Genomic DNA, 53,825 nt, shown 5'->3' on the forward strand with positions numbered 1-53,825 from the left:
CTCTCTTGTCCCCTGCCGGGCGCCTCTGGCTTCGCCTGCGCCTCAACGAAATCGGTCCCCTGCTCTCCCTGGCCGGGTGCGGGCTCTTCGCCTGGCTCTTCATCGTCCTGGCCGACGAGGTATTCGAGGGCGAGACCCATGCCATCGACAGCACCATCCTCCTGGCCCTGCGCAACCCGGACAACCTCGCCGACCCGATCGGCCCGCGCTGGCTCGAAGAAACCGCGCGGGACATCACCGGCCTCGGCGGTTACACCATCCTGACCCTCGTGACCGTCTCGGTGACGATCTGCCTGCTCATGGCGGGCAAGCGCGGGGCCGCCATCCTCCTTGCGGTGGCGGTGATCGGCGGGACCCTGCTCTCGACCGGGCTCAAGATCGGCTTCGAGCGGCCGCGGCCGGAGCTCGTGCCCCATGCGACCCAGGTCTATACGGCGAGCTTCCCCAGCGGCCACGCCATGCTCTCGGCCGTCACCTACCTGACCCTCGGCGCGCTCCTGGCCCGCGTGCAGCAGCGGCGGCGCATCAAGGCCTTCGTCATGGGCCTTGCAGTCGTCACGACCCTGCTCGTGGGCGTCAGCCGGATCTATCTCGGCGTGCACTGGCCCAGCGACGTGCTGGGCGGCTGGGCCGTGGGGGCCGCCTGGGCGTCCCTGTGCTGGTTCGTGGCGCTGCAATTGCAGCGGCGCGGCCAGGTCGAGAAACCCGGCGAGACCTCGTCCCCGCCATGAACGGCATTGCCCCCAAGCCTGATCGCAAGCCGCCGCGCCGGGTCACGCCCGCCTATCTCCAGCGCGCGGCCATGACCTATCTCGAGCGCTATGCCTCCTCGGCCGAGAACCTGCGCCGGGTGCTGCGGCGGAAGGTCGAGACGCGCTGCCGCCTGCGCGGCGAGGATCCGGCGGAGTTTTACGAGGCCGTCGACGACGTGGTGGCGAAATGCCTGCGCGCCGGGCTTTTGGACGATGCCCGCTATGCCCAGGCCCGGGTCGCCACCTTACGCCGGCGCGGCGGCTCGGCCCGTGCCATCCGGGCGAAGCTCTCCCTCAAGGGCGTCGACCGGGAGACCATCACGGCCGCCCTCGCGGGCCGGGACGATGAGGAGGATCCTCAGGCGCAGGAGGAGCAGGCCGCCCGGGCGCTCGCCCGCCGCCGCAGGCTCGGCCCCTTCCGGCCCGGCGAGCGCGCGCCCTACCGGGACAAGGACCTCGCGGCCCTGGCCCGGGCGGGCTTTTCGTTCGACATCGCGCGCCGCATCGTCGACGGGGAGCGCGACGAGGAAGAAGGCTAGAGAATCGGACGCAAAAATGGGCGCCGGTTTTGCGTCCGATGCTCAGACTAGGCCTGCGCCCACGTTCACGGCGAGCGCCAGGACGGTGGTGTTGAACAGGAAGGACAGGATGGTGTGCGCCAGGGTCAGGCGGCGCATGCGCTTGGACACCACGATCACGTCCGAGGTCTGCGCGGCCGCGCCGAGATTGAAGGCGAAATACATGAAATCCCAGTAATCCGGCTTCGTGGTCTGCGGGAACTGAAGCCCGCCCCGCTCGCCCTCGTCGCCGTAGAATTCGTGCGCGTAATGCACCGCGAAGATCAGGTGCACGAAGAACCACGAACAGATGATGGTGACCCCTGCGACCGAGAGGCGGAAGGCCGTGTTCCCACCGGTTTCCTGCAGCTCCATGGCGATCGCCGCGAGGCTCGCGACGGCGGCCGAGAGGGTCAGGGCCAGGGTCACGAGGGCGCCCTCGTCCTCCAGGCTGGCACGCCGCTGCATCTGGCCGATGGAGGAGCGCAGCGCCATGAAGCCGACCATCGCCAGATAGGCGATGATGCCCGCGTCCCAGCCGATCAGGATCCGCGAGTTCAGGGACAGTTTGACGCTCGCCGACAGGAGCAGGGCGACGGCGACCCCGATCAGGAGCGCCAGGAAGAGACGGGGGTGGAGCCGGGCGTGCAGACCCATCATGCTTGCCCCCCTTGGTCGGGCTGGAGCCTTGAGCAAAGCGTCCTAGATGAATGCGTGCAACCCGCGAAGGAGATCATGATGAATCGCAAGGCAAGGGCCGTATGGCAGGGCACGGGCCGGGATGGCAACGGCCATCTCTCCACGGATTCCGGCGTCCTGTCGAGCACGCCCTATTCGTTCAAGACCCGCTTCGAGAACGAGAAGGGCACGAACCCGGAGGAACTGATCGCGGCCGCCCATGCGGGCTGCTTCACCATGGCCCTGGCCTTCCAGCTCCAGGGCGCCGGCTTCACGCCGACCGAGCTTGCCACCGAGGCCGCCGTCTCCCTCGACAAGGAGGGCGAGGGCTTCAAGATCTCGAAATCCGTCCTCACCCTGGACGCCAAGGTGCCGGGGATCGACCGCGCCAAGTTCGAGGAACTCGCCCGCGCGGCCGAGAAGAACTGCCCGGTTTCGAAGGTGCTCAACGCCGAGATCTCCATGACCTTCACGCTCTCATAAGAGCCTGACTTCCCGCCTGCCGGCTCCGGCCCGTCACATCGGGCCGGGCTTCCCCTCCGACGACGTCACAGCATGCTGGGCAGCACCCGGTCCGGCGGCTTGTGGCCGTCGATGAAGGAGCGGATGTTCACGATGACCTTCTCGCCCATGGCGATGCGGCCCTCGTGGGTCGCCGAGCCCATATGCGGCAGGAGCACCACCTTGCCCTGCTTGGCGAGGCGCACCAGGCGCGGATTGACGGCCGGCTCCTCCTCGAACACATCGAGGCCTGCGCCCGCGATGGCGCCCGCCTCGATGAGCCGGGTGAGCGCCGCCTCGTCGATCACCTCGCCGCGGGCGGTGTTCACCAGAATGGCGTCCGGCTTCATGAGCTTGAGGCGACGGGCCGAGAGCAGGTGATAGGTGGCCGGCGTGTGCGGGCAATTGACCGAGACGATGTCCATCCGGGCCAGCATCTGGTCGAGGGATTCCCAGTAGGTCGCCTCGAGCTCCGCCTCGATCTTGGGCGCCACGTGGCGGCGGTTGTGGTAGTGGATCGACAGGCCGAAGGCCTTGGCCCGCCGCGCCAGCGCCTGACCGATGCGGCCCATGCCGACGATGCCGAGGCGCTTGCCGGTGATGCGCCGCCCGAGCATCCAGGTGGGCGACCAGCCGGCCCATTTTCCTTCCGGGATGACGCGCGCCCCTTCGGGAAGGCGCCGGGCCACCGCGAGAATCAGCGCCATGGTCATGTCGGCCGTGTCCTCGGTCAGGACCCCGGGCGTGTTGGTGACGGTGATTCCCCTCGCGAGGGCCGCCTGCACGTCGATATGGTCGATCCCGTTGCCGAAATTGGCGATGAGCTTCAGATTCGGCCCGGCCTTAGCGAGCAGGGCCTCATCGATCTCGTCCGTCACGGTGGGCACGAGAACGTCCGCCTCCGCCATCGCGTTCGCGAGAGCCTCCCGGGACAGGGGCTCGTCCTCAAGGTTGAGTCGCGTGTCGAAGAGTTCGCGCATGCGCGTCTCGATCACATCGGGCAACCGGCGGGTGACGACGACGACTGGTCTCTTTTTCATCGGCTCGCAAAGCCCCCACGCGCTCGAAAAACCGTCAGAGATCGGGCGCCTTCACGCTCCCTTAACTCTGTTTCAGCCACTTAAGGCGACGAGCCGCCGCGTGGCGGGACCCGTCACGCTTCTCTACCAGAGGCCCGACCCGAGACCAAACCCGACGTGAGGACATCATGCGCAGGACCCTTTTTCTTCTTGCCTTGCTCGCCTTCGGCGCTCCGTCGGCTCTCCTTGCACAGCAACAGCAGCCGCCCGGTGGGCGGCTCGGGACCGGGCTGCCGGTGCCCCGCTATGTGAGCCTCAAGACGGACCGGGTGAACCTGCGCGAAGGCCCCTCGAAGGACCATCGCACCGCCTGGGTGTTCCAGCGGGCCGGCCTGCCGGTCGAGATCGTGGCCGAGTACGAGACCTGGCGGCGCATCCGCGATTCGGAGGGCACGGAGGGCTGGGTCCTCCATTCCCTCCTGTCCGGACGGCGCACCGCCCTGGTGATGCCCTGGGCCAAGGGCGATACCCCTCCGGTTCCCCTGCGGGACGGCCCGAACGACCGGGGCGGCATCGCGGCCCAGCTCCAGCCCGGCGTGATCGCCAACATCAAGAGCTGCGACGGCGCCTGGTGCCGGGTCGTGATCGTGATGGAACGCGCCCGCGACGTGGACGGCTATGTCCAGCAGGACAAGCTGTGGGGCGTCTATCCCGACGAGAAGTTCGAGTAAGCGGCCCTTGAAAGCCCGCCCTCGCCCGAAGTCCGACCCGAGAAAGCCTCTCCATGACCCTCTCCTTCAGCCTCAAGAACATCCTGCCCCTGCTGGCCCTCATCCTCGGGGTCGCGTCCATCGTGGCGCCGCGCTTCCTCAACATCTTCGTGGCGATCTTCCTCATCGCCTACGCGGTGGTGGGCTTCGGACTGATTCGCTGATGCAGGCGGGCCGGACGGCCTCCGTTCCTTAAGGAGCCGGCCCGGCCGGCCGGGCCACGTCCCGCACCGGCGCGAGACGGGCAGGATCGACCGTAAGGCCGACCGACCGGGAGACCTCAGCGGCCTCCACGGCCTCGGCGACCCATCCCCAGAACAGGATGAACCAGGTCCTGGCTCCCTCGACGAACGCCTCCGAGAGCGCGATGCCGTTGCCGCGGCGATCCTGCCGCAGCAGGCCCTTCGCCTCCGCGCGATTGAGGACGTTCCGGACATGCGAATGGGAGATGCCGAGATTCTCGGCGACCTCCCGGCTGTTGAACGGGAACCAGGCCTGCCCGGCCGCGGCCGCCGTATAATGCCCGCGCAGGAGCAGGAGGCCGATCCGGTCGCCGCAATCCAGGCTGTCGATCCAGGTCCAGCTCGCGGCGCTATCGGGCGGCGTGCGGGTGTGCTCCAGGATCGGGCGGGCCTGAGCGATGAAGGCGCCGAACAGGGCCTCGTCCTTGCGGGCGCGGGCCGTGAAGCCCGGCGGGACGAGACCCATGATCTCGCAGCAGCGGACATGGTGGAGGATCCAGGTCCTCAGCCCCTGAACCAGGGGCGCGGCCGGCACCAGGTAGTGCAGGCGCCGGTCCGCCGGGTCGACCTCGATCCGGATGAAACCCGCAAGGCGCAGGAGCCCGAAGAAGGCCGCGAGCGTCCGGGCCCTGCCCATCTGAGCCTGGACGAGAGCCAGCGTCGGCCGCCGCCCCCGCCCCTCCAGGGCCTCATAATGCATGACGACCGCGAGTCCGGCCGCATGGGACTGGGTGGCGCGACCGAAGATCTTGTTGATCAGCTTCTCGCCCCAATGCATCCGCAGGATGGCATCGACGCAGAACCGGATGGCATCCTCGTAGGGGGAATCGGCCGCATGGCCGTCCGGGATCTTCTGGCCCATGAATCGAACCCTCCCCCTGCGATCGCGCCGGCCTGTCCGGGATGCACTGCCGCAATCCCTGCAAGTTTTGGACTTTGATCCTAAAGAGGTACCTCCGAAAGTGGACCTGCCGCAAGGGAATCAGTGCCTCGGAAGCACTGTTTTGTCCCGACGGCGCGGCTCCGGCCGTCCCCTTTCATCCAGAGGTCCCATTATGTGTGACAAATGTCTGGCGGGCGCGGCCCCGCATCTTTCCCGCCGCGGCCTTCTCATGGCCGGTGCCGGCATGGCCTTGGCATCCGGCTTCGCCCTGACGGCCGGCGAGGCCTTTGCGCAGGCCTCGCCGCAGAACGCCATCAGCGGCGACGACGCCCTCAAGCGCATCATGGACGGGAATGCGCGCTACGTGGCGAACACCCCGGAGCAGAAGGATTTCTCGGCCGGCCGGGCCGCGCGCACCCAGTCCCAGCATCCGATTGCGGCCATCGTGAGCTGCTCCGATTCCCGCGTCGCGCCGGAATTCGCGTTCGACCAGAACCCCGGCGATCTCTTCGTCGTCCGGGTGGCCGGCAACTTCGTGAACGATGACGGGCTGGCGAGCCTCGAATTCGGCACCCAGTTCCTGGGCGCGCCTCTGATCCTGGTGCTGGGCCACACCAGCTGCGGCGCCGTGGTCTCGGCGATCAGGGTGGTCAATGAGGGGCTGGAGCTTCCCGGCCACCTGCCCGACCTGATCGGCGCCCTGAAGCCCGCCGTCGAGGCGGCGAAGAAGGAGAATGCGTCGGACCTCGTGGCCGCCGCCACCATCGCCAACGTGAAGCTCAATGTGGAGCGGCTGAAGAAGGCCACGCCCATCCTGAGCGAACGCGTCGCGCAGAAGAAGCTGGTCGTGGCGGGCGGCGTCTACGACCTCGCCACGGGCAAGATCACGCTCGTCTGAGCCCGAGGACGTTCCCGGCAGACCCGAGCAGCGTCGCTCCCGGTCGCGGCCCTGACCGCTTCGGCGGGCCGCACGACCTCCCCGGAGAGGAGGGCTGTTTGGTGAGGACCGGTTCCGGGTGCCCGGAGCCGGTCCTTCTCATGGGCGGAATGCCGTCACGCGGCGCGCAGCCGCCGCATCACGCGAAGCCCGAAGACGTTGATCGCAAGGCCCAGCACGATGATGGCGCCGCCGATTGCCTCGGGAACCCGCATGGTTTCCCCTAGGATCAGCGTGGAGCCGAGAATGCCGGCCACCGGCACTAGGAGCGCGAAGGGCGTCACGGTCGCGGCCGGATAGCGGGAGAGCAGGAAGCTCCAGACCGCGAAGGCGAAGACGGTCGTCGGATAGGCGAGATAGGCCACCGCCCCGATCATGCCGCCATTCACGTGCGAGAGGGCCGCGAGCACTTGGCCGGGGCCGTCCAGCATGAGCGAGAAGGTGAGGAGCGGCAGGGGCGGGATCAGGCTCGCCCAGACCACGTAGCCCAGCATGTCGACCCGGCCGGCCTTCTTGGACACGATATTGGCCACGCCCCAGGAGGCGGCGGCCGCCACCGTCATCAGGAACGGCCCGGCGCCGCCCCCCGAGAGCCGGGGCAAGGCCATGAGCACGAGGCCGAGACAGGCCACGATCCCACCGAGGATCTGGTGCCGCCCCGGGCGCTCCCCCATGAGCAGGGCCGCGAACAGGATGGTGAAGAAGACCTGTGCCTGCATCACCACGGATGCGAGGCTCGCCGGCATGCCGAGGGCGATGGCCGCGAACAGGAGCCCGAACTGGGCAACCCCGAGGAAGAAGCCGTAAGCCGCGAGGCTGCGCCAGCCCACGGGCGGCCGGGGAACGAGGAACACGGCCGGCACGGCCGCGAAGAGAAAGCGCAAGGAGGCCAGGAGCAGGGGCGGCGTCGTGCCCACCCCGAGCTTGATGACCACGAAGCTGAGGCCCCAGATGACCGTGACGATCAGGGCGAGAAGGACATGGGCGAGCGGCATGTGATGTAACCCGAAAGCCGCTCCGGTCCGGCGGATGGGAGTGTTTCGTTACGCGGCCTTGCGGCGCAGGCGCACGATCACCTCGACGCCCGCCACTTCCATGCCGGGAGGCGGGGCCGGCAGGTCGCCCACGCTGACCGCCGTGGAGGGCATGTCGACCAGTTCCCCTTCCTCCTCCAGGAAGAAGTGGTGGTGCTCGGTCGGGTTCGTGTCGAAATAGGCCTTGGCCCCGTCCACCGCGAGCTGGCGCAGGAGGCCGGCCTCCGTGAACTGGTGGAGGGTGTTGTAGACCGTCGCCAGCGAGACCGGCACCCGGGCCCGGGTGGCCTCGTCGAAGAGCATCTCGGCCGTGATGTGGCGGTCGCCCTTGCCGAACAGCAGCCAGCCCAGGGACACCCGCTGCCGGGTCGGCCGCAGACCCACGCGCCGCAGCTTGTCCCGCAGCTCGGAGAGCGGGCAGCCCCGCCGGTGGGCGGGAGCGGTGGTGGATTCGATGTAGGCGGACAACGGATCGGTCATCTTCGGAACTGATTGCAAGAAAAGATGCTTCTATCCTGTAATCATAGGGAAGCGAGGCCCTGGCCGCAAGGCTGGCCGCCGTGGACAGGAGCCGCAGGGAGCAAAGTTTCGCCCCTTGTCGCGCCTGTCCCTTTGATGGACGGCGAAGCCTGTGCTACCAGAACCCGGTTTCGCTGGCCTTGGGATGCCTGAGGCCGTTTTCGCAATGCGAAGAAAGGATCGTCACCCGGCATGGCCCGCCCGTCGAGCTTTACTTACGAGGAGCTTCTCGCCTGCGGGCGCGGAGAAATGTTCGGTCCCGGCAATGCGCAGCTGCCGCTTCCGCCGATGCTCATGTTCGACCGCATCACGTCCATCGGTGAGGATGGCGGCGAGTACGGCAAGGGCCATGTGCGCGCCGAGCTCGACGTGCGGCCGGACCTCTGGTTCTTTCCCTGCCACTTCAAGGGCGATCCGGTGATGCCGGGTTGCCTGGGCGTGGACGCCCTGTGGCAGATGGTCGGGTTCTTCCTCGGCTGGTCCGGCTCTCCGGGCCGGGGCCGGGCGCTCGGCGTCGGCGAGGTGAAGTTCTCCGACCAGGTGCTTCCTACCGTGAAGCAGGTGGTTTACGGCGTCGACCTCAAGCGGGTCTTCCGCTCGAAGCTCGTGCTCGGCATCGCCGACGGCTGGCTCGAGGCGGACGGGCGGCGCATCTATGAGGCCAAGGACCTTCGGGTCGGGCTGTTCCAGGCCGAGGCAGCGGGCGGCTAGGCATTCGTGATATGGTTGTGATCGGGCAGGCCCGACCTTACGTGTGTTGCGTCGGGGTCGGTCCGGCTTTTCTTGAGAAGAGGTCGCTATGAGGCGTGTCGTCGTCACCGGAATGGGCATCGTGTCGTCCATCGGCAACACCACACAGGAGGTTCTGGCCTCTTTGCGGGAAGCGAAATCCGGCATCGGCAAGGCCGAGGATTACGAGAAGTACGGCTTCCGCTGCCAGGTGCACGGCGCTCCGTCCCTCAATCCAGAGGAAATCGTCGACCGCCGCGCCATGCGATTCCACGGCAAGGGCACGGCCTGGAATCATGTGGCCATGGACCAGGCGATCCGCGATGCCGGCCTCGAGGAGAGCGACATCTCCAACGAGCGCACGGGCATCGTCATGGGCTCCGGCGGTCCCTCGACCCGCACTATCGTCGAAGCGGCCGACATCACCCGCGACAAGGGCCCCAAGCGCATCGGCCCCTTCGCGGTGCCGAAGGCCATGTCATCCACGGCCTCCGCGACCCTCGCCACCTGGTTCAAGATCAAGGGCGTGAACTATTCGATCTCGTCCGCCTGCGCGACCTCGAATCACTGCATCGGCAATGCCTACGAGCTCATCCAGATGGGCAAGCAGGACGTGATGTTCGCGGGCGGCTGCGAGGATCTGGACTGGACCCTCTCGTCCCTGTTCGACGCCATGGGCGCCATGTCGACCAAGTACAACGGCACTCCGGCCAGGGCCTCGCGCGCCTATGACGTGAACCGCGACGGCTTCGTGATCGCCGGGGGCGCCGGCGTCCTCGTGCTGGAGGAGCTGGAACACGCCAAGGCCCGCGGCGCCCGGATCTACGGCGAGGTCGTCGGCTACGGCGCCACCTCGGACGGCTACGACATGGTGGCGCCCTCGGGCGAGGGCGCGGTGCGCTGCATGCGCATGGCGCTCCAGAACGTAAAAACCCCGATCGACTACATCAACCCGCACGCCACCTCGACGCCCGTCGGCGATCTCAAGGAGATCGAGGCGATCCGCGAAGTGTTCGGCACGGGCGACAAGTGCCCGCCGATTTCGGCCACCAAGTCGCTCACCGGCCATTCGCTCGGCGCCACCGGCGTGCAGGAGGCGATCTATTCGCTCCTGATGATGAACAACCGCTTCATCTGCGAGAGCGCTCATATCGAGGAACTCGATCCGGCTTTTGCGGACATGAACATCGTGCGCAGCCGTATCGACGACGCCAAGATCGACACGGTGCTCTCCAATTCCTTCGGCTTCGGCGGCACCAACGCGACCCTGGTGTTCAGCCGCTATCAATGAGAGGCGGCACCTGATGGCGCTCGAGGAGGCGGATGTTCGAGACGCCTGGGATCGCAACGCCCCGACCTGGATCGACCGGGTCAGGGCCGGACGCGATCTGTACCGGGACGTGTTCAACAATCCCAACTTCCTCGCCTTCCTGCCGCCGCTCGCCGGTTTGAGGGTTCTCGATCTCGGATGCGGCGAGGGGACCAATACGCGCCTCTTCGCCGGAACCGGCGCGACCATGACGGGGATCGACCTGTCGCCGGAGATGATCGCCGCGGCCCAGGCCGAGGAGGCCCGTTGCCCTCTCGGAATCACCTACCGCACCGGCTCCTTCACGGATCTGTCCTTCCTGGAAGCGGGCTCCTTCGACGCGGTCGTGTCGACCATGGCGCTCATGGACAGCCCGGATTTCGCGGGCGCTGCCCGGGAAGCCTTCCGGGTTCTCAAGCCCGGCGCCCTGTTCGCCTTCAGCGTGCTGCATCCCTGCTTCGTGACGCCGGCCCTCAAATGGCAGCGGGACGAGAATGGGCGGGAGTGCGGCCTGACCGTCGGCCAGTATTTCGACCAGACCTCCTTCGTGGATCGCTGGCGCTTCGGCCGCGATCCGGACGGCGAGCGGATTCCGCCCTTCGAGGTCCCACGCTTTCCGCGGCAACTGGAAACCTATATCGGCGGGCTCCTGTCCGCCGGCTTCACGATCACCGGCCTGAAAGAGCCCCGCCCCACCGAGGCGATGGCCGAGGCGCATCCCTGGCTGCGGCGCTGGCGGGAACACGCCGCGATCTTCCTCTACGTCTCGGCGCAGAAGCCCGGGTGAGCCCGGACCCTTTTGCGGCGTAAAACTCCGACATCACCGAAATAAAATACAAGTTCATTCATGACTTCCATCATCGATAAACAAATCCATCGTTCGACGTCCGAACAGAAGGGGGATCGTGTGACCGGTCTGATGCAAGGAAAGCGCGGCCTCATCATGGGCGTCGCGAACGACCATTCCATCGCCTGGGGTATCGCCAAGACCCTGGCGGCCCATGGGGCGGAGCTCGCCTTCACGTATCAGGGGGAGGCGCTCGGAAAGCGGGTCACGCCGCTCGCCCAGTCCCTGGGTTCGGACCTGGTCCTTTCCTGCGACGTGGAAGACGTCGCCTCGGTCGACAAGGCCTTCGAGGCCCTCGACGAGAGATGGGACGGCATCGACTTCGTGGTCCACGCCATCGGCTTCTCGGACAAGTCGCAGCTCAAGGGCTCCTATGTGGACGTCACCACTCGCGAGAACTTCTCGCGCACTATGGTGATTTCCTGCTTCTCCTTCACGGAGATCGCCCAGCGCGCCGCGAAGCGCATGAAGGACGGCGGGTCTCTCCTCACCCTTACCTATGGCGGCTCGACCCGGGTGATGCCTAACTACAACGTGATGGGTGTCGCCAAGGCGGCGCTGGAAGCGAGCATGCGCTACATCGCGGCCGATCTCGGCCCCCGCGGGATCCGCTGCAACGCCATCTCGGCCGGCCCCGTGCGCACCCTCGCGGGTGCGGGCATCTCGGACGCCCGGCTCATGTTCACCTATCAGAAGGCCCACGCGCCCCTGCGCCGGACGGTCACCATCGAGGAGATCGGCGGCTCTGCGCTCTACCTGCTCTCCGACCTGTCGAGCGGCGTGACCGGCGAGATCCACTACGTGGATTCCGGCTACAACATCATCTCCATGCCGCGCCCGGACGTGCTGAAGGCCCAGGACGCCGCCGGCGTGACGGGCGAAGAGGCGTAACCCTCAGCCCTCCAGCGGGGCGGCTTAAGACCGCCCTGCTGGGAGAGGCTCGTGAGGCGGGTCACTCCGCTGGCGTGATCCCCACGCTCGGCGTCGGTGCCATGGATGCGACGGGGCGGAACACGAAGTAGCCGAACAGAAGCATGCCGGCGAGCACCATGAGCGACGCCAGTGCGGCGACCGGATCCATGGCCGTATAGCCGAGATGGATGGCTGCGACGGAAACCGTCAGGACGACCGTTCCGGCCGACCATAGCCAGACCTGGATCCTGGCCAGGCGGCTGGTATCGAGAGCGGGGCGCCGCTCGTAATAGATGCCGAACAGGAACAGGGAGACCCACCCCAACAGATTCAGGTGGGCGTGGGCCGGCATGATGGCGTGGTCTTGGGCCGCGGCCATCCCGATTCCCATCGCCATTCCGGCAATGACGAACAGAACCGCCAGTTTGAAGCTGAGCGCGGATGCTTTCATCACAATTCCTCCTCGAAGTACCCTCTGTCGCTCGTTCAGAGCTTTGTTTTTCCTAAGGGTAGGCCTGTATTGGCCGCTGTGTGCAAGGGCACAATCACTATTTCGGGTCAAAATCCGGCAGAATTGCTTTGCGGGGACCCGGCGACCCGGGACAGCTTCGTCGCCTGAACCCACGGCGCCGTGAGATCCGCTTCACGAGCCCGTGAGACCGGGAAGCTCGGCCTTGCTCCGGTCACGTTCGGGCGGCACGAGGGTGCCATCCCGTCCGTGAGTGCTCCCCGATGATTCTCTCCCGCCGTTCCCTGCTCGCCGGCCTGTCCCTGTCCGGCCTCGTGGCCCCCGCGCTTGCCCAGAAGGCTCCCGAGCCGGAGCGCATTCCGGTGGAGCTCTTCGACGAGACGCTTGACCTGCCCTCCGCGGTCAAGCTCGGGCACGCCCATGGCGACGTGATCCTGGTCGAGTACTTCGATTACAACTGTCCCTATTGCAAACGCTCGGCGCAGGATCTTCCGGCCCTGCTTAAGGCGGAGCCTGACCTCACCTACATCCTCGTCAATTACGCGGTGCTCGGCCTGCCTTCGGTCACGGCCACCAAGGCGGCTCTGGCCTATTTCCAGCTCTACGGGCCCGAGCGCTACCTGCCCTTCCACCTCGCCCTGTTCGGCTTGCGCGGCCCGGTGGACGGCGAGCGCGCGCTGTCCGAGGCGGAGCGCCTCGACGGCGACCGTCAGCGCCTGACGGACACGGCGAACACGGAGCGCACCGCCCAGTGGATGAAGCAGGCCTTCACGCTCGGCAACTCCCTCGGCCTCGTGGCGACGCCGTCCTATCTCGTGGGCCCGGAGAGCTATGTGGGCGGCCTGTCCCTCGACCAGAAACGCGCCGCCATCGCGCGGGCGCGGGCCTGACCGGGAGAGGATCTCGGGAGCACCCGAGATCCGTGGGGCAGGGGAGCAGGTCAGCGCTTCCCGTCATCGCCCAAGATCGGGGGAGAAGAGCCCCCCTCAGATCACGAAGAAATCGTGATAGGTCAGCTTGAGGTTCTTCTGGAGCGTTGCGATCTGGGTCGCAGCAGCGCGGCCGGTCCCGTCGGGATCGTAGAAGAGCGCACCGGTCTTCTTATTGTAGACGATCCGGTCGCTCGCATCGTGCACGTGGTCGCCGATCCAGAAGGCGCCCTTGGAGAGCGCGCCTTTCTTGGGCAGCTTGGTAAAGACCTTCCGCGACAGATGGACCGTGTCGTCCTTGGGGGAGAAGTCGTAGACGGTATCCACGTTGCTGCGGACGTTCGGCTTCGTATCGAGCACGAACACGTCCTTCCCGGCCCCGCCGATGAGCGCATCATTCCCGGCGCCACCGATGAGCGTGTCATTGCCGCCCTCGCCCCAGAGGGTGTCGTCCTGGCCAAGGCCGGAGATGCGGTCATTCCCGTTCTCCCCGGCCAGGGAATCCTTGGCAGAAGTGCCGCGCAGGACGAGCGGCATGGTTTCCACAACATTGTGCACTGTCAACGTGACGGTCTTCACAAGTTCTTTGCCGTAGGAATCGGTTGCCCGGATTGCGATCTCGTGCTGCTTGGCCGTCTCGTAATCGACGGCACCCTTCAGGACGAGGCTTGTCCCCTGGAGACCGAAAAGGCCTCCGGCATCCGAGACCAGCGAATAGGTCAGCGTGTCGCCGTCCGGATCGGAGCCGTACAGGGCGGCGACGGTGGATCCGGGCGCGGCGCTCTCGGACAGGCTTGCAGTCGAAAGGACAATGTTCGAGGGCGCGTTGTTGACCAACGCGATAGTCTGGTCGGAGAACTGGACGAGGCGGATATCGTTCAGGACATCCTCGCCCTCTGGACCGGCGATTTTGAACGTGCCGTCTTCGTTCGGCGTGACCGTGTAGGCGCTCCGGCTCCCGGAATAGACCGCCCGGTCCTCACCGGCGCCCCCATCCAGGGAATCGTTGCCGAGTCCTCCGACCAGGGTGTCGCTGCCGGCCCCCCCGGACAGGGTGTTGTTCTCGTCATTGCCCGTGAGCTTGTCGGCGCCGGCGCCCGCTTCGAGATTCTCGATTCCGATCAGGGTATCGCTGCCGTGGGTACCCGTATTCTGCGCCCCTTCGATCATAAGATTTACGGTGACGCCGGACGTGCCGGAATAGCGCGCGGTATCGATGCCGTCGCCGCCCTCGAGCGTGTCATTGCCGAACCCGCCTTCCAGAGTGTCGGCTCCGCCGCCGCCCTGGAGCTTGTTGCCGACATCGCTGCCGGTCAGCTTGTCCGCCTGCGCGCTTCCGATGATGTTCTCGACATTGGTAATTTGGTCAAATTGTAATCCGGTCCATTGTGCTGCCGAGATGGCGAGGCTCAGCGTGACTCCGGCTGTAGCAGAGGTGTAATCGATCGTATCGATACCAGGGCCGCCATCAACGGCGTTGCTGCCGGTCCCGACGGCAAAGATCTCGCCGCCGGCCCCTCCGTGGGCTGTGTCGTCGCCTGCCCCGAGTTCGATCCGGCCGGTTACGATACCGCGCGTACCGTCATAGATGTCACTCCCACTTCCAAGATCGATGGCGACCGCATCTGGCCCCGCAGCACTCGTCCTGATATGGCCTGCATTGACGATGCGATCCGGGCCGATCTGACCCTGGACCGCGAGGCCGGACGCGGAAATCGTCCCGGTATTGTAAAGCTCAAGCCTATCCGCGGTAGATGGATTCTGGGCATTTGCCGGCAGGACCTCCACGCCTTTGATGGCCATGATCGTCCCTAGATTGAGCACCGTGCCGGTCCCGCCTCCGCTGAACCGAATGCCAGTGCCCGTATCCGATATGATGTCGCCTTCGCTGGTGACGCCGCTGTTCACGCCCTTCAAGTCGAGGGCATGGCCGTGGCCCTGGACCTTGATGGTCTCGGCGATGGTGATCCGCTGCCTGAGGGCGGCTTGCAGGGCAATTCCCGCAGGGCTCATCACGCTAAGCCCGATGAAGGCCGTTCCGGCGTCAGGGAGTTCGAGAAGCGCATTGCCGCCGGGAGCGGGAAGCGGGTGGGTCGCGTCGAAAAAGTAATTGGTCATAGCAATTCCGGGATAGGAGGATGGCCCGGAATTGTTACGATATGTCGTTTTGGTAATAAAGAGGGTAGTTGCGCGGAGCAGCCTTCCCCTAGAGAGCTTCGCCTTTCAGGAGCCGGAAGGGCGAGCCGCCGGCCTGCCCGGCCGCCTCGCGCATGAAGAAGCCCTTGAGGGTCGGCATCCGGTCGACGAGGCCGAGGCCGAGGTCGCGGATCAGGCGGACGGGCAGGAAATCGTTGGAGAACAGGCGGTTGAGACCATCGGTCATCAGACCCATAGCAGTGATGTCCGTCCGCCGCGCCCGCTCGTATTCGTCGAGCACGTCCGCCGCGCCGGGATCGCGCCCGAGGCGCAGGGCCTCGACGATGATCTCGGCGAGCGCCGCCGCATCGTGCAGGCCGAGATTGAGGCCCTGGCCGGCGATGGGATGGACCACGTGGGCCGCATCCCCCAGGAGCGCCACACGCTCGGCCGTGAAGCGGCGCGCCACCCCGAACGAGAGGGGAAAGGCCTGCGGCTTCGTCTCGAACGCAATGGCGCCGAGCTGGAGACCGAAGCGCCGCTCCAGCTCTGCCTGGAGATCCTCCGGATCGGATTCGAGAAAATGGGGCACCGCATCGCCGCGCTCCGACCATACGATGGAAGAACGATGCTGGATGCTGCCGTCCGGCAGTGTCTCGGGCTTCAGGGGCAGGATCGCGAAGGGACCGGCGGGCAGGAAATGCTCGATCGCGCGGCACTCGTGGTCGCGGGCATGGCGGATCGTGGCCACGATGGCGGATTGCCGGTAGGGCCAGGAGATCCAGGAAATGCCGGCCTGCTCCCGCAGGCGCGAGCGGGCGCCGTCGGCGGCCACGAGTAGGGTCGCGCGCTCGGTCTGGCCCTCCGCCGTCACGTCGATGCCGGCGGGATCGGCCGAAAAGCCCTCGACCGCCGCGGGCCTCAGGGACACCCCGGCCTTCCGGCAGGCCTCGACCAGGGCGGCCGTCAGTTCGCCGCCCGCGATCATGTGCGCAAGAGGCGCGCCGATTTCCGCCTCGCCCGCAAAGGTCAGGTAGGCCGGCCGCACAGGATCGTGCAGGCGGCTGTCGGTGATCACCATGTCGGTGATGGGCTGCGCCTTGTCGGCGATGCCGTTCCAGATGCCCAGGGCCTCGAGCATGCGCCGCCCCGCCGCCGCGATCGCATAGGCACGCTTGTCCCCATGCGGATCGCGCTTCAGGGCGGGGTCGTACATGACGGCCTCGATCCCCTCGCCCAGGGCCTGCTTCAGCGCGAGGGCGAGCGACAGGCCGGCAAGGCCGCCGCCCGCGATGACGATGCGAGGATGATCCGCGCTCATGGAGAATCTCCTGAAAGGCTCCTGCCCGGGCCCGGAGAGGAATCTAGGGCACAAGCCGGGTGTCCGCGATGGATCGTTCCGCGTCAAGCTTGACGTCCCGCGCGGGCTCTCCGATGGATGGGTTTCCGCCGAAGGAATCTGCCCGATGTCCAGTGCCGTCGCCAACCTGCTCAAGATCCTCAACCTCGAGCCCCTCGAGGTGAACCTTTTTCGCGGCCAGAGCCCGAAGGTGGGCTGGCAGCGGGTCTTCGGCGGGCAGGTGATCGGCCAGGCGCTGGTGGCTGCCACGCGCACCGTCGAGGGGCGCCAGCCCCATTCGCTCCACGGCTATTTCATGCTGCCGGGCGATCCCAAGGTGCCGATCATCTACGAGGTCGACCGCATCCGCGACGGGCGCAGCTTCACGACACGCCGGGTGGTGGCGATCCAGCACGGCCAGGCGATCTTCTCCATGTCGGCCTCGTACCAGATCGCAGAGGACGGATTCGAGCATCAGGCTCCGATGCCGGAAGTCCCCGGCCCCGACGCGCTTCCGAGCGAGTCGGAGGTGAAGGCGGAACTGCTGCCGAAGATGCCGGAACCGATGCGGACCTATTTCGAGCGGGAGCGGCCCATCGAGATGCGCCCGGTCGAGATGCAGCGCTACACCTCCGGCGACCCCGGAAAGCCAATTTTCCACGTGTGGATCCGGGCCACGGATCCCCTGCCGGACGATCCCGCCGTGCATCAGGCGGTGCTGGCCTATGCGTCCGACATTACTCTGCTGGACACCTCGCTCGTCCCACATGGCCGGACCGTGTTCGATCCGACGATCCAGGGAGCGAGCCTCGACCACGCCCTCTGGTTCCACCGCCCCTTCCGGGCCGACGAATGGCTGCTCTACGCCCAGGACACTCCATTTGCGGGCGGCGCCCGCGGCTTCTCCCGGGGCCTCATCTTCCGGCAGGACGGCACATTGGTCGCGTCCGTGGCCCAGGAAGGGCTGATCCGCGACCGCAGCTGACGCGAAGGCCGCCGAGCGACTCTCACAACACCGCGCGGCAGCGGTTTCGCCTTACACCGCGGGCGGATTGACCCGGGCGAAGCCAGCCTGGCGATATGAGGGCCAATAGGGATAAGCCGGCGTGACGGCGCTCGCCCCATCGAGCCGCGCCACCTGCTCGGGCGTCAGCGACCAGCCGACCGCGCCGAGATTCTGGCGCAGCTGCTCCTCGTTGCGCGCACCGATCACGACGGTCGAGACGGTCGGCCGCTGCAGCAGCCAGTTCAGGGCGATCTGCGGCACCGACTTTCCGGTTTCGTCCGCGACCGCATCGAGGGCATCGACGACGCGGAAGAGATGTTCGTCATCGACGGGCGGGCCGTATTCGGCGGTCTGATGCAGGCGGCTCGTTTCGGGCAGCTTTGCGCCGCGGCGGATCTTGCCGGTGAGCCGGCCCCAGCCGAGTGGGCTCCAGACCACCGCGCCGACGCCCTGGTCGCGGGCAAGCGGCATCAGCTCCCATTCGTAGTCGCGCCCGATCAGCGAGTAATAGGCCTGATGCGCCACATAGCGCGGATAGCCGTAGCGGTCGGCCACGGCGAGCGATTTCATGAGCTGCCAGCCGGCGAAATTGGACACGCCCACATAGCGGATCTTGCCGGCCCGCACGAGGTCGTCGAGGGTCGACAGTACTTCCTCGACGGGCGTCTTCGCGTCGAAGGCGTGAAGCTGGAGGAGATCGATGTAATCCGTGCCGAGACGCTTCAGGGCCGCGTCCACGGCAGGGATCAGCCGGGAGCGGGAAGAGCCTGCCTCGTTCGGCCCTTCGCCCATGGGCAGGCCGGTCTTGGTGGACAGGAGCACCTTGTCCCGCCGGCCCTTGATCGCCTCGCCCAGCACGGTTTCCGATGCGCCGTCCGAATAGACGTCGGCCGTGTCGAAAAGGGTGACGCCGGCCTCCAGGCAGATGTCGATGAGCCGTCGTGCCTCGGCCGTATCGGTCTCGCCCCAGGCGCCGAAGAGCGGACCCTTTCCGCCGAAGGTGCCGGCCCCGAAGCTGAGCACCGGGACCTGTAGCCCCGAGCGTCCCAAATGTCTGTATTCCATGGTCAGATTCCTTGATGTGAGAGGACGGAAGCGGAGGAGCGCCGGTCGAGCCGGTGGCTGACGAGCGCGAGGACGAGGCCCGCAAGGGTCACGAGGGCAGCGACGAGAGGCAGGGAGCCAAGTCCGGGACCGTGGTCGATGACGAGGCCGCCGATCCAGGCGCCGAGGGCATTGCCGAGATTGAAGGCCGCGATGTTCAGGCTCGAGGCGAGGCCCTGGCCGGCGCCGCCCGCTTTTTCCAACACCCGCAATTGCAGGGGCGCCACCGTCGCGAAGGCCGCAGCCCCGAGGAGGCCGATGAAGACGACCGCCAGGGTCTTCTCCTGCACCGCGAAGGTCGTGAGGGCGAGAACGAGCGCCAGAAGTCCGAGCGTGCCGATCAGGGTCGGCATCAGGCGCTTGTCCGCCAGCCAGCCGCCGCCGAGATTGCCGATCGCGAGGCCTGCGCCGAAGACCAGGAGGATGGGCGAGACCGCGGCTTCGGAGAAGCCGGTGATCCGGGTCAGGATGGGCTGCACATAGGTGAAGACCGCGAACACCCCCGCGTAACCGAGCACCGTCATGGCGAGACCGAGGCCGACCTGGAGGCGCATCAGCCCGGCGATCTCGTCGCGCAGCGACGAAGTCTCCTCATTGCGCGTCCCGGCCGGAACGAAGGCGGCGAGCACCAGCGCCGCGGCGGCCCCGATGGCCGCCACCGTCCAGAAGGTCGCCCGCCATCCGAAGGCCAGGCCGATCCAGGCGCCGAGAGGCACGCCGAGAAGCGTCGCGGCCGTCAGGCCCGTAAACATGATGGCGATGGCCGAGGCCTTGCGCTCCGGCGGCACGAGCGAGGTCGCCACCACCGAGCCGACGCCGAAGAAGGTCCCGTGGGCCAGCGCCGTGACGATGCGGGCGCCCATGAGGGCCCCGTAGCTCGGCGCGACCGCACAGGCGATGTTGCCGATGGTGAAGATGATCATCAGGGCGACCAGGACGGTCTTGCGCGGCCATTGCCGGGTCAGGACCGTGATGAGCGGGGCCCCGATGGTGACGCCGAGGGCATAGCCGGAGATGAGAAGGCCCGCGAGCGCGATGGAGACGCCGAGATCTCCGGCGACCTGCAGCAGCAGGCCCATGATGACGAATTCGGTGGTGCCGATGGCGAAGGCCCCGGCGGTCAGGGTGTAGAGAGCAAGAGGCAAGGCAGACTCCCGTCCGGGCGTTGCGAAGAGATGTCGCAAAGCTAGGAGACGCGGGAGCTTTGAATTAGAGTGCCGTTCGGAACATCATTTGTGAGTTGAATTCACGATGGCGCGGCTTGAGATCAATCGCTCCGGCGAGATGGAGGTCTTCGTCCGGTGGTGGAGCAATCGGGCTTCTCGGCCGCGGCGCGCAGCCTGCGGATGACCCCCTCGGCCGTGAGCAAGCTCGTGGCGCGCCTCGAGGCCCGTCTCGGCACCCGGCTCGTCCACCGGTCGACCCGCCGCCTGCAGCTCACTCCGGAAGGGGCCGCCTTCTTCGAGCGGGCGAAGCGGGTTCTCGCCGAGATTGACGACGCGGAACGGGAGGTCTCCGTCGGGGCCGCCCCGAAGGGTCGCGTGCGGGTCAACAGCAACGTGCCGTTCGGCCTCCATCACCTGCTGCCGCTCGTGCCGGGCTTCCTGGAGCTTTATCCGGAGGTGCGGCTCGACATCGTCCTGACCGATCAGGTCATCGACCTGTTCGAGGAGCGGGCCGACGTGGCGATCCGGGTCGGCCCGTTGAGGGCCTCGCAGCTCGTGGCGCGCAAGCTCGGAACGAGCCGGATGGTGGTGGTCGCGGCGCCGGACTATCTGGCACGCCACGGCACGCCCGAAACCCTGGCGGAGCTCGAATCCCATAACCGGATCGGGTTCAATTTCGCCCGCAGTTTCGACGAATGGCCGTTCCGGGAAAGTGGCCTCGACCGAACCCTGCCGGCCGTCGGCAATGCCCTGTCGGGAGACGGCGAGACCTCCCGCCGGCTCGCGCTCGCGGGTGTCGGTCTCGCCCGCCTCGCCTGGTTCCATGTGGGCCCCGACATCGCGGCAGGCCGGCTCGTGCCGGTGCTGGAAGCGTTCAACCCCGGCGATACCGAGGACATCCACGCGGTCTTCGTCGGCCAGGGCGGCCGCCTGCCGGCGCGGGTGCGGGCCTTTATCGACTACCTGGCCGAGACCGTGACGCTGCAATACGACGGCAGCGCTCCATGAGAGGAACCATGAGAAAAGGCGCGGGACGGATTGCTCCACCCGCGCCCTGCGGATAACGCCAGCGCGGCGTCAGCCAGCCGCCTTCTTGACGAAGCGGTCGTCGAAGGTGGCCGCGAGGTCGACCTTCGCGTCCTTCAGTTCCGGATCGAGGGTCTTCAGCATGTCCATGACGCTCGCCATGCCGTCCGGCGGGACGATGCCGGTGCGGGAATAGCTTTCCAGCGAGTTCTGCACCGCCTTGACGTAGAGCGGCTTGTCGCCGAGGTGATATTCCGGCGGCACGGCCTCGGCCACATCCTCGGGCTTCGCGCTCGCGAGCCACTTGAGCGACTTCATGAAGGCATTGACGAGGCGCTGGGTCGTCACCGGATTGGCGTCGATGAAGTCCTTCTTCGTGTAGAGGGTCGCGGCCGGGTTCGAGCCGCCGAACAGGGCGCGGGTGCCGGCTTCCGTCCGCGTGTCGATGAGGATTGCGATGTCGCCGTCCGATTCGAGCTTGGAGATCACCGGATCGAGATGGGCGATCACGTCGATCTCGCCCTTCTGCATGGCCGCGACCGCGCTCGCTCCGGAGCCGACGCCGATGATGGCCGCATCCGTCGGCTTCAGGCCGGCCTTCACCATGGCGTATTGCGTGGTGAGCGCCGTGGAGGAGCCCGGCGCCGTAACGCCGATCTTGAGACCCTTGAAGTCGGCCGCGGACTTGATCTGCCCGGCCTTGTCCTTCTTCACCGCGATCACGATGGCCGGGAAGCGCCCGAGCTCCGTGACGGCGCGCACGTCCTGGCCCTTGGCCTGCATGCGGATGGTGTGCTCGTAGGCGCCCGTCACCACGTCCACGGAGCCGCCGATCAGCGCCTGGAGCGACTTGGCGCCGCCGCCGAAATCGTTGATCTCGACGTCGAGCCCCTCGTCCTTGAAGAAGCCCTTGCGCTCCGCGATGGTGAGCGGGAGGTAGTAGAGCAGCGGCTTGCCGCCGACGCCCAGCGTGACCTTGGTCTTCTCGGGCTTGTCCTGCGCGAAGGCGGTGCGGCTGAAACCGGCCGCGAGGGCCGCAGCGCCCGTCCCGATCAGAAATGTCCGGCGTTCCATGTTCGTCTCCCTGGTTTGTCGTGCTTCTTGAAAGAAGAGGATTGCTCAGCCCTGCCCGCCTGTCGACGGGCCCGGGCGCCAGACGAGAAGCCGCCGCTCGATCGCCGTCACGACCATGTCGAGGAGGATGACGAAGATTGACAGGATCAGCATTCCGGCAAAGACACCCGTCACGTCGAACACGCTCTCGGCCTCGTGGATCTTGTAGCCGAGCCCGGCCGAGGAGCCGAGATATTCGCCCACCACCGCGCCGACGAGCGCGAAGCCCACGGAGGTGTGGAGCGACGAGAACATCCAGGTCAGCGCCGACGGCCAGTAGACGTGCCGCAGGAGCTGGCGCTCGTTCATGCCGAGCATGCGCGCATTGGCGAGCACCGTGGGGCTCACCTCGCGCACGCCCTGATACACATTGAAGAACACGATGAAGAACACGAGCGTGAAGCCGAGCGCCACCTTCGACCAGATGCCGAGCCCGAACCACAGGGCGAAGATCGGCGCGAGCACCACGCGCGGCAGGGCGTTCGCGGCCTTGATGTAAGGGTCGAACACGGCCGCCAGCATGTCGCGGCGGGCGAACAGGAACCCGAACAGGATGCCGCCCGCCGCCCCGAACGCGAAGGCCAGCACGGTCTCGAGCAGCGTGATGCCGAGATGGTGCCAGATCTCGCCGGTGGCGAATTCCTTCCAGGCCCGCGCGAGCACGTCGATGGGGTTGGAGAAGAAGAACTGCGACTGCTTGACGGGCGCAAGAATCGGATAGGCCGTGAGCACGTGCCAGAGCACCAGGAACGCGAGGCCGACGGCAATCTGGAACGCAAGAAGCTTGGCGCGTTTCAAAGCCCCAACTCCTCTGTCATTCCGGGACAGCGCGCAGCGCTGGGCCCGGAACCCATAAACGCTAACGTTTCAGAATGAAGAGCTGCGGCAGCCGCTGCGGCGTATCTTGCCCTGTCGGCGGCTATGGGTTCCGGGCTCTCGCTGTGCTCGCCCCGGAATGACAAGGGGGCGGCCCCGGAACGGCGATAGATCATGGTCACGACGTCGCTCCCTCGCCCTGCGCATAAGCCTTCTGCACCTCCGTGCGCAGGCTGGCCCAGATCTCCTTGTGGATGTGGTGGAAGGACGGCTCCAGCCGCACCTCCGCGATGTCGCGCGGACGCGGCAGCGTCACCGGAAAGTCGCCGATGATCCGCGCGGCGGGGCCTGCGGACATCACCACCACCCGGTCGGCCAGCGCGATCGCCTCCTCGAGGTCGTGGGTGACGAAGAGCACGGCCTTGCGGTCCGTCGCCCAGAGGTCGAGCAGCAGGTTGCCCATGATCTGCCGCGTCTGCGCATCGAGGGGCCCGAAGGGCTCGTCCATGAGCAGGATTTCCGGATCGCGGATCAGCATCTGGGCCAGGGCGACGCGCTTCCTCTGCCCGCCGGAGAGCATGTGCGGATAGCGGTCCACGAAGGCCGAAAGGCCCACGCGGCCGAGCCATGTGCGGGCCTTCTCACGGGCCGTTTCTGCCGCCACGCCCTGCGGCTCCAGGGCAACCGCGACGTTCTGCAGAGCCGTCTTCCAGGGCATGAGCGCATCCTGCTGGAAGAGGTATCCGGCCCGCCGATTGAGGCCTTGAAGCGGCGCGCCGAAGATCGAGACTTCGCCGTCGGAGGGCTTCAGCAACCCCGCGGAGGCATTGAGGAGCGTGGACTTGCCGCAGCCGGTCGGGCCGACGATGGCGATGAACTCGCCGGGCCGGACCGAGAGGTCGATGGACGAGACGGCACGATAGCCCTCCCCTTTCGGCCCGAACGTGATGGCGACGTTGCGCAGGGTGACGGCTGGCGTGATTGCGGCGGACTCGGTGACGGACATGGATCAGGTGCGTTTCCCGCGTCTTTTTCGGCGACGCTTGGGGCCAGCCTAAAGCCTCGTCCCCAGATGGCAAGACGGAACCCGGTATCACCTTATGCTCACGCTGCCGCAATCCCGGCGTGAAGACATGATGAGAGAGACGCGAAAGTGTCAAAGCCGGTCGCTTCGAAAAGTTCCGGCATGAAGACTGTTATTTCCAGGGGCCATCCTCATGTCTATTTCCCGAATCTGCGCCAGCGGCCTTGCCATAGCCATGCTCATGGTCGTTCCGGCAGTGGCAAAACCTGCTGCGGGCGTGATGATGACTCCTGAGCGCATGGCTGAGCTCCAGCGCATCAATACCTTCGTCAACAGCACGATTGTCGAGGTATCGGATTGGGAACAGTACGGGCGCGAGGATGTCTGGACACTCCCAACGAGCGGCAAGGGTGACTGCGAAGATTTCGCGCTTCTGAAGCGAAAGCTCCTCCTGGAGCGAGGGTGGCCTGCCGCGGCCTTGTCGATCGCTGTCGGCGTAACAGCCCAGGGTGAAGCTCATGCGGTTCTGACCGTGGCGACCGCCGAAGGCCCTCTGGTGCTCGACAACCTGACTTCAGCGATCCTGCCGTCGTCACGGACGGGGCACACGTTCTACGCCCGCCAATCGGGGCGAGGATGGATCGCGGCTTCGGGGGAAAGAACGCGCGAGCCGACAGTTGACCTTCCCGTGGCAGAGCGGACCGTGACGGGAACAAGCCCTCGACGCAAGCGCGGGTAAGCTTACTCTAGAACAGTCAAGATTGAGCAAGAATTCTCGTCGCGAAACTTGGTAGCGATTCCGGACATCATAGATGAACGGCTTCTGAAGGCGTTCGCCTAACGTATAAAAGGCCAAGCTGTTCTGTTTACGTTGTTAGATTTGTTGGAAAATAGAGATTAATACTGCTGAGCTTAAGTTACGGAATAACTTTTCTCTTGAAGAGTGGGAACCATGTCTCTGCTGCGGCGTCATTGAGACATTCGAGACAATTTAGTCTCAATTTCAAACTAACTCCTCTTCAGGTGAGTCATGAAACGTTCGCACGTTCTCGCTGCGTCCGGCGCAGCCCTTTTGCTTGCTTCCGCGTTCCCGGCATTGGCACAGGGTCTGCGACCAGGCGGGCAATGTGTTCCGGCCGTCGCCAATCCGTCGATGTATAGCAATTGCCGTCTTCACGTTGTCCAAGGGGAGGAGGTCTGTCGCTGCGCTATCCGTCCTCAGGCGTTGCGCCAGCTGAACAGGTTGACGGACCGGGACGCCACGGCGACCGGATCGATCACGCAGCGGGCTCCTCTGGCGGGCGGCTCGGTCGGCACCCCGCTTTTCGGCTCCGGTGGGTTTGCGAACCAGAACTTCGCCGTTCCTAGCAGCGGCTCGGCGGCGTCCCTTTCCGGTCAATCCAATCCGCAGAACGGTGGCATCAGCCCGGCAGGAACCACGCGCGGCAGCGCCCTTGGTGGCAGTGCCGTTGGCGGCAGCACCCTTGGCGGCAGCACCCTTGGCGGCAGCGCCCGCGGCGCTGCGGCGGGTCGTGGAGGTGAGGGCGTATCCAGCGGGACGGGCGATGTCGCCTCAACCGGCAGCGTGGGTGCCGGAGCCTCAGGAAGTGCCGGCGCGGTCGGTGGTGGAACCGCCACTGGAGGCCGGGCGGCAGGCGGAGCCACCGGGTCAACGGATGGCGGCTTGGGCAATCCGGGAAATGATAAAAGCGTCGGTCGGGCCGGCGAAAGCCCGAACGGTGGCGCTTTCGGCGGCGGGTCCCGCGGCCGAGGAGACGTGGGCGATCGGGGCGGCCGTGGGAACGGCAACGCTGGCGGTCAGAACGGCAACGGAGGCGGCCATGGGAACGGCAACGCTGGTGGTCAGAACGGCCACGATGGCGGCGGGCACGGAAACAACGGCTTCGGAAATGGCGGCCGTGATGGGAGCCCCAACGGCAAGGACGACAGCGTCCGCTAACACGCCTGCCTGATCTGTTTCTGCGCAACCCCGGCTTACTTGAGCCGGGGTTGTTCTTGTTTCATCTGCCTATGGTTTGGGCATTCAGGCCGAAACAGCCTCATTTCCGGGCCGCATCCCTGTCGCAACGGGGAGCCGAAGCAGCCCGCAGAGATTGGCATCATTCTTGCATAGTCCCCAGTCGAGACCCGTCCGGCAGGTCGGGTTCGCATGGAAACGTCTCGTGAGCAGGCCCCGGCCGGCGCATGAGATCCCACAGGAGGGGGCTTTACCCATGAAAATCGTGATGGCGGTCATCAAGCCGTTCAAGCTGGAGGAGGTCCGCGACGCGCTCACCTCCCTCGGCGTGCACGGCCTCACCGTGACCGAGGTGAAAGGCTACGGGCGGCAGAAGGGCCATACGGAGATCTATCGCGGCGCCGAATACGCCGTGAGCTTCCTGCCCAAGCTCAAGATCGAGGTGGCGGTGCCCACCGAGATCGTCCCGAAGGTGATCGAGGAGATCACCCTCGCGGCGCGTACGGGGCAGATCGGCGACGGCAAGATCTTCGTCGTCCCCCTCGAGAAGGCCGTCCGCATCCGTACCGGCGAGGCCGATGCCGATGCCCTGTAAATCCCTCCCCTCTCGGTCCGTCCGGAGCCCGAATCCGATGAAGCTACGCTCGATCCTTTCCGCAACTCTTCCGGGCCTCGGGCTCGCGCTCGTGACCCTCGGCCCGGCGCTCGCCCAGGAGGCCGCCCCTGCCCCGACCATCGACAAGGGCGACACGGCCTGGATGCTCGTCTCGACCCTCCTGGTGATCCTCATGACGATCCCGGGCCTCGCCCTGTTCTATGGCGGGCTGGTGCGCACCAAGAACATGCTCTCGGTGCTCATGCAGGTCTTCTCGGTGTTCAGCCTCGTGGCCATCCTGTGGGTGTTCTACGGCTACTCCCTCGCCTTCACGGCAGGCCCCGGCGGACTCGGCGCCGTCATCGGCGGGCTCTCCAAGGCCTTCCTGACCGGCGTGACGACGGAGTCCACCGCCGACACCTTCACCAAGGGCGTGGCGATCCCGGAATTCACCTTCCTGGCCTTCCAGCTCACCTTCGCGGCGATCACGCCGGCGCTCATCGTCGGCGCCTTCGCGGAGCGCATCACCTTCAAGGCCGTGATGCTGTTCACGACCCTGTGGCTGACCTTCGTCTACCTGCCCATCGCCCACATGGTGTGGTTCTCGGAGGGCTATCTCTTCAAGCTCGGCGCCCTCGATTTCGCGGGCGGCACCGTGGTGCACATCAATTCGGGCGTCGCGGGCCTGATCGGCGCGCTGATGGTCGGCAAGCGCATCGGCTACGGCCGCGACCTGCTCGCGCCGCATTCCCTCACGCTCACCTTCGTGGGCGCGTGCCTGCTGTGGGTCGGCTGGTTCGGCTTCAACGCGGGCTCGAACCTCGAAGCCACCGGCGGCGCGGCGCTGGCGCTCCTCAACACCATCCTGGCCCCCGCCGCCGCGGGCCTCGCCTGGACGGCCGCGGAAGCCTTCGAGAAGGGCAAGGCCTCGCTCCTCGGCATCGCGTCGGGCGCCGTCGCGGGCCTCGTGGCGATCACGCCGGCTGCCGGCCTCGCGGGACCGATGGGCTCCATCGTGCTCGGCCTCGTGGCGGGCGTGGTCTGCTACGTGGCGGTCACCATGGTGAAGAACGCGCTCGGCTATGACGACGCCCTCGACGTGTTCGGCATCCACGGGATCGGCGGCATCGTCGGGGCCATCGGCACCGGCATCGTGGCGGCGCCCACCCTCGGCGGCTACGGCGCCGGCGATTACACGATTGCGGGCCAGGTCTGGACGCAAATCGTCGCCGTGGCCGTGACTCTGCTCTGGACGGGGATCGGTTCGTTCATCCTCTTCAAGATCGTCGATCTCACGGTCGGCCTGCGCGCCACCTACGAGGCGGAACGCGAGGGCCTCGACCTCGCCGACCACGGCGAGCGCGCGTACAATTACTGAGCTTTCAGACGACAGAAAACATCCAGAGGGTCGTCAAAAGGAAAAGCCCCGGCCGCAAGGTCGGGGCTTTTCGCATCCTGCGCCGCTCGGGCGGCTCACCCGTTCTTCACGAGCTTCCTGAGCTTCTCGCGCCGGATGTCCTGCGCTTCCTGGAAGTTGGATGCGCCGGAGAAATCGCCCTTGCCGTCCATCAGGAAGATCGTCGCCGTGTGGTCCATGGTGTAGCCGTACTCCGTCGGGACCTTCTTGTAATAGACCCTGTAGGCCTTGGCGGCGGCGGCGATCTCGTCCGGCGTGCCGGTGAGGCCGATGATCCGCGGATCGAAGGAAGACAGATAGGTCTTCATCAGCTCCGGCGTGTCCTGCTCGGGATCGACCGTCACGAACACCACATTCATCCGGTCCGCATCCTTGCCCAGGGCCTCAAGGTCCTGGGTGAGGTCGTAGAGGGTGGTCGGGCAGACCTCGGGGCAGTGTGTGAAGCCGAAGAAGAGCGCGAAGGGCTTACCCTTCAGGCTCTCGCTGGAGAAGGGCTTGCCGTTCTGGTCAGTGAGCTGGAACGGGCCGCCGATCGGCACCCGCGAGGCGGTCCCCGACGAGTTCGGCCCCGGCAGCATCAGCAGCAGGGTGACGAGGAGCACCAGCGCCGCCGTGAGAAACACCAGCAGCGGCAGGAGGATGGACCGTTTGAAAACCATGGGAAACCTCCTGCGCTAATGCTTATGCTGCATGGGTGCGGGTGCCGCGCCGTGGCCCATATTCTGGCCCCCTCCCTGACCCATGCCGCGCACTGCAAAGTCCACCGCAACCGAGCCGGCCTTCTCGAAGACCAGGGTTCCCTTGACGGTCTCGCCGTCCTTGAGGGGCTCTTTCAGGTCCATGAACATGAGATGATAGCCGCCCGGCTTCAATTCGACGGTCTCGCCCGGCTTGATCTCGAGCCCGCCATCCACCGGCTTCATGCGCATGACGTTGTCGACCATGGACATCTGGTGCACCTCGATTCGCGACGCGACCGGGGCGGACCCGCCGGTGAGCCGGTCGGGCTCCTTGCCCGTATTCGTGATGCGCAGATAGCCGCCGCCCACCTGTGCGCCGGCGGGCGTTGCGCGCGACCAGGGCTGCTCGATGGTCAGGGCTCCGGCCTTGATCGGCGCGGGCGAGGCGGAGGATTGGGCAAAGGATGGCGAGACGGCGAGCATGAGCGCGGCCGCGGCCAGGAACGGCGTGGAAAAAGTCGGTTTCATGGAACGGGTCCTGTGATGGGTTCGGGAATGATCTGCGAGCGGACGATCAACCCAGGCGCGGCGGCGCGCGCGACCCGACAGGAAGGAAACTGGAGAACCGGACAAGGAGCGGCTCCGCCGGCAGGAACGCGACCGTCTGCGGAAGCGCCGCCGGCCTTTCGAGCCCGGCGACGGCCGGCAGGGGCCCGGTTGTGGCAGAGACCCCGCAACTGAGGACGCAGCACAGGGCATCATGGGCCTGCGCCGGCGCATCAGGCACCGCACCCTTTCCCTGGCCGCAGAGGATGGCCGTCGGTCCGGGGATCAGCGCATCCTGGGCATGAAGCGCGCCGCCGAAGGCGAAAAGCAGGGCCTGGAGCGCCAGCGCATAGGCGAGCGCGGCCACGATCCCGGCCCGCTGCCACCGCCTGAGAATGAATGCCCTGCTGGTCATGGGCGGACACTGGTCCGTCCCGGGCGGCGCGTCAACGGGCGGGGCCGCCGCCGTAGGGTTAAAGGACCCTTAACCCCCTCCCCCTATTGTCGCAGCTCGACTTCATGAATGACATTGCGATTCAGGGTTTTCGATGCGCACGGCACGCCGCCCCTCGTCAGCCTATGACGGTCTTTCCAGCGCCCTGAGGGCCTTCGTGGCCCGCCGGGCTCAGGAGATGATCGGCCTTTGCCTGCTCGTCCTCGCGGGCGCGGTGGCGGCCTCCCTCGCGACTTGGTCGGTGGACGACCCGAGCCTCAACAACGCCACCGACGCGCCGGTCCGCAACCTGCTCGGCTGGCCGGGCGCCATCGCGGCCGACCTCCTCATGCAATTGCTCGGGCTCGGCTCCATCGCGGCCCTCCTGCCCCTCGCTCTCTGGGGCTGGCGGCAGATGAAATCCGGCCATCTCGGCCGGGTGCAGTTGCGCCTCGCCCTCTGGGTCATCGGAGCCGGGGCCGCAACCGCGCTCGCCAGCGCCCTGCCGGCTACGGACCGCTGGCCCCTGCCCACCGGCCTCGGCGGTGTGGTGGGAGACGCGATCCTCGCGGCCGCCAAGGCCGTTACGGGCCTTGCCAGTGGCTCGGGCAGCGCCGTGCTTGGCCTCGTCTTCGCGGCCGTCGCGATCCTTACCCTGAGCGCCGCCTGTGGCCTCGGTCTCGCGGAGGACCGCGACCGGGACGATGCGGACGAACATGACGAGCCGGTCGAGACCGGACGCGGACGCCGCAAGGCCGAATGGGACGATGCGGACGAACCCGGGCGGGACGAGCCCGGCTGGGGCATCGTGTCCCTGGGCGCCCTTGCGCACGGATTCATGAGCCTGCGCGCCGCCGCGCGCCGCTGGGCCGAACGGCGGGCGGAAGCCGGCCATGACGAGGCCGCGCCCGTGGCCCGGCGCGGCGCACCGGACGCGATCTGGACCCGGCGCGAACCGATTCTGGACGAGGCGCCCCGGCGGACGAAGCCCGCCCCGGCGGCCGCGCCCCTCCACGACGAAGACGACGAGGATTGGGACGAGGTCCCGGCCGCGGGCCGCAGCCGCGTCGCCATGCCGGAGCCCACGCCGACGCGGGTTGCGCCCGTGGCGGCGGCGCCGAAGCCCGGCAAGCGGATCGTGCGCGAGGCGCAGCCCTCCTTCCTGGACGAGGGCGATTATCAGCTCCCGGCCCTCGGCCTTCTCGCCGAGCCGAAGAAGCCGCAGGCCCCGACCGTCTCGGCGGATGCGCTCGAGCAGAACGCCACCCTCCTGGAAGGGACGCTGGAGGATTTCGGCGTGAAGGGCGAGATCATCAACGTGCGCCCCGGCCCGGTGGTGACGCTCTATGAGCTCGAGCCCGCGCCGGGCACCAAATCTTCTCGCGTGATCTCGCTCGCCGACGACATCGCCCGCTCCATGAGCGCCATCTCGGCCCGCGTCGCGGTGGTGCAGGGGCGCAACGCCATCGGCATCGAGCTGCCAAACCACAAGCGCGAGACTGTGTTCCTGCGCGAGCTTCTCGCGAGCCAGGATTTCGAATCGACCAAGCAGAAGCTCGCGCTCTGCCTCGGCAAGACGATCGGCGGCGAGCCGGTGATTGCAGACCTCGCACGCATGCCGCACCTGCTGGTCGCCGGCACCACCGGTTCGGGCAAATCGGTCGCCATCAACACCATGATCCTGTCGCTGGTCTACCGGCTGAAGCCGGAGGAATGCCGGCTGATCATGGTCGACCCGAAGATGCTGGAACTGTCGGTCTATGACGGCATCCCGCACCTGCTCACCCCGGTCGTCACCGACCCCAAGAAGGCCGTGGTGGCGCTCAAATGGGCGGTTCGGGAGATGGAGGACCGCTACAAGAAGATGTCGAAGCTGGGCGTGCGCAACATCGACGGCTTCAACGCCCGCGTCTCGGAGGCCAAGGCGCGCGGCGAGGTGATCACCCGCACGGTCCAGACCGGCTTCGACCGCGAGACCGGCCAAGCGGTCTACGAGGACGAGGTGATGGACCTCGAGCCTCTGCCCTACATCGTGGTGATCGTCGACGAGATGGCCGACCTGATGATGGTGGCCGGCAAGGAGATCGAAGGCGCGATCCAGCGCCTCGCCCAAATGGCGCGTGCGGCCGGCATCCATGTGATCCTGGCGACCCAGCGTCCGTCGGTGGACGTGATCACCGGCACGATCAAGGCGAATTTCCCGACCCGGATCTCGTTCCAGGTGACGTCGAAGATCGACAGCCGGACGATTCTCGGCGAGATGGGGGCCGAGCAGCTTCTGGGCCAGGGCGACATGCTGTACATGGCGGGCGGCGGGCGGATCATGCGCGTGCACGGGCCGTTCTGCTCCGACGAGGAGGTCGAGAAGGTCGTCGCCCACCTCAAGCGTCAGGGCCGGCCGCAATATCTCGAGGCCGTCACGGCCGACGAGGACGAGGGTGGCGCGGGCGGCGACTCGCCGGTCTTCGACCAGGGCGAGTTCGGAGCGCCGGGCGGCGATCTCTACGACCAGGCGGTCGCCGTGGTCCTGCGCGACAAGAAGGCCTCGACGTCCTATATCCAGCGTCGGCTGCAGATCGGCTACAACCGGGCGGCCTCGCTGATGGAGCGGATGGAGAAGGAGGGCATCGTCGGCCCGGCCAACCATGCCGGAAAGCGCGAGATCCTCATGGAAAGCCCCGATATGGGCGAGGATTGAGGCGGGACCCGAAGCGTGGATCGAATCGACGCAGCAGGAACCTCGGCCCTGGGAAGAGCGTCATCGATTGGCCACATGAGAAGGCTAGCGCAGCGCCTGACCTGAAAGGATTTTTCCGGATGCGCCTTTCGAGCCCGATCCGCCTGACGACGCTCCTTGCGACCTTTGCGGTCGCCGGAACGCTGCCGGCTGCGGCGCAGGTGCTTCCCTATGAGCTGTTCCAGCCGCCCAGGGCCCCCTCCCCGGCTGCGCCCGCGACCCTCGCGTCGGCGGCTGAGGGTTTCACCCTGACGGCCGCGCCTCTCGCCACTTCGACGTTTCACGCGCCGCGCCGGGCCGTCCAGCCGATCGATGCGCCCGCCCCCGCGCCGGAACCCGTGAAGGAAGCTGCCGTCGTTCCGGCGATCGCGCCCCTGCCGCCGCCGCCGGTTCGCCCGGTGGCCCTCAAGGAAACCAAGGAGGCTGCGGCCGGCGATCCGGTCGAGATCGCGGCCAAGCCCGTCGTGGCGGCGGCCGTTGGCCCGGCCGCGATGGCCAGAGTGCAGCCCCGGGCCCAGCCCCTGTCGAACCAGGAAATCGTCGACCGGGCCAATGCCTATTTCACCAACATGAGCACCCTCGTGGCCGACTTTACCCAGGTCGGCGGCGATGGGCGGCGGCTCGGCGGCACCCTCTATCTCCAGCGCCCCGGGAAGCTGCGCTTCGAATACGATCCGCCCGCCACCCTGGAAGTCATCGCCGACGGCACTTCCGTCGCCGTGCGGGACACGAAGCTCAACACGCAAGACCTCTACTTCATCCAGCAGACGCCCCTGAAATTCCTGCTGCGCGAGCGGGTCAATCTCGGCCGGGACATCGCCGTTACGGGCATTTCCAGCGAGCCGAACTCCGTGCGCATCAACCTCGAAGACAGCTCGACGCTCGGCGGCACCTCCCGGATCGCGCTGTATTTCGACCCGGAGATGCAGAACCTGACTCAGTGGCGGATCACGGACCCGCAGGGCTTCCAGACCGTCGTGACCCTCAACAAGACCAATCGCGGCCGGTCCATCGACCAGGCCCTGTTCCGGATTCCGAACGCGCCGGTGATCGGCAACAACCGCTAGATCCGGTTTCTCGGAGACGGCGGCCCGGCGCGACATGCACTGGAGCCGTTCCATGGCCGAGGCGCCGAAAGTCCGCTGGGTCAGCGCAGATCTCTATGAGGCCTATATGGGCCGCTGGAGCCGGCTCGTCGCCCGCGATTTCCTCGCATGGCTCGATTCCCCGCCAGCCCTCGACTGGCTCGATGTCGGCTGCGGGACCGGGTCCTTGACCGAGGCGATCGCAACACATGGCGAGCCCGGGCGGCTGGTCGGCGCCGATCCGTCGGGAGGTTTCCTGGAACGGGCGCGCGAGCGGCTCGACGGGAGCAAGGTCGAGCTCCGGGAAGCCGACGCGCAGAACCTCCCCTTCCCGGCCAATACCTTCGATCGTGTGGTTTCGGGGCTCATGCTCAATTTCGTGCCGGACAAGCCGAGCGCGGCGGCCGAGATGGTGCGTGTAACCCGGTCCGGCGGCGAAATCGCCCTTTACGTCTGGGACTATGCGGGCGGAATGGAGATGATGCGCCATTTCTGGGACGCGGCCATCGCTCTCGATCCCGAGGCGCGGGAACCAGCCGAGGCCACTCATGCGCCGATCTGCAAGCCGGATGCGCTGCGCGACCTCTTCGGTCCATTGGGTCTTCTCGGCGTCGAGACCCGCCCGCTCGAAATATCCACGGTGTTTCGCAACTTCGACGATTACTGGACGCCGTTTCTCGGCGGCCAATCGCATGCCCCGGCCTATTGCATGTCGCTCCACGAGGATGCCCGGGGCGCCCTGCGCGAACGGCTGAGGAAAACCCTTCCGACCGAACCGGACGGCAGCATCCCGCTCACGGCGCGGGCTTGGGCCCTGCGAGGGCGCAAGGCCTGAAGCCGAGCCTGGGCCGCGCGACCTTCGACGCCCTTCCCTTGCGGTGGAATCTGTCGTAGCCGAGGGGAGCCCGAGCCTACAGGATGCACGCCGTGAAACTCACCGTCTCCACCTGGAACATCAATTCCGTCCGCCTGCGTATCGACCATGTCCGGCGCTTCCTGGCGGAGCGCCGCCCGGACGTCCTGTGCCTGCAGGAGACCAAGTGCCCGAACGACAAGTTCCCCCTGAAGGAGCTCCAGTCCTTCGGCTACCCGTTCGTGGTCCATCTCGGCCAGAAGGGCTATAACGGGGTCGCGATCCTGTCCCGCTATCCCTTCGCCCAGACCTCCACCATGGAAATGTGCGGCCGCCAGGATGCCCGCCACATCACCGTGACCCTGACCGAGGCCAAGGCCGCCTCGGGCGTGACCATCCATAATTTCTACGTCCCGGCCGGCGGCGACATTCCGGATGCGGACCTCAACGAGAAATTCCGCCACAAGCTCCAGTTCATGGAGGAGCTGAGGGCCTGGGGCGGCCGCTCCCGGCCGACTTCCGCTCCGGCAATCCTGGTGGGCGATCTCAACGTGGCTCCCCTGGAGCACGATGTGTGGAGCCATAAGCAGCTCCTCGACGTGGTGAGCCATACGCCCGTCGAGACCGCGGCCCTGGAAGAGCTGCGCCAGGAAGCCGGCTGGACCGATGCCATGCGGCACCTGCGCCCGGAGCCCGAGAAAATCTATTCCTGGTGGAGCTACCGCTCGCCCGATTGGGCGGCCGCCAACAAGGGCCGCCGCCTCGACCATATCTGGCTCTCGGGCGACCTCGCCGGCACCTTGCGCGGCATCGACGTAACCCGGGAAACCCGCGGCTGGGAGCGCCCCTCGGACCACGTGCCCGTGACGGCCGAGCTGGAGCTCTGATCAGCGCCGCTCCTTCCACCTTTTCCGGACGAAGCTCGACAGCATTCCCTCCCCCTTGTGGGGAGGGCTAGGGTGGGGGTGTGAGCGCTACATTCTGAAAGCCCAGCGCCGACACCCCCACCTCCACCTCCTCCCCACAAGGGGGAGGAGAGTATGTTGGCGCTTCCCACGAACACCCGAGATCTGAGAGAAAGAAGAATGCCTCACCGGCGCGCAGCGCGGGCCAGGTCGAGCAGGGTCTTGGCGGTGACCACGTGGTCGAGGTCCGAGAGGCGGCGGGTGTCGAGGAGGCTCGCCTGGATCTGGGCGATGGCCTGCTTCAGGGTCTCGGAGGTCCAGCGCTGCAGATGGCGCTCGACCAGGGGCTTACGGCGGAAATGCAGGCTGCGCATTCCCTCCATCACGGCGCTGACGGGCTTTCCTTCCTCGATGGAGAGCCGGGCCGGCAGCAACATGAGGGCGTGGCGCAGGGCGGCGCCAAGCACCGTGGAGGCCGAAACGCCCTCCGCCGCGAGGCGGCGCGTGCCGGTTTCCAGCTCCGTGCCCTGGCCCGCGAAGGCCGCGTCCACCACCGCATCCATGGCGAGGCTCGACACGTCGCTCAGGACCGCATCCACGTCCTCAAGGGTAATCTCCCGTCGGCCGTGGGCATAGAGCATGAGCTTGGAAAGCTCGCCGCGGGTGGCAAGCCGGTCGCCCCCGAGGCTGGCGAGGAGAGCCGTGCGAGCTTCCCGCGAGATTGCGAAGCCGCCGCTTTTCAGCGCCTCGTCCACGACAGTGCCGAGGTCCCGGCCCGTATCCGCGTAGCAGGGCAGCGCGAGGGCGTTCTGCGATTTCTCGCACAGGACCCGCAAGGGCGCGGACTTGGCGAGGTCGCCGCCCTCGATGACGATGGTCGTGTCCTGGATCTTTCCCTTCAGGACCAGGTCCACGGCCGGCGCGAGGTTGCGCGACGTGGCCTTGACCCAGAGCGCGCGGCGGCCGCCGAACAGGCCCATGGTGCCGGCCTCGTCGGCCAGGCGGGCCGGATCGGACGCGATATCGTCCCCGTCGAGGCGGATGAGCTGGAACGGGTCCGACGGATCCTCGACGGACCGCTCCGCGAGGGCGCGGGCCCGCTCGTTGATGAGGCCCACATCCGGCCCGTAGAACAGGAAAACCCCGATGGCCGGGTTGGGGCGCCGCAGCACCCCTTCCACGTCGCCGGCCTTGATTGCCACCATGGCGGTTAGCTGGCCGTCGCCAGCTCCATCGCGAGCCGGGTCTTGACCTGGTCGGCGAGCGCCTTGGCGAGCCGGATCTCGGCGTCGCGGGCGGCGCGCACGGTGGCGAAGCGCTGCGGGAAGCGCTCGTAGGTGGTGTAGGACGTGACGGTCGCGGTCGTGACGGTCTTGGAGCCGTCCTTGGCCGTCAGGGTGTAGGTGAGGGTGCCCGCAATGGTCGCCGTCTGAGCCCGCCCGGTCACCGTGTCGACGATGGGACTCTGGAGCGTCTGGCTCAGGGAGAGAGCCAGCACATAGCGCTTCGGCAGGTCCTGGCCGGACCCGTTGAGGGCGTAGATGACCTCGCTGCGGATGTAATGTCCGACGCGCGCCTGGGCGTCCGGCCATTTCAGCTCCGGCACCTCGATGGAGGACAGGACCGTCTGGAGCGTTTCGCCAGAGGCGGTGGGCCCGTAGAGGGGCCGGAAGCAGGCGGACAGGCCCACGGAGAGGCCTGCCACGATCACGAGACGGGCAAGGCCCTTGAGGTTAAGCGACGACATTCACGATCCTCTGTGGGACGACGATGATCTTGCGGGCGGACTTTCCTTCCATAGCCCGTTGCACCGCTTCGAGCGAGAGCACCGCAGCCTCGATGGCGGCCTGATCCGCATCGCGCGCCACCGTCACGTCGGCGCGCTTCTTGCCGTTGACCTGCACCGGCAGGGTGATCGAATCCTCGATCAGGAGCGACCGCTCGACCGTCGGCCAGGCGGCCTCGGCCACGAGACCCGGCTCGCCCAGGACGGCCCAGCTCTCCTCGGCCAGATGCGGCATCATCGGCGCGAGCAGCTGCACGAAGATCCGCCCGGCCTCCCGGAAGGCACCGGCAAGACCCGGCTCTTCGGCCGTCTTCGCCTGGACCAGCAGGTCCTGGAGGGAATTGGCGAATTCGTAGAGATGGGCGACGCAGCGGTTGAAGCGCAGGCGTTCCACGTCCTCTTCGGCCGCCGCCAGGGCCTTGTGGGCGGCCTTGCGCACCGCAAGGCCGATGGGCCCTTCCGCGGCCGCGCCATCGGGGCTGACCGACCGGTCAGCCAGCTCGCCGACGAGGCGCCAGACACGCTGGACGAAGCGGGCCGCGCCCTGCACGCCCTCCTCGGTCCAGATCACGTCGCGCTCGGGCGGCGAGTCGGAGAGCATGAACCAGCGAGCCGTATCGGCCCCGTAGGACCCGATGATCTCGTCCGGGTCCACGGTGTTCTTCTTGGACTTCGACATCTTCTCGATGGAGCCGATCTCGATCGGCGCCCCGGTCTGCACGTCGAAGGCCTTGCGGACACCGCCCTCGCTCTCGATGCGCACGTCGCTCGGCAGCACCCAGGCGCCCTTCTGGTCCTTGTAGGTCTCGTGCACCACCATGCCCTGGGTGAACAGGCCCGCGAAGGGCTCGTCCAGGCCCGCATGGCCGGTCCGGGTCATGGCCCGGGTGAAGAAGCGCGAATAGAGCAGGTGCAGGATCGCGTGCTCGATGCCGCCGATATACTGGTCCACCGGCAGCCAATGGTCGACCACCGCCTTGTCGGTCGGCTCCTCGGTCAGGGTCGGGTCGGTGAAGCGCGCGAAATACCAGGACGAATCCACGAAGGTGTCCATGGTGTCGGTCTCGCGCCGGGCCTTGCCGCCGCATGTCGGGCAATCCACGTGCTTCCAGGTCGGATGCCGGTCGAGGGGGTTGCCCGGCACGTCGAAGGACACGTCCTCCGGCAGGGTCACGGGCAGCTGGTTCTTAGGCACCGGCACGGTGCCGCAGGCCTCGCAATGGATGATCGGGATCGGGCAGCCCCAGTAGCGCTGGCGCGAGATGCCCCAGTCGCGCAGGCGGAAATTCACCTTGCGCTCGGCCACCGGCTTGCCGTCACGCATCTGGCTTTCCAGGCGTCGGGCGACCTCCTCCTTGGCGTCCGGGATGGTCATGCCGTCCAGGAAGCGGGAATTGATCATGCGGCCTTCGCCGTCATAGGCCTCGTCCGTGATGACGAAGCTGGCCGGGTCCACGTCCGGCGGGCAGACCACCGGTGTGTTGCCGAGGCCGTACTTGTTGACGAAATCCAGGTCGCGCTGGTCGTGCGCCGGGCAGCCGAAGATCGCGCCCGTGCCGTATTCCATCAGGATGAAGTTGGCCACATAGACCGGCAGGGTCCAGCTCGGGTCGAACGGGTGCTCGGCCCGGATGCCCGTGTCGAAGCCCAGTTTCTCGGCCTTCTCGATGGCCTCCTGGGCGGTGCCCAGATGCTTGCATTCCTCGATGAAGGCCGCGAGCTCCGGGTTCTTGGCCGCAGCCGCCTTCGCCAGCGGATGGTCGGGCGCTACCGCCATGAACTTGGCGCCGAACAGGGTGTCGGGCCGGGTGGTGTAGATCTTGAGCTCGGTCTCGCCGTTCGGCGCCGTCTCGGGCCGCAGGGCGAAGCGCACCAGCAGACCCTCCGAGCGGCCGATCCAGTTGCGCTGCATCAGCCGGACTTTTTCGGGCCAGCGGTCGAGGGTGTCGAGCCGGGCGTTCAGATCCTCGGCGTAATCCGTGATCTTTAAAAACCACTGGGTCAGCTCGCGCTGCTCGACCAGGGCGCCGGAGCGCCAGCCGCGCCCGTCGATCACCTGCTCGTTGGCCAGAACCGTGTGGTCCACCGGGTCCCAGTTCACCTTGGCGGTCTTGCGGTCGACGAGCCCGGCCTCCAGGAAGTCCAGGAACATGCGCTGCTGGTGCTTGTAGTAGCTCGGATCGCAGGTCGCGATCTCGCGGCTCCAGTCGAGCGACAGGCCCATGGATTGCAGCTGGCCGCGCATGGTCGCGATATTGGCGTAGGTCCATTCCTTGGGATGGACCTTGTTCTGCATCGCGGCGTTCTCGGCCGGCATGCCGAAGGCGTCCCAACCCATGGGATGAAGCACGTTGAAGCCCTTGGCGCGCTTGTAGCGGGCCACCACGTCGCCCATGGTGTAGTTGCGGACATGGCCCATATGGATGCGCCCGGACGGGTAGGGGAACATCTCGAGCACGTAGTATTTCGGACGCGGGTCGTCGTTACGGGTCCTGAACAGGTCGCGGTCGTTCCAGACCTTCCGCCATTTCGGTTCGGCTTCCTTGGCGTTGTAGCGCTCGGGCCTCATTTTTCTCGTCACACCGTCATTCATGAAAGACGCGGCTTGCGCCGCAGGGTTGGCGCGGACTAGGACACAGCTCACCCGCGCGGTCAACGGCTTCGCGCGCGGGAAAGCCGTGCGGAGGACTCATATGAGCGACACCACCCCCGTCGAGCGCCTGCAGGAGGTCCGGGCCGGCATCGCCCGGGCAGCTTCCGATTACGGGCGCGACCCCGCCTCCGTCACGCTCGTGGCCGTGTCCAAGACCTTTCCGGCCGAAGACGTGGAGCCGGTCCTGGCGGCTGGCCAGAGGATCTTCGGCGAGAACTACGTCCAGGAGGCCAAGGCCAAGTGGCCTTCCCTGCGGGAGCGCTATCCGGACGTGGAGCTCCACCTGATCGGCCCGCTCCAGTCCAACAAGGCGAAGGAAGCCGTCCAGCTCTTCGACGCGATCCACACCCTCGACCGCCCGTCCCTCGCCGAGGCGCTCGCCAAGGAAATTGCCCGGCAGGGCCGCGCCCCGCGCCTGCTAGTCCAGGTGAATACCGGCGAGGAGCCGCAGAAGGGCGGCGTCATGCCCGGGGAGGTCGACGGCTTTCTCGAAGCCTGTCGCACCCGCTGGGGCCTGACCGTCGAGGGGCTGATGTGCATCCCGCCCGCCGAGGACCCGCCCTCGCCGCATTTCGCCCTCCTGCACAAGATGGCCGCGCAGCACGGCCTGAAGACCCTCTCCATGGGTATGAGCGCCGATTACGACGCCGCCATCCAGATGGGCGCCACCCATGTGCGGGTCGGCAGCGCGATCTTCGGATCGCGGCCAAGGGCCCAGAAATCGGACAGCGGGGCCTGAAGCACCGGACCCGGAAAGGGCCGCACGGCTAGTTCACCAGGACGACGCTCTCGAAGGCCTTCTTCTTGCGATCCCAGTAATAAAGCTGGGTCAGCCCGTTTTCGATATAGAGAATTCCCGGGAGTTTCAGCGTCACGGAGGCCGGATAGCGCTCGGATTCGCACAGGCCGCCCTGGAGCTTCCGGAGGGCCTTGCCGCAGATCGTGTCCCACCGGCGGGGTTTGGCGAGGCCGAGCCCCGCTTCGGGATCGACGCTCATGCCGCGCTCTTCCGAGCGGATGAGCACGTGGACGCTGCGCCCGAGATCGACGATCAGGTCGCGTGTCCCATCCGCCTTGCGGACGGCGATCAGGGCCGTGTCAGTCCGGCTGTCCCCGTCGAAATCGGCCTCGATCGTCGACGGATCGATGGATTCCGCCGCCGTATCGCCGATGCGGGCCTTGTCCTCCTCTTCGGTCAGGGCGCGCCATTCGCCGTAATCCTGTGCCAGGGCGGGTGAACCCGTGGCGATGAGGATCGTGCAAGCAAGGTTGCGCAGAGTGGCCGGTCGAAAGGGGATCGACGTGCCTGCCTTCATGAAACGAAACATTGTATCTGAACTGCCTCGGCCATCATGCAAGGAAACAATTCTCTTGGCCATCTTCCCGGTCCCGGATCCCGCCCGGCCGCAAGCCCCATTTTCCCTCCGACAGGCCGTTGCGTCGCACCCTGCATGAAGCTAGTCTTTAGGAAGATCCACACTAACCGAGGAGGGCTGCATGTGTGAAGCGATGCATCTACGCATGTTCGGCCCCTGGCAGGCCCTGCAGCAATTGCATGTTGCAGGGCGGACCCCGACACGGATCTGACGCCGGCCTTCCGTCACCCCTGCATCTTCCAAAGCTGAAGATGCACCGCGCGTCCTCCTCTCATCCCGGTCTGCTCTGAACGGCTTTTTCGCGTCCGAGGCTCGTCGCCCGAGCCCGGTGCGTCCCACGCCACGTTCACGACTTTCGCGCCGCGCCTTGCCGCCGCGCCGACCGATTTGAGACAGACCATGGGCTCCATCAGCCTCCGCAATCTTTCCGTCCTCACTCCCGCGCCCCTGTTCCGCGACCTGACTCTCACCCTCACGGGGCGCGACCGCCTCGGCATCGTGGCCGGCAACGGCACGGGCAAGACCACGCTCCTTCGCTGCATGGCGGGCCTCGCCGAGCCGACCGAGGGCGATATCGTCCGCTCCCGCGGCCTGCGGGTCGGCATCGTCATGCAGGAGGCCCCCGAAGACCTGCTGGACCTGTCCCTCCGGGAGGCGGTCCTCAACGGCCTGGCGCCGGACGAGCGCGAGGGCAACGAATGGCGCGCCGACATGGCGCTGGACGGCTTCGAGACCCCGGAACCCATGCGCGGCCAGATCCTGCGCGCCTTGAGCGGCGGCTGGCAGCGGCTGGCGCTGATCGCCCGCGCCTGGATCGCCGAGCCGGACCTCCTGCTCCTCGACGAGCCCACCAATCACCTGGACCTGGAAAAGCTCTTTCGACTGGAGCGCTGGATCCGGGAGGATGCCGGGCCTGTGCCGATGGCGATCGTCAGCCACGACCGGGATTTCCTCGATGCCTGCACCACCAGGACCCTGTTCCTGAGGCCCGAGACATCGGTCGTGTTCGCGCATCCGTTCACCCGCGCCCGGGCGCTGCTCGCCGAGCAGGATTCCGCCCTGGCCGACCGCAACGAGAAGGATTGGAAGGAGATCAGGCGGTTGCGTCAGAATGCCGGCGAGTTACGCAATGTGGGCATCAACAGCGGCAGCGATCTTCTGCTCACCAAGGCGAAGCAGCTGAAGAAACGTGCCGCCGACCTTGAGGAGGGCTTGCAGGCGCTCCATCGGGACCGGCCCGGCGAAGTGCGGCTGGCGAGCCGCTCCACCCATGCGCGGATCCTTCTCGCGGCCGAGAACCTCACGGTGCGCCCGCCGGACGGCGGGATCCTGTTCACGATCCCGAAGCTCGAGGTGGAGCAGGGGGATCGCATCGTGGTGCTCGGCCGCAACGGGGTCGGCAAGTCGCAGCTCGTGCGTCTGCTGAACCGGGCCGTGCGCGATCCCGACGCGCATCCGGGCATCCGCATCAGCCCGAGCGCGATCCTCGGATACACGGACCAGGACCTGTCGCAGATCCCGCCGCAGGAAACGCCGCTCGGCTTCATCCTGTCGGCCTTCCGCCTGGGCGATCAGCGCAGCAAGGCGCTTCTTGCCGGCGCGGGCTTTCCCATCGAGCAGCAGAAGCGGCCGGTCGCGCGGCTCTCGCCCGGTGAGAGGGCCCGGCTCGGCCTCCTGGCCTTACGCCTGACGGAACCGAACCTCTATCTTCTGGACGAGCCCACGAATCACGTGGACGTTCCCGGCCGGGAGGCCCTGGAATCCGAGATCCTCGCGGCCGATGCTACCGGCATCCTGGTCTCGCACGATCGCCGCTTCATCGAGACGGTCGGCACGCGCTTTTTGGTCGTGGAAGGCCGAAAGGCGAGGGAGGTCGCTTCGCCGGATGCGTTCTACGCCGGGCTCTCGGACGAATAGGAGGCGGAACCTGTGGGCCGCTATGGCTCGGCCCGCAGGTGCTTTTCGATGTCGTGCACGGGGTGACGGGTGAGATCCTTGTCCACCTCGGCCACGATGCGGGCCTTGAAAGGCGGCGAGAACTGCCGGCGCAGTTCCGCGAGGGTGCGGGGCGGCGCCACGACGATCACGGCCTTGGCCTGGGCCGCCGCCTGCTCGAACGCCTTCGCCACGTCGCCGGCGAAACTCGCCTCGGCGAGGTCGTGCCAATCGGTCTGGCCCACGGCGCTGCGCGCCCCGTCGGACGCGAAGGCGCGGCCGGGCTTGTCCGTGCCCTGTTCGGCGGTCGGCGGGTTGTCCGGCACCTCCAGGACCTTGTCCACCGTCAGGTTCCAGTCGATCTCGTTGCCGGCATTCCTCAGCAGCAGGGCCTTCCGCCCGTCGCTGACGAGCACCATTCCCTCGTGGGGCAGCTTGGGACGCTCGGTCATGGATCAATGCGCTCCGTTCCGGAACAGAGCATCAGCCTATCATGGATCGGCCGCGAAAGGCCGAAAAGGTGATGCGTGCGCCGGTCGCACCCGGATTACTCCGGGTCAGCGCCCGTTCTGGCGCAGAGCGGCGGCGATCTTCTTGTCCGTGTTGAACTGACTCAAGGCGTAGACCGCCCAGAACGCCGCCGGGAGCCAGCCGATGAGCGTGACCTGCAGGATCAGACAGATCAGTCCCGCGAAGGGCCGGCCGATGGTGAAGAAGGTCAGCCAGGGGAGGAGCAGGGCGATCAGGAGACGCATGGACGGACGGCCTTTCGTTGGAGCATGGCCTGGAGATGGGGATGCGGCGTCTGATTGCAAAGCTTGGGGAAGCCATCAGCCGACGATGGCGATCCGCGTGTCCGGCCCGATCCGCTCCAGGAGACGGCGGATCGCCTGCCGGGGGATCGCGACGCAGCCCTCGGTTGGCGAAAAACCCGGACGGGCGAGATGGAGGAAGATGGCGCTGCCCCGGCCGCGGCGGATGGGCCCGCGGTTCCAGTCGATGTCGAGGACCACGTCGTAGAGATGGTCCTCCCGCCACATTTTCTCATGACTCGTCGGGCAGGGCAGGGGGACCGGCCGGTTGTAGCGCCGGTCTTTCGGGTCGTCCGACCAGCCGTCCTGCGGCCGGATGGGGCGCAGTTTCAGGCCCGTGCGGGGCCGGGGCTGACGGTCGGCCCGGTAGAAACCCTGCAAAAGGGCGAAGCGTCCGACCGGGGAGGCGCCGTCGCCCTCGCGCTTGTCGCGCCGGGTTCCGGAGCGGCCGAGCGCGCAGGGCAGGACGAGCGTTCCCGCTTCGAGACGCCCGCGGCGGGGGTCGAGGGGAGAGCGGCGGACGACGATGAGGTTGACGCGCGTGCGCTTCATGGACAGTGGACGGGGCAGGGGCGGCCCTTGTTGTCAAGTTGGGAATGACTAGTCTAAGGGCAGACGCACGATCCGCGAAAGGGGCCTATCCTTCGCGTAAGATCCGCCGCTCGAGGTTCGCCTGAAGGGATTGCAATGTCGAATGCCAGCCGTCTCCTCGTGGTCGACGACGATCAGGACCTGCGCGACGCGCTCGTGGAGCAGCTCGGCCTCTACGAGGAATTCCAGGTCGCGACGGCCGCAAACGCGACCGAAGCCATGCAGAAGGTCAAGACCGACCGGATCGACCTCGTCATCATGGATGTGGGCCTGCCCGACATGGACGGGCGCGAGGCCGTCAAGATCATGCGCCAGGAGGGCTTCCGCAGCCCGATTATCATGCTGACCGCCCAGGGCTCGGACACCGACACCGTGATGGGCCTGGAGGCGGGCGCCAACGACTACGTGGTCAAGCCCTTCAAGTTCGCCGTGCTCCTCGCCCGCATCCGGGCGCAGCTGCGCCAGTACGAGGCCAGCGAGGACGCCGTCTTCCAGATCGGGCCCTACACGTTCCGCCCGGGTTCGAAGCTTCTCACCAGCGAGAAGGGCTCCAAGCTCAAGCTCACCGAGAAGGAAACCGCGATCCTGCGCTATCTCTACCGGGCCGGGCAGGCGGTGGTGGGCCGCGACACCCTGCTGGCGGAGGTCTGGGGCTACAATTCCAACGTCACGACCCACACCCTCGAGACACATATCTACCGGCTGCGCCAGAAGATCGAGAGCGATCCGTCCAATTCCCGCATCCTCGTCACCGAGCCCGGCGGCTACAAGCTGATCCCCTGACGATGGCCCTCGACGACGATATCGCCATCCTGTCCGGCGCCCCGCTCTTCGGCCTGCTTCACCGGGACGCCCTGCGCCTCGTCGCCTTCGCGGCCGAGAGCCGGACCTTACGCGAGGGCGACACCCTGTTCCGCAAGGGCGACCGCTCCGATGGCGGTTACGTCGTAAGCCGTGGCGCCATCGCGCTCGATGCCCATGAGGACGGCTCCGCGGCCGATTTCGTGGTTGGTCCCGGCTCCCTGATCGGCCAGGCGGCTCTCTTCGCCCGCATCGAGCGCCCGGCGACGGCAATCGCCCGCGAGCCCTCGACGGTCATCCGCGTCAGCCCGAGCCTCATGCGCCGCGTGCTGGAGGAATTTCCGGCCGCTGCCGCCGCCATGCACGAGGCCCTGGCGCAGGATCTCGTGCGACTGACTGAGGGGCTCGAAGGAGTCCGCCGCCGGCTCGTGGCCATCGACGGGCCGGAAGACTAGATCGGAATGCCGCCTCCGGAAGGCGCTGCCCATCCAGGAGAAGCCATGTCCGCATCCGACGTCACCGCCCCGATCCGCATCGTGGCCGCCGCCGTCAGGGACGAGAGGGGACGTCTGCTCCTTGTCCGCAAGCAGGGCACGCAGGCCTTCATGCAGCCGGGCGGCAAGCGCGAGCCCCATGAGGACGATGCCGCGACCCTGGCCCGCGAAATCCGCGAGGAATTGGGCTGCACGGTGAGGCCGGATTCCCTGCGCTTCCTCGAAACGATGACGGCCCCGGCGGCCAACGAGCCCGGCCGCACGGTCGAGGCGGCCCTCTATGCGGCCGCTCTCGAGGGCGTGCCGTCCGTCTCGGCCGAAATCGCCGAACTGCGCTGGATCGACCTGGACCCGCCGCCCAACATCCCGCTCGCGCCCCTCACCCGCGACCGGGTGATTCCGCTCCTGAGGGCAGACAAGACGACCGTCATTCCGGGGCGAGCATAGCGAGAGCCCGGAAGCCATAAACAATAGCGTTTCAGAATGAAGGCTGCGAAAGCCGCTGCATATGGTCCTGTACCGTCAGTAGTTATGGGTTCCGGACTTGCCTAGAGGCAATCCGGAATGACGCGGGAGGCGCTGCGCGTCTCTCCTCCCCCTTGTGGGGAGGAGGTGGAGGTGGAGGTGGAGGTGGGGGTGTGAGCGCCACGTTCTGAGAGTTCAGCGCCGACACCCCCACCCTGGCCCTCCCCACAAGGGGGAGGGGAACACGCGCTTTTCTGGAGAAGTTACAGCTCATCATCGCTGCGCCTCTCCCGGCCATCCGCCCTTCGGAAGTACAGCCCGCCCAAACAAAAATCCCCGGGTCCAAGCCCGGGGATGACGAAGCGGAATGGGCCGGGAGGGCTGCTTACTGCAGGAGGCCTTCCTGACGGGCGAGGTCGAGCAGGTTCGCCTGGGGCCGGGCTCCGAGATGGCCGATGATCTCGGCGGCCGCGAGACCGCCGAGGCGGGCACAATCCACAAGGTCGAGGTCCCGGGCGAGGCCTGCCAGGAAGCCGGCCGCGAAAAGGTCGCCGGCGCCGGTGGTGTCCACCACCTTGTCGACCGGGAAGGCCGGCACGGCGCGGGTTTCGCCGCGGCTGACCACCAGGGCGCCCTCGGCCGAGCGGGTGATGACCCCGAGCACCTTCTCGTCCCGCAAGGCCGCAAGGGCGCTGTCGGGGTCCGAGGTGCCGTAGAGGCTCTGAAGCTCGTGGATATTGGCGAACAGGATGTCGAGGCTGCCGTCGCGCATGAGGCCCAAGAACTCGTCCCGGTAACGGTCGACGCAGAAGGCGTCCGAGAGGGTGAGCGCCACCCGGTTGCCGGCCTCGTGGGCGATGCCCACGGCCTTGCGGAAGGCCTCCTTCGCGGCCGGCGGATCCCAGAGATAGCCTTCGAGATAGACATAGGACGAGGCCTGGATGGTCTCGGCCCGGATGTCCTCGGGGGTCAGGTTCTGGCAGGCGCCCAGATAGGTGTTCATGGTGCGCTCGCCGTCCGGCGTCACCAGGATGAAGCTGCGGGCGGTGGCGGGCCCGTCCTGCGCGAAGGCGACGTCGTAGTGGATTCCCGCCGCCTTGAGGTCGCGGGCGAAATAATGGCCGGTCTCGTCGTTCTTCACCTTGCCGATGAAGCCCGCCTTGACGCCGAGGGAGGCAGCGCCGGCCGCCGTATTGGCCGCCGAGCCGCCGGACACCACGGTCGCGGGGCCCATGTCGCCGAAGAGCTCCTCGGCCCGGGCCTCGTCGATGAGCTGCATGGCGCCCTTGTGGACTTTCTTGCGGGCGAGGAAGGCCTCGTCCGTATGGGCGAGCACGTCAACGATAGCGTTGCCGAGCGTGAGCACGTCGATGCGGGATTGGGACATGGAAGACCGTCGGAATGAATGCGGGAGGCCTGTGGGCCGGCGCCGCTTTCGCATCCGTCGGCGCAAGGGTCAAGCCTGGGGCCCCTTCATGCCTCCTGCAGGGATGGCGCGGAGCGTTCCCCGTCCGGCCTCGCTTCCGTGAAGGACGAGGCCCTGCGGCTGCGGTCCTGCGCCTGGTCGAGGATCGCCAGCATCTCGTCCACCTCGTCCTCGCTGAGTTGGCCGATCTCCCGGGCCAGCCGGTTGGCGAGCAGCGTCGCGCGGGGATGGGTGCCGGAGGTGTCGATCTTCACCCGCGGGTCGGACAGGTCGGCAAGGCGGGCCAGTTCGTCCGCCTCGTCCCAGATGATGTTGAAATATTGCAGCACGCCCTGGATGAGGGTCCAGGTGGGCTTGCCACGCTCGCCGCGCTCCAGGGCCGACAGATAGGCGCTCGAAACGCCGAGATGCGCGGCCATGTCCTTCAGCATCAAGCCGCGCTCGCGGCGCAGCTGCCGCACCCGTTCGCCGAAAGGAGTCATTCGTTCATCCTGCGCCGCGCCTGCGGCGGAGCCGGACATAGAGTGCACCGGATCCGCCGTGTTGGGGAGAGGCCTCCTCGAAGCCGACCACAAGAGATCTGAGGTCCGGCAGCCGGAGCCAGTGCGGCACGCTCCGGCGCAGGACGCCCCGCTCCTCGAAGAGGCCGCCGGTTCCGGCGCCGCCCTTGCCGGTGATCACGAGGACGAGGGAATGGCCAGCATTCTGGGAGCGATGGAGGAAATGAATCAGGGCCCCGTGCGCCTCGTCCTGGCGCATGCCGTGGAGATCGATGATGGCGTCCACGGCCCTGGTGCCGCGGCGCAGCCCCTGGAGGGTCCGGCGCTCCATGGGCGCGAGGGGCGGCAAGGTCGGCTTGTGGGTCCCATTCAGGGGTGTCGCAAGGGCGGCCGGCGACGAGGCCGTCTCGGGCTTTGCCGGCACGACCGGGGCCGGCTCCTCCTCGGGTGCCGGGAGGACACGACCCTTCATGGGTGCGACGCCCCGGACCACATGGGCCCAGAGCCGGCGCTCCTCATCGTTGAGCGGGCGGGAACGGCGCCGGCCGGTCATGGGGCGGCGACGGGCTCGAAGACGACGAACCGGACCGGATGGCGCAGGAGCCCGGCGCGGGTGCCGGCCTCGGCGCCGCTGCCGACGAAGAAATCGCCCCGGGCCGGACCGACGATGGCCGAGCCCGTATCCTGGGCGATCATGAGGCGGCGCAGGGGCTCACTGTGGTCGAGCGAGAGGGGCATCCGCCCGTCGAGCCAGACGGGCAGGCCATAGGTCCAGAGGGAGCGGTCGACCGCGAGGCTGCGGCCCGGGACCAGGGGCACGCCGGCCCCGCCGATGGGCCCGTCTTCCAGCGAGAGCTCCGCGGCCTCGCGGAAAAAGATGTAGGAGCGGTTCTCCCGCATGAGGGAACGGGCCTCGTCCGGATGGTCCTTCAGCCAGCCCAGGAGCTTTTCCAGGGTCATGGTCTCGAGATCCATCTCGCCCCGCTGCACCAGGAGGCGGCCGATGGACGTGTAGGGATGGCCGTTGCGGCCCGCATAGGCAACCCGGAGGGACGAGCCGTCGGGCAGCCGGATCCGGGCCGAGCCCTGCACATGGATGATGAAGGCCTCGCCCGGCTCGCGCAGGTACACGATGGGTTCCGCCCGGTTGCCGAGAGCCCCATCCTCGATGGCGGCGCGGTCCGGATAGGGCGCATAGCCCGTTTCCGTACGCCGCCCCGCCTGAAGGTCTGATCCAAGACCGGGCAGGGTCTCGCCCTGCGGGACGGTGACGAGATCGTCCGGGCGGGCCAGAAGAGGGGCGCGATAGGTTGCGTCGGGTTTACGGGAGCCGAGGAATTCGGGCTCGTAATAGCCCGTGAGGAAGCCCTCGCCGGTCAGCGGGACCACGGCCGAGGGCCGGAAATGGGTCTCGAAGAAGGCCTTGGCCGCCGGACCCGCGAGGGAACCGGCCGCCAGGGCCTTCCGGCAGACGGCCAGGAGAGAGGCTTCGGGCTCCCGGGCCGGGCGAAGCGAATCGGCCCCTTCGGAGAGGGGGCCGCAGGTGCGCAGAAAGGCCGTGAAGGCGGCCCCGTGATCGTCCGTGTCCCAGCCGGCCAGATCCGCGAAGGCGACCGGCTCCAGCCGCGCCGTTCCGGCGAGCCTCGTGGCGGCCTCCGAGGCGGCCACGGTCAGAATCCAGAGGGCGAGGCCGAGGACGATCCGACCGCCATGCCTCATTGTCCCGCTTCGGTGGCGATGAGCTGCCAGTTGGGGTCGCGGCTCCCCAGGGCGCGCGAGAAGGTCCACACGTCCGTGACGTCGACCACAGTGTCCGGGCTTCCGTCCACGACTGCACCCGCGGCGTCGCGGGTGGCCGTGATGAGCTTGGACAGGAAGCGGACCACGATCTGGGCGTTTTTGCCCTGAATCTCGGCCCCGGCCATCTCGGCCTTATCGATGGACACGAAGGTGGTCTCCACCTTCTCGCCCCGGCGCTCACGCTCCGTGATGGCGCGCTCGAAGCCCTCGTAGACCTCCTTCGACAGAAGATCCTTGAGCATCTTGCGGTCGCCCTGAGCGAAGGCCGTGACGATCATCTCGTAGGCCGCCTTGGCGCCCTCCAGGAAGGTGCCGGCATCGAAGGACGGCTCGGCCCGGGCGATCTCGTCCAGGGTGGCGGCCATCGGCGTGCCGGCCTCCGCATAGCCCTTCCAGCGTTCCCCCGGCGGGGTGGCGGGCTCGGCGCGCGCGCCGGTGCCGTCACCATTGGCGCCCGGAAGCCGGACCACGTTGTCCTGGTCCGTCTTGGCGGCGCCGGGACGCACCGGCGGAGCGTCGCGACGGGCGAGGGGATCGAATGGCGGTTGCTCGTTGCCGGTCTTCTGGCCGAGCACCGATCGCAGGCGCCAGACCACGAAAATGGCGAGTACGATGAAAATGAGGGTCGTGATGTCGAAGGAATCCTGCATCGTCGATCCGTTAGCGGCCTGCCCGACCCGGCCGTGACGCCGGGAATGTGCCCCTTCCGGCGAAGGGGTATTCCTTCGCATATGGGGGTCTCCGGTCGTAACATCCACCTTCCTGCGCGACAAGCGATCCAAAACAGCTCAATCTTGTTCGCCGGAGTGAAGCATGGTAGCGCGGAGGTCCATGGCCCGTGGCCGATCCGGCACTTTTTCAAGGCGCGTCCTGCGGGCTCAACCGACAAAATCTCGCCGACTTTTCTCTTGGGAGCATCACGACATGGCCGATAACGCGGCAAATAACGGAGCGCAGGACGGCAGCATGCCCGCCCTTAACGCCCTCGCCCAATACTGCAAGGATTTCTCCTTCGAGAACCCGAACGCCCCCCGCTCCCTCCAGCCGCAATCGGAAGGCCCGCAGATCAACCTGCAGGTAAACGTGAATGCCAAGCAGCTGGCGGAGGCCGATTTCGAGGTCGACCTGACCCTCGAGGGCGACGCGAAGATCGGCGGCAAGGACGTGCTGTTCGCCTTCGAGCTGACCTATTCGGGCGTGTTCCGGGTTCAGAACGTTCCGCAGGACCAGCTCCACCCGGTCATCATGATCGAGTGCCCGCGCCTGCTCTTCCCCTTCGCCCGGCAGATCGTCGCCGAAGCGGTGCGCAACGGCGGCTTCCCGCCCCTCTATATCGATCCGATCGATTTCGTGGCGCTCTACCGGCAGCGGGCCGCCGAGGTCCAGGCTGCGCAGCAGGCTGCGGGTCAGACCCTGTCCTGAGCCTTCCGGCCTCCGGACGACTTTCGGAAAACGCCCCGGGCCCTCGGCTTCGGGGCGTTTTCTATTCGGACCGTTTCTATTCGGGCTTGGCCTCGCCCAGATATTCCCGCCACAGGGGCGACCCGCCCAGGGTCTCGACGAAGGCCGCATGGGCGGCCCGCTCGGCATCGGTCAGGCGCATGATGGTGGTCCGCGGCCGCGCCTCCCGGAGGGCGCCGGTGCCCGTCACGGCCGAGCGCCCGAGGCGGCTTGCCGGCTGCACGGCGAGATCGAAGCCGACCTGCCGGCCTCCGATCAGCTCGATATAGACCTCGGCCAGGATCTCGGCGTCGAGGAGCGCCCCGTGCTTGGTGCGCTTCGAATTGTCGATGCCGTAGCGGGAACAGAGGGCGTCGAGATTGTTCGCCGCGCCGGGATGCTTGCGCCGCGCCATCCCGAGCGTATCGATCACATCGGCCAGGACGAAGGGCGGATGGCCGGTGCGCGCCAGCTCGGCATTGAGGAAGCCGACGTCGAAGGCGGCGTTGTGGATCACCAGGCGCCCGTCGGCCACGAAATCCATGAAATCCTGCGCGATCGCCGCGAAGACCGGCTTGTCGGCCAGGAATTCGTCGCTCAGCCCGTGGACCGCGAAGGCGCCTTCCGACATCGGCCGCTCGGGATTGATGTAGACGTGATAGAATTGCCCGGTCGGGATATGGTTGAGGAGCTCGACGCAGCCGATTTCGACGATCCGGTCGCCCTTGGCATGGTCGGTGCCGGTGGTTTCGGTATCCAGAACGATTTCACGCACGATCTTCACAACTCCACCCGGCGACGGACACGTCCCGGCCGGCCGGCCAGGCAGGCGAGGATAGCCCGGACCTGGGCCTCGGCCGAAGGGAAGCCCCGGCCCGTATCAACAAGGAAATGGGCTCGCGCCCGCTTTTCGGCATCCGGCATCTGCCTTGCCAGGATCGCGTTAAATTTCTCCTCCGTCATGCCCGGCCGGGCAAGGACCCGCTGGCGCTGGACGGAAGCCGGGGCCGTCACCGTTACGACTGCGTCGCAGCGCGCCTCGCCGCCCGTCTCGAAAAGGAGCGGGATGTCGAGAACCGCAAGGCCGGACGGAGATACGAACGCGAGGAAACGCTCCTCCTCCTCCCGCACGAGCGGATGAACGATGGTCTCCAGCTCCCGCATCCGGGCCGGATCGTCGAGGACCGCGGCACCGAGGCGGGCCCGGTCGACGATGCCGTCACGGACGGTGCCCGGAAAAGCCTTCTCGATGAGCGGCGCGGCGCGGCCGCGATAGAGGGCGTGCACGGCCGCATCCGCATCGTGCACCGGGACGCCGAATTCCCGGAAGATGGCCGCGGTGGCCGATTTCCCCATCCCGATGGAGCCGGTGAGCCCCAGCACGAAGGTCATGCCTTGCTCCTGAGATCCGCCTCGACGAGCGCTCGCAGCTCCGCCGTGACTTGGGGCGTGACCCCGAACCAGCGCGCAAAGCCGGGTGCGGCCTGGTGAAGCAGCATGCCGAGGCCGTCGACGGTCCTCAAGCCCCGCGCCGTAGCGGCCGCGAGGAGCGGCGTCTCAAGGGGCACATAGACGATGTCGGCCACGGCCGCTGTGGGCCGGGCGGCCGAGAGATCGAGCGCGAGGGGAGGCTGCCCGGCCATGCCGAGCGAGGTGGTGTTGACGATGAGATCCGCGGCCGCGACCGCGCCGCCGACCTCCTCCCAGGGCAGGGCCGCGAGCACGGCGCCCTCGGGGTCCAGGTCCCGGACCAGCTCCTCGGCCTTGGCGAGGGTGCGGTTCGCCACGAGGATCCGCCGGATCGGCCTGTCTTGAAGTCCGGCGACCACGGCCCGCGCGGCGCCGCCCGCCCCGAGGACGAGGGCCGTATCCACAGCCTGTTCCCAGCCTGTCCCCAGAGTATCGTCGAGATGGGCCATGAAGCCGAGGACATCGGTGTTGTCGCCCCAGACAAGTCCGTCCTCCACCCACAAGGTGTTGACGGCCTTCATCTTTTCGGCCCGCGGCGTGCGCCGGTCGACGGAAAGGTAGGCCGCCTCCTTATGCGGGATCGTGACGTTTCCACCTGCATAGCCCTGAGCCGCGAAGGAACGGACGAAGGTGGGGAAATCGGCGGGCGCCACGTCGAGCTTCTCGTAGGCTCCTTCGAGCCCATGCCGGGCGAGCCAGTGGCCATGGATCATCGGCGAACGGGAATGCCGGATCGGATGGCCGACGACGAAGGCCTTTGTCATGGAAGCATTTCCTCAGAACGACAGATAGCCCCGGCGGCGCAGGGCGGCCAGGAGGGGAATCAGCGGCAGGCCCAGGATCGTGAAGTGATCGCCCGCGATCTTCTCGAAGAGATGGACCCCTAGACCTTCGAGCCGGTAGGCGCCGACGCTCGTCCACACGTCCGGCCCGGCGAGATCGAGATAGCGGTCGATGGCGCGGCCATCCAGGGTGCGCATGGTCAGGTGGGCGCTGTCGAGGACCGTGTCGACCACCGCGCCGCCCTGTGCCAGGACGGCAGCCGAATGGAGCGCATGGGTCCGGCCGGCGAGGCGTTCGAGATGGGCATGGGCGGCCGCACGGTCGGCGGGCTTGTGCAGGATCTCGCCCTCGCAATCGAGGATCTGGTCGGCGCCCAGCACCAGCCGTTCCGGATGGCGGCGGCTGACCGCGAGGGCTTTCTCGGCCGCGAGGCGCCGGGCAAGAAGC

At 67.2% G+C, this 53,825-nt stretch carries 58 protein-coding genes and 1 pseudogene (2 of these 59 running past the window's edge); 27 read left to right on the forward strand and 32 right to left on the reverse strand.

The window, feature by feature from the left end; translation table 11 throughout:
- Together C4E04_RS20200 and C4E04_RS20205 are read left to right on the forward strand one after the other, a co-directional pair.
- Positions 1-731, forward strand: the 3' portion of a protein-coding gene (locus C4E04_RS20200; protein WP_109601375.1) for a phosphatase PAP2 family protein. Its footprint begins 7 nt before the window's first position; the window shows 731 of its 738 coding nt (coding positions 8-738); the start codon falls outside the window, past its left edge; the stop codon is at positions 729-731.
- Entirely contained in the window at positions 728-1,291 is a 564-nt protein-coding gene (locus tag C4E04_RS20205; RefSeq protein WP_109600409.1) for a regulatory protein RecX, read from the forward strand. The genes C4E04_RS20200 and C4E04_RS20205 overlap by 4 nt, the downstream gene beginning before the upstream one ends.
- Before the next feature lie 42 nt (positions 1,292-1,333).
- Here the strand turns inward: C4E04_RS20205 and C4E04_RS20210 are convergent, their stop codons facing one another.
- The gene (locus C4E04_RS20210; RefSeq protein ID WP_210204589.1) at positions 1,334-1,969 is read right to left on the reverse strand and encodes a DUF1345 domain-containing protein; all 636 of its coding nucleotides are present in this window, start codon (positions 1,967-1,969) and stop codon (positions 1,334-1,336) included.
- A 78-nt stretch (positions 1,970-2,047) separates the two neighbouring features.
- Between C4E04_RS20210 and C4E04_RS20215 the strand changes: the two genes are divergently transcribed.
- On the forward strand, positions 2,048-2,470 hold the full coding sequence (locus tag C4E04_RS20215; RefSeq protein ID WP_109600411.1) for an OsmC family protein: 423 nt from the start codon (positions 2,048-2,050) through the stop codon (positions 2,468-2,470).
- A 65-nt stretch (positions 2,471-2,535) separates the two neighbouring features.
- Here C4E04_RS20215 and C4E04_RS20220 read toward each other — a convergent pair whose 3' ends face one another.
- Complete coding sequence (locus C4E04_RS20220) at positions 2,536-3,528, reverse strand: D-glycerate dehydrogenase (protein ID WP_109600413.1); 993 nt, start codon at positions 3,526-3,528, stop codon at positions 2,536-2,538.
- A 167-nt stretch (positions 3,529-3,695) separates the two neighbouring features.
- Between C4E04_RS20220 and C4E04_RS20225 the strand changes: the two genes are divergently transcribed.
- The gene (locus tag C4E04_RS20225; protein WP_109600415.1) at positions 3,696-4,238 is read left to right on the forward strand and encodes an SH3 domain-containing protein; all 543 of its coding nucleotides are present in this window, start codon (positions 3,696-3,698) and stop codon (positions 4,236-4,238) included.
- A gap of 53 nt (positions 4,239-4,291) precedes the next feature.
- Positions 4,292-4,441, forward strand: a complete 150-nt coding sequence (locus C4E04_RS20230; protein WP_109600417.1) for a DUF3096 domain-containing protein — start codon at positions 4,292-4,294, stop codon at positions 4,439-4,441.
- Between the two features lie 28 nt (positions 4,442-4,469).
- Here C4E04_RS20230 and C4E04_RS20235 read toward each other — a convergent pair whose 3' ends face one another.
- Positions 4,470-5,381: a hypothetical protein gene (locus C4E04_RS20235; protein WP_109600419.1), complete on the reverse strand. Its 912-nt coding sequence runs from the start codon at positions 5,379-5,381 to the stop codon at positions 4,470-4,472.
- Between the two features lie 193 nt (positions 5,382-5,574).
- Between C4E04_RS20235 and C4E04_RS20240 the strand changes: the two genes are divergently transcribed.
- On the forward strand, positions 5,575-6,300 hold the full coding sequence (locus C4E04_RS20240; RefSeq protein ID WP_109600421.1) for a carbonic anhydrase: 726 nt from the start codon (positions 5,575-5,577) through the stop codon (positions 6,298-6,300).
- Between the two features lie 155 nt (positions 6,301-6,455).
- Here C4E04_RS20240 and C4E04_RS20245 read toward each other — a convergent pair whose 3' ends face one another.
- Entirely contained in the window at positions 6,456-7,334 is an 879-nt protein-coding gene (locus C4E04_RS20245) for an EamA family transporter (protein ID WP_109600423.1), read from the reverse strand.
- Positions 7,335-7,382: 48 nt separating this feature from the next.
- Positions 7,383-7,853 carry a Fur family transcriptional regulator Irr gene (gene irr, locus C4E04_RS20250; RefSeq protein WP_109600425.1) on the reverse strand — a complete coding sequence of 157 codons (471 nt, stop codon included), beginning with the start codon at positions 7,851-7,853 and terminating at the stop codon, positions 7,383-7,385.
- Positions 7,854-8,084: 231 nt separating this feature from the next.
- Here irr and fabA point away from each other — a divergent pair, with 231 nt between their 5' ends.
- From fabA to fabI, 4 genes are all read left to right on the forward strand, one after another.
- Positions 8,085-8,603, forward strand: a complete 519-nt coding sequence (fabA, locus tag C4E04_RS20255; protein WP_109600428.1) for a 3-hydroxyacyl-[acyl-carrier-protein] dehydratase FabA — start codon at positions 8,085-8,087, stop codon at positions 8,601-8,603.
- Positions 8,604-8,691: 88 nt separating this feature from the next.
- Positions 8,692-9,912: a beta-ketoacyl-ACP synthase I gene (fabB, locus tag C4E04_RS20260; protein ID WP_109600431.1), complete on the forward strand. Its 1,221-nt coding sequence runs from the start codon at positions 8,692-8,694 to the stop codon at positions 9,910-9,912.
- Between the two features lie 13 nt (positions 9,913-9,925).
- The gene (locus C4E04_RS20265; RefSeq protein ID WP_109600433.1) at positions 9,926-10,717 is read left to right on the forward strand and encodes a class I SAM-dependent methyltransferase; all 792 of its coding nucleotides are present in this window, start codon (positions 9,926-9,928) and stop codon (positions 10,715-10,717) included.
- A gap of 120 nt (positions 10,718-10,837) precedes the next feature.
- Positions 10,838-11,668, forward strand: a complete 831-nt coding sequence (gene fabI, locus C4E04_RS20270) for an enoyl-ACP reductase FabI (RefSeq protein WP_109601379.1) — start codon at positions 10,838-10,840, stop codon at positions 11,666-11,668.
- Positions 11,669-11,729: 61 nt separating this feature from the next.
- Here fabI and C4E04_RS20275 read toward each other — a convergent pair whose 3' ends face one another.
- A complete protein-coding gene (locus C4E04_RS20275; RefSeq protein WP_109600435.1) occupies positions 11,730-12,140 on the reverse strand; it encodes a hypothetical protein in 411 nt (136 codons plus the stop codon).
- Between the two features lie 281 nt (positions 12,141-12,421).
- Between C4E04_RS20275 and C4E04_RS20280 the strand changes: the two genes are divergently transcribed.
- Positions 12,422-13,048 carry a thioredoxin domain-containing protein gene (locus tag C4E04_RS20280; RefSeq protein ID WP_109600438.1) on the forward strand — a complete coding sequence of 209 codons (627 nt, stop codon included), beginning with the start codon at positions 12,422-12,424 and terminating at the stop codon, positions 13,046-13,048.
- Positions 13,049-13,144: 96 nt separating this feature from the next.
- Here the strand turns inward: C4E04_RS20280 and C4E04_RS20285 are convergent, their stop codons facing one another.
- Both C4E04_RS20285 and C4E04_RS20290 read right to left on the reverse strand, forming a co-directional pair.
- Positions 13,145-15,205, reverse strand: coding sequence for a calcium-binding protein (locus C4E04_RS20285; RefSeq protein WP_109600440.1), 2,061 nt, complete (start codon positions 15,203-15,205; stop codon positions 13,145-13,147).
- 88 nt (positions 15,206-15,293) lie between these two features.
- Complete coding sequence (locus tag C4E04_RS20290; RefSeq protein WP_109600442.1) at positions 15,294-16,544, reverse strand: FAD-dependent monooxygenase; 1,251 nt, start codon at positions 16,542-16,544, stop codon at positions 15,294-15,296.
- 145 nt (positions 16,545-16,689) lie between these two features.
- Between C4E04_RS20290 and tesB the strand changes: the two genes are divergently transcribed.
- Complete coding sequence (gene tesB, locus C4E04_RS20295; RefSeq protein WP_109601381.1) at positions 16,690-17,547, forward strand: acyl-CoA thioesterase II; 858 nt, start codon at positions 16,690-16,692, stop codon at positions 17,545-17,547.
- A gap of 51 nt (positions 17,548-17,598) precedes the next feature.
- Here tesB and C4E04_RS20300 read toward each other — a convergent pair whose 3' ends face one another.
- A complete protein-coding gene (locus tag C4E04_RS20300) occupies positions 17,599-18,633 on the reverse strand; it encodes an aldo/keto reductase (RefSeq protein ID WP_109600444.1) in 1,035 nt (344 codons plus the stop codon).
- A gap of 2 nt (positions 18,634-18,635) precedes the next feature.
- The gene (locus tag C4E04_RS20305) at positions 18,636-19,817 is read right to left on the reverse strand and encodes an MFS transporter (RefSeq protein WP_109600446.1); all 1,182 of its coding nucleotides are present in this window, start codon (positions 19,815-19,817) and stop codon (positions 18,636-18,638) included.
- Between the two features lie 106 nt (positions 19,818-19,923).
- Between C4E04_RS20305 and C4E04_RS20310 the strand changes: the two are divergent.
- A pseudogene (locus C4E04_RS20310) lies at positions 19,924-20,846 on the forward strand (LysR family transcriptional regulator).
- A gap of 69 nt (positions 20,847-20,915) precedes the next feature.
- Here the strand turns inward: C4E04_RS20310 and C4E04_RS20315 are convergent.
- From C4E04_RS20315 to C4E04_RS20325, 3 genes are all read right to left on the reverse strand, one after another.
- Positions 20,916-21,938, reverse strand: coding sequence for an ABC transporter substrate-binding protein (locus C4E04_RS20315; RefSeq protein WP_109600448.1), 1,023 nt, complete (start codon positions 21,936-21,938; stop codon positions 20,916-20,918).
- A 45-nt stretch (positions 21,939-21,983) separates the two neighbouring features.
- A complete protein-coding gene (locus tag C4E04_RS20320) occupies positions 21,984-22,775 on the reverse strand; it encodes an ABC transporter permease (RefSeq protein WP_109600450.1) in 792 nt (263 codons plus the stop codon).
- A 196-nt stretch (positions 22,776-22,971) separates the two neighbouring features.
- A complete protein-coding gene (locus C4E04_RS20325; RefSeq protein WP_109600452.1) occupies positions 22,972-23,799 on the reverse strand; it encodes an ABC transporter ATP-binding protein in 828 nt (275 codons plus the stop codon).
- A 211-nt stretch (positions 23,800-24,010) separates the two neighbouring features.
- On the opposite strand from C4E04_RS20325, the gene C4E04_RS20330 reads away from it, so the two are divergent.
- The 4 genes from C4E04_RS20330 (at position 24,011) to C4E04_RS20345 (ending at position 27,768) form a co-directional block, all read left to right on the forward strand.
- Positions 24,011-24,556: a transglutaminase-like cysteine peptidase gene (locus C4E04_RS20330; protein WP_109600454.1), complete on the forward strand. Its 546-nt coding sequence runs from the start codon at positions 24,011-24,013 to the stop codon at positions 24,554-24,556.
- Between the two features lie 504 nt (positions 24,557-25,060).
- On the forward strand, positions 25,061-25,777 hold the full coding sequence (locus tag C4E04_RS21055; protein ID WP_162559489.1) for a hypothetical protein: 717 nt from the start codon (positions 25,061-25,063) through the stop codon (positions 25,775-25,777).
- A gap of 274 nt (positions 25,778-26,051) precedes the next feature.
- Complete coding sequence (locus C4E04_RS20340) at positions 26,052-26,390, forward strand: P-II family nitrogen regulator (RefSeq protein ID WP_109600458.1); 339 nt, start codon at positions 26,052-26,054, stop codon at positions 26,388-26,390.
- 37 nt (positions 26,391-26,427) lie between these two features.
- Positions 26,428-27,768, forward strand: a complete 1,341-nt coding sequence (locus tag C4E04_RS20345; protein ID WP_109600460.1) for an ammonium transporter — start codon at positions 26,428-26,430, stop codon at positions 27,766-27,768.
- Between the two features lie 95 nt (positions 27,769-27,863).
- On the opposite strand, the gene C4E04_RS20350 is transcribed toward C4E04_RS20345, so the two are convergent.
- From C4E04_RS20350 to C4E04_RS20360, 3 genes are read right to left on the reverse strand one after another with little or no spacing between them, the layout of a single operon-like run.
- Entirely contained in the window at positions 27,864-28,466 is a 603-nt protein-coding gene (locus C4E04_RS20350) for an SCO family protein (RefSeq protein WP_109600463.1), read from the reverse strand.
- Positions 28,467-28,481: 15 nt separating this feature from the next.
- On the reverse strand, positions 28,482-29,015 hold the full coding sequence (locus C4E04_RS20355) for a copper chaperone PCu(A)C (protein WP_109600465.1): 534 nt from the start codon (positions 29,013-29,015) through the stop codon (positions 28,482-28,484).
- A gap of 46 nt (positions 29,016-29,061) precedes the next feature.
- Complete coding sequence (locus C4E04_RS20360; protein ID WP_109600467.1) at positions 29,062-29,448, reverse strand: hypothetical protein; 387 nt, start codon at positions 29,446-29,448, stop codon at positions 29,062-29,064.
- Positions 29,449-29,581: 133 nt separating this feature from the next.
- Between C4E04_RS20360 and C4E04_RS20365 the strand changes: the two genes are divergently transcribed.
- The 4 genes from C4E04_RS20365 (at position 29,582) to xth (ending at position 35,028) form a co-directional block, all read left to right on the forward strand.
- The gene (locus C4E04_RS20365) at positions 29,582-32,164 is read left to right on the forward strand and encodes a DNA translocase FtsK (protein ID WP_109600469.1); all 2,583 of its coding nucleotides are present in this window, start codon (positions 29,582-29,584) and stop codon (positions 32,162-32,164) included.
- A gap of 119 nt (positions 32,165-32,283) precedes the next feature.
- Positions 32,284-33,270 (forward strand): outer-membrane lipoprotein carrier protein LolA, encoded by a 987-nt coding sequence (locus tag C4E04_RS21540; RefSeq protein WP_245416175.1) that lies wholly within the window; start codon positions 32,284-32,286, stop codon positions 33,268-33,270.
- Positions 33,271-33,322: 52 nt separating this feature from the next.
- Positions 33,323-34,123 carry a class I SAM-dependent methyltransferase gene (locus C4E04_RS20375; RefSeq protein ID WP_109600471.1) on the forward strand — a complete coding sequence of 267 codons (801 nt, stop codon included), beginning with the start codon at positions 33,323-33,325 and terminating at the stop codon, positions 34,121-34,123.
- A 92-nt stretch (positions 34,124-34,215) separates the two neighbouring features.
- A complete protein-coding gene (gene xth, locus C4E04_RS20380; protein ID WP_109601385.1) occupies positions 34,216-35,028 on the forward strand; it encodes an exodeoxyribonuclease III in 813 nt (270 codons plus the stop codon).
- Between the two features lie 203 nt (positions 35,029-35,231).
- On the opposite strand, the gene holA is transcribed toward xth, so the two are convergent.
- From holA to leuS, 3 genes are read right to left on the reverse strand one after another with little or no spacing between them, the layout of a single operon-like run.
- The gene (gene holA, locus C4E04_RS20385; RefSeq protein ID WP_109600473.1) at positions 35,232-36,251 is read right to left on the reverse strand and encodes a DNA polymerase III subunit delta; all 1,020 of its coding nucleotides are present in this window, start codon (positions 36,249-36,251) and stop codon (positions 35,232-35,234) included.
- 5 nt (positions 36,252-36,256) lie between these two features.
- Complete coding sequence (lptE, locus tag C4E04_RS20390) at positions 36,257-36,793, reverse strand: LPS assembly lipoprotein LptE (protein WP_109600475.1); 537 nt, start codon at positions 36,791-36,793, stop codon at positions 36,257-36,259.
- Positions 36,780-39,401, reverse strand: a complete 2,622-nt coding sequence (leuS, locus tag C4E04_RS20395; RefSeq protein ID WP_109600477.1) for a leucine--tRNA ligase — start codon at positions 39,399-39,401, stop codon at positions 36,780-36,782. The genes lptE and leuS overlap by 14 nt, the downstream gene beginning before the upstream one ends.
- A gap of 124 nt (positions 39,402-39,525) precedes the next feature.
- Between leuS and C4E04_RS20400 the strand changes: the two genes are divergently transcribed.
- Positions 39,526-40,224, forward strand: coding sequence for a YggS family pyridoxal phosphate-dependent enzyme (locus tag C4E04_RS20400; RefSeq protein WP_109600479.1), 699 nt, complete (start codon positions 39,526-39,528; stop codon positions 40,222-40,224).
- Positions 40,225-40,252: 28 nt separating this feature from the next.
- Here the strand turns inward: C4E04_RS20400 and C4E04_RS20405 are convergent, their stop codons facing one another.
- Positions 40,253-40,801, reverse strand: coding sequence for a hypothetical protein (locus C4E04_RS20405; protein ID WP_162559490.1), 549 nt, complete (start codon positions 40,799-40,801; stop codon positions 40,253-40,255).
- Between the two features lie 459 nt (positions 40,802-41,260).
- On the opposite strand from C4E04_RS20405, the gene C4E04_RS20415 reads away from it, so the two are divergent.
- Entirely contained in the window at positions 41,261-42,778 is a 1,518-nt protein-coding gene (locus C4E04_RS20415; RefSeq protein ID WP_109600485.1) for an ATP-binding cassette domain-containing protein, read from the forward strand.
- 20 nt (positions 42,779-42,798) lie between these two features.
- Here the strand turns inward: C4E04_RS20415 and C4E04_RS20420 are convergent, their stop codons facing one another.
- The 3 genes from C4E04_RS20420 to C4E04_RS20430 form a co-directional block, all read right to left on the reverse strand.
- Entirely contained in the window at positions 42,799-43,248 is a 450-nt protein-coding gene (locus tag C4E04_RS20420; RefSeq protein ID WP_109600487.1) for a host attachment protein, read from the reverse strand.
- A 105-nt stretch (positions 43,249-43,353) separates the two neighbouring features.
- Positions 43,354-43,551, reverse strand: coding sequence for a YqaE/Pmp3 family membrane protein (locus C4E04_RS20425; protein ID WP_109600490.1), 198 nt, complete (start codon positions 43,549-43,551; stop codon positions 43,354-43,356).
- A gap of 75 nt (positions 43,552-43,626) precedes the next feature.
- Positions 43,627-44,160, reverse strand: coding sequence for a L,D-transpeptidase (locus C4E04_RS20430; protein WP_109600492.1), 534 nt, complete (start codon positions 44,158-44,160; stop codon positions 43,627-43,629).
- 135 nt (positions 44,161-44,295) lie between these two features.
- Here C4E04_RS20430 and C4E04_RS20435 point away from each other — a divergent pair, with 135 nt between their 5' ends.
- The 3 genes from C4E04_RS20435 to C4E04_RS20445 are packed head-to-tail and all read left to right on the forward strand — an operon-like array spanning position 44,296 to position 45,941.
- On the forward strand, positions 44,296-44,982 hold the full coding sequence (locus C4E04_RS20435; protein WP_109600494.1) for a response regulator transcription factor: 687 nt from the start codon (positions 44,296-44,298) through the stop codon (positions 44,980-44,982).
- A gap of 2 nt (positions 44,983-44,984) precedes the next feature.
- Positions 44,985-45,455, forward strand: a complete 471-nt coding sequence (locus C4E04_RS20440; RefSeq protein WP_109600496.1) for a cyclic nucleotide-binding domain-containing protein — start codon at positions 44,985-44,987, stop codon at positions 45,453-45,455.
- A 45-nt stretch (positions 45,456-45,500) separates the two neighbouring features.
- Positions 45,501-45,941, forward strand: coding sequence for an NUDIX domain-containing protein (locus C4E04_RS20445; RefSeq protein ID WP_109600498.1), 441 nt, complete (start codon positions 45,501-45,503; stop codon positions 45,939-45,941).
- A gap of 403 nt (positions 45,942-46,344) precedes the next feature.
- On the opposite strand, the gene C4E04_RS20450 is transcribed toward C4E04_RS20445, so the two are convergent.
- From C4E04_RS20450 to C4E04_RS20470, 5 genes are all read right to left on the reverse strand, one after another.
- The gene (locus C4E04_RS20450) at positions 46,345-47,346 is read right to left on the reverse strand and encodes an adenosine kinase (RefSeq protein ID WP_109600500.1); all 1,002 of its coding nucleotides are present in this window, start codon (positions 47,344-47,346) and stop codon (positions 46,345-46,347) included.
- A gap of 86 nt (positions 47,347-47,432) precedes the next feature.
- Entirely contained in the window at positions 47,433-47,867 is a 435-nt protein-coding gene (locus tag C4E04_RS20455) for a helix-turn-helix domain-containing protein (RefSeq protein ID WP_109601387.1), read from the reverse strand.
- Between the two features lie 4 nt (positions 47,868-47,871).
- Complete coding sequence (locus C4E04_RS20460; protein ID WP_109600502.1) at positions 47,872-48,438, reverse strand: Smr/MutS family protein; 567 nt, start codon at positions 48,436-48,438, stop codon at positions 47,872-47,874.
- The gene (locus C4E04_RS20465) at positions 48,435-49,604 is read right to left on the reverse strand and encodes a murein transglycosylase A (protein ID WP_109600504.1); all 1,170 of its coding nucleotides are present in this window, start codon (positions 49,602-49,604) and stop codon (positions 48,435-48,437) included. Before C4E04_RS20465 ends, C4E04_RS20460 begins: the two co-directional genes overlap by 4 nt.
- Positions 49,601-50,335 carry a Tim44/TimA family putative adaptor protein gene (locus C4E04_RS20470; protein ID WP_109600506.1) on the reverse strand — a complete coding sequence of 245 codons (735 nt, stop codon included), beginning with the start codon at positions 50,333-50,335 and terminating at the stop codon, positions 49,601-49,603. The genes C4E04_RS20465 and C4E04_RS20470 overlap by 4 nt, the downstream gene beginning before the upstream one ends.
- A 274-nt stretch (positions 50,336-50,609) precedes the next feature.
- On the opposite strand from C4E04_RS20470, the gene secB reads away from it, so the two are divergent.
- On the forward strand, positions 50,610-51,107 hold the full coding sequence (gene secB / locus C4E04_RS20475) for a protein-export chaperone SecB (RefSeq protein ID WP_109600508.1): 498 nt from the start codon (positions 50,610-50,612) through the stop codon (positions 51,105-51,107).
- A 76-nt stretch (positions 51,108-51,183) separates the two neighbouring features.
- Here secB and dnaQ read toward each other — a convergent pair whose 3' ends face one another.
- The 4 genes in view from dnaQ to C4E04_RS20495 are tightly spaced (at most 12 nt apart) and all read right to left on the reverse strand, a layout consistent with a single transcriptional unit that may run on beyond the window.
- Positions 51,184-51,903 carry a DNA polymerase III subunit epsilon gene (gene dnaQ / locus C4E04_RS20480; protein ID WP_109601390.1) on the reverse strand — a complete coding sequence of 240 codons (720 nt, stop codon included), beginning with the start codon at positions 51,901-51,903 and terminating at the stop codon, positions 51,184-51,186.
- A gap of 2 nt (positions 51,904-51,905) precedes the next feature.
- Entirely contained in the window at positions 51,906-52,517 is a 612-nt protein-coding gene (coaE, locus tag C4E04_RS20485) for a dephospho-CoA kinase (RefSeq protein WP_109600510.1), read from the reverse strand.
- Positions 52,514-53,359 carry a shikimate dehydrogenase gene (locus C4E04_RS20490; protein ID WP_109600512.1) on the reverse strand — a complete coding sequence of 282 codons (846 nt, stop codon included), beginning with the start codon at positions 53,357-53,359 and terminating at the stop codon, positions 52,514-52,516. Before C4E04_RS20490 ends, coaE begins: the two co-directional genes overlap by 4 nt.
- A gap of 12 nt (positions 53,360-53,371) precedes the next feature.
- Positions 53,372-53,825, reverse strand: partial view of a nucleoside triphosphate pyrophosphatase gene (locus C4E04_RS20495; RefSeq protein ID WP_109600514.1) — the 3' portion only. The gene runs 167 nt beyond the window's last position; the window shows 454 of its 621 coding nt (coding positions 168-621); the start codon falls outside the window, past its right edge; its stop codon occupies positions 53,372-53,374.

This window comes from Microvirga sp. 17 mud 1-3, assembly GCF_003151255.1.
Taxonomy (GTDB): domain Bacteria; phylum Pseudomonadota; class Alphaproteobacteria; order Rhizobiales; family Beijerinckiaceae; genus Microvirga.

Excerpts from the sequence above, each read along its gene's own strand:
- C4E04_RS20285 (WP_109600440.1), bottom strand. The coding sequence starts at position 15,205 with ATGACCAATTACTTTTTCGACGCGACCCACCCGCTTCCCGCTCCCGGC.
- C4E04_RS20460 (WP_109600502.1), bottom strand. The coding sequence starts at position 48,438 with ATGACCGGCCGGCGCCGTTCCCGCCCGCTCAACGATGAGGAGCGCCGG.
- C4E04_RS20425 (WP_109600490.1), bottom strand. The coding sequence starts at position 43,551 with ATGCGTCTCCTGATCGCCCTGCTCCTCCCCTGGCTGACCTTCTTCACC.
- C4E04_RS20355 (WP_109600465.1), bottom strand. The coding sequence starts at position 29,015 with ATGAAACCGACTTTTTCCACGCCGTTCCTGGCCGCGGCCGCGCTCATG.
- C4E04_RS20330 (WP_109600454.1), top strand. The coding sequence starts at position 24,011 with ATGTCTATTTCCCGAATCTGCGCCAGCGGCCTTGCCATAGCCATGCTC.
- C4E04_RS20400 (WP_109600479.1), top strand. The coding sequence starts at position 39,526 with ATGAGCGACACCACCCCCGTCGAGCGCCTGCAGGAGGTCCGGGCCGGC.
- irr (WP_109600425.1), bottom strand. The coding sequence starts at position 7,853 with ATGACCGATCCGTTGTCCGCCTACATCGAATCCACCACCGCTCCCGCC.
- C4E04_RS20280 (WP_109600438.1), top strand. The coding sequence starts at position 12,422 with ATGATTCTCTCCCGCCGTTCCCTGCTCGCCGGCCTGTCCCTGTCCGGC.
- C4E04_RS20290 (WP_109600442.1), bottom strand. The coding sequence starts at position 16,544 with ATGAGCGCGGATCATCCTCGCATCGTCATCGCGGGCGGCGGCCTTGCC.
- C4E04_RS20315 (WP_109600448.1), bottom strand. The coding sequence starts at position 21,938 with ATGGAACGCCGGACATTTCTGATCGGGACGGGCGCTGCGGCCCTCGCG.
- tesB (WP_109601381.1), top strand. The coding sequence starts at position 16,690 with ATGTCCAGTGCCGTCGCCAACCTGCTCAAGATCCTCAACCTCGAGCCC.
- C4E04_RS20205 (WP_109600409.1), top strand. The coding sequence starts at position 728 with ATGAACGGCATTGCCCCCAAGCCTGATCGCAAGCCGCCGCGCCGGGTC.
- C4E04_RS20415 (WP_109600485.1), top strand. The coding sequence starts at position 41,261 with ATGGGCTCCATCAGCCTCCGCAATCTTTCCGTCCTCACTCCCGCGCCC.
- C4E04_RS20360 (WP_109600467.1), bottom strand. The coding sequence starts at position 29,448 with ATGACCAGCAGGGCATTCATTCTCAGGCGGTGGCAGCGGGCCGGGATC.
- C4E04_RS20375 (WP_109600471.1), top strand. The coding sequence starts at position 33,323 with ATGGCCGAGGCGCCGAAAGTCCGCTGGGTCAGCGCAGATCTCTATGAG.
- C4E04_RS20445 (WP_109600498.1), top strand. The coding sequence starts at position 45,501 with ATGTCCGCATCCGACGTCACCGCCCCGATCCGCATCGTGGCCGCCGCC.
- C4E04_RS20405 (WP_162559490.1), bottom strand. The coding sequence starts at position 40,801 with ATGAAGGCAGGCACGTCGATCCCCTTTCGACCGGCCACTCTGCGCAAC.
- C4E04_RS20435 (WP_109600494.1), top strand. The coding sequence starts at position 44,296 with ATGTCGAATGCCAGCCGTCTCCTCGTGGTCGACGACGATCAGGACCTG.
- lptE (WP_109600475.1), bottom strand. The coding sequence starts at position 36,793 with ATGTCGTCGCTTAACCTCAAGGGCCTTGCCCGTCTCGTGATCGTGGCA.
- fabA (WP_109600428.1), top strand. The coding sequence starts at position 8,085 with ATGGCCCGCCCGTCGAGCTTTACTTACGAGGAGCTTCTCGCCTGCGGG.
- C4E04_RS20365 (WP_109600469.1), top strand. The coding sequence starts at position 29,582 with ATGCGCACGGCACGCCGCCCCTCGTCAGCCTATGACGGTCTTTCCAGC.
- C4E04_RS20450 (WP_109600500.1), bottom strand. The coding sequence starts at position 47,346 with ATGTCCCAATCCCGCATCGACGTGCTCACGCTCGGCAACGCTATCGTT.
- holA (WP_109600473.1), bottom strand. The coding sequence starts at position 36,251 with ATGGTGGCAATCAAGGCCGGCGACGTGGAAGGGGTGCTGCGGCGCCCC.
- C4E04_RS20420 (WP_109600487.1), bottom strand. The coding sequence starts at position 43,248 with ATGACCGAGCGTCCCAAGCTGCCCCACGAGGGAATGGTGCTCGTCAGC.
- C4E04_RS20300 (WP_109600444.1), bottom strand. The coding sequence starts at position 18,633 with ATGGAATACAGACATTTGGGACGCTCGGGGCTACAGGTCCCGGTGCTC.
- C4E04_RS20470 (WP_109600506.1), bottom strand. The coding sequence starts at position 50,335 with ATGCAGGATTCCTTCGACATCACGACCCTCATTTTCATCGTACTCGCC.
- C4E04_RS20245 (WP_109600423.1), bottom strand. The coding sequence starts at position 7,334 with ATGCCGCTCGCCCATGTCCTTCTCGCCCTGATCGTCACGGTCATCTGG.
- C4E04_RS20340 (WP_109600458.1), top strand. The coding sequence starts at position 26,052 with ATGAAAATCGTGATGGCGGTCATCAAGCCGTTCAAGCTGGAGGAGGTC.
- C4E04_RS20215 (WP_109600411.1), top strand. The coding sequence starts at position 2,048 with ATGAATCGCAAGGCAAGGGCCGTATGGCAGGGCACGGGCCGGGATGGC.
- C4E04_RS20440 (WP_109600496.1), top strand. The coding sequence starts at position 44,985 with ATGGCCCTCGACGACGATATCGCCATCCTGTCCGGCGCCCCGCTCTTC.
- secB (WP_109600508.1), top strand. The coding sequence starts at position 50,610 with ATGGCCGATAACGCGGCAAATAACGGAGCGCAGGACGGCAGCATGCCC.
- C4E04_RS20210 (WP_210204589.1), bottom strand. The coding sequence starts at position 1,969 with ATGATGGGTCTGCACGCCCGGCTCCACCCCCGTCTCTTCCTGGCGCTC.
- leuS (WP_109600477.1), bottom strand. The coding sequence starts at position 39,401 with ATGAGGCCCGAGCGCTACAACGCCAAGGAAGCCGAACCGAAATGGCGG.
- fabB (WP_109600431.1), top strand. The coding sequence starts at position 8,692 with ATGAGGCGTGTCGTCGTCACCGGAATGGGCATCGTGTCGTCCATCGGC.
- C4E04_RS20345 (WP_109600460.1), top strand. The coding sequence starts at position 26,428 with ATGAAGCTACGCTCGATCCTTTCCGCAACTCTTCCGGGCCTCGGGCTC.
- C4E04_RS20490 (WP_109600512.1), bottom strand. The coding sequence starts at position 53,359 with ATGACAAAGGCCTTCGTCGTCGGCCATCCGATCCGGCATTCCCGTTCG.
- C4E04_RS20275 (WP_109600435.1), bottom strand. The coding sequence starts at position 12,140 with ATGAAAGCATCCGCGCTCAGCTTCAAACTGGCGGTTCTGTTCGTCATT.
- C4E04_RS20240 (WP_109600421.1), top strand. The coding sequence starts at position 5,575 with ATGTGTGACAAATGTCTGGCGGGCGCGGCCCCGCATCTTTCCCGCCGC.
- C4E04_RS20430 (WP_109600492.1), bottom strand. The coding sequence starts at position 44,160 with ATGAAGCGCACGCGCGTCAACCTCATCGTCGTCCGCCGCTCTCCCCTC.
- C4E04_RS20325 (WP_109600452.1), bottom strand. The coding sequence starts at position 23,799 with ATGTCCGTCACCGAGTCCGCCGCAATCACGCCAGCCGTCACCCTGCGC.
- C4E04_RS20225 (WP_109600415.1), top strand. The coding sequence starts at position 3,696 with ATGCGCAGGACCCTTTTTCTTCTTGCCTTGCTCGCCTTCGGCGCTCCG.
- C4E04_RS20220 (WP_109600413.1), bottom strand. The coding sequence starts at position 3,528 with ATGAAAAAGAGACCAGTCGTCGTCGTCACCCGCCGGTTGCCCGATGTG.
- C4E04_RS20350 (WP_109600463.1), bottom strand. The coding sequence starts at position 28,466 with ATGGTTTTCAAACGGTCCATCCTCCTGCCGCTGCTGGTGTTTCTCACG.
- coaE (WP_109600510.1), bottom strand. The coding sequence starts at position 52,517 with ATGACCTTCGTGCTGGGGCTCACCGGCTCCATCGGGATGGGGAAATCG.
- C4E04_RS20230 (WP_109600417.1), top strand. The coding sequence starts at position 4,292 with ATGACCCTCTCCTTCAGCCTCAAGAACATCCTGCCCCTGCTGGCCCTC.
- C4E04_RS21540 (WP_245416175.1), top strand. The coding sequence starts at position 32,284 with ATGCGCCTTTCGAGCCCGATCCGCCTGACGACGCTCCTTGCGACCTTT.
- C4E04_RS20465 (WP_109600504.1), bottom strand. The coding sequence starts at position 49,604 with ATGAGGCATGGCGGTCGGATCGTCCTCGGCCTCGCCCTCTGGATTCTG.
- C4E04_RS20235 (WP_109600419.1), bottom strand. The coding sequence starts at position 5,381 with ATGGGCCAGAAGATCCCGGACGGCCATGCGGCCGATTCCCCCTACGAG.
- C4E04_RS20265 (WP_109600433.1), top strand. The coding sequence starts at position 9,926 with ATGGCGCTCGAGGAGGCGGATGTTCGAGACGCCTGGGATCGCAACGCC.
- C4E04_RS20455 (WP_109601387.1), bottom strand. The coding sequence starts at position 47,867 with ATGACTCCTTTCGGCGAACGGGTGCGGCAGCTGCGCCGCGAGCGCGGC.